Source organism: Rhodococcus sp. DN22 (assembly GCF_036669995.1).
GTDB classification, from domain to species: Bacteria; Actinomycetota; Actinomycetes; order Mycobacteriales; family Mycobacteriaceae; genus Rhodococcus_F; species Rhodococcus_F erythropolis.
Genome location: NZ_CP133326.1, coordinates 5,012,422 through 5,069,333, shown reverse-complemented (window position 1 = coordinate 5,069,333; position 56,912 = coordinate 5,012,422). Strand labels below are relative to the sequence as shown.

Sequence of the window (56,912 nt, the reverse complement as noted above, 5' to 3'; positions counted from 1 at the left end):
CGCCGCCGCTTCAGGTGTTCCTTCGGTCGACCCACAACCGGCGACCGTCAGGGCAGTGGCCGTCACCAGTGCAGCGGCTGCGACGGCGGCCGAAATCGGAGCTTTCCTGCGCATGCGTCCTCCAGAGTGTATGGGTTCACGTGTTCAAGTCCCTCCTTCGTTCTGTCGCCGGGCCGCGTGCGTGCGTTATCGAACAACCGGTAACGATCAGCTATCGGACTCGGTGTTCCGTGCTTCGGTGCTCTTGGCCCCGGCCGCGTCGTATCGCACGGATCCAGCAACGACGGTCATCGCAATCTCCGTGGTCAGGAGAGAATCGACCCCTTCGGTGAACGGATCTTGTTTCAGTACGACAAAATCGGCTGCTTTACCCCGAACCAGCTGGCCGGTCACATCTTCCCACCGGCACGAGTAGGCAGCGTCGCGAGTTGCGTGAGCCAGCGCGTCCGCGAGGGGGAGTGCGTACTTCGGCAGGTTGGGTGCCAGTGACGGATCGATTGCGGATCGACGGGTGGTGGCGATGAACATGTTCGGCAGCGGCGGGTGGGGAGCGGTCGGAGCGTCCGAACCCAAGGCCAGAACCGCTCCGGCCTCGGTGAATTCAGGCCAGGGGTACGCGCGATTCACCCGGTAGTCGCCGAGCATCGCCTGCCAGTTCTCCTGGATTGCAGGGTCAGCGTGAACCGGTTGCATCGAGGCGATGATTCCCAGGCGGGCAAGCCTTTCGACGTTGTCCCGGGTGATGGACTCCAAGTGTTCCATTCGGTGCCTGCGGGGAATGTCTCCGTTGGCGGCGATCGCGTACTCGAGTGCCGTCAAACCGATCTCCGACGCCTCGTCGCCGATCGCGTGCATCGCGATCTGCAGGCCTGCGGCGTCAGCGGCTGTCACGACGGGGATCAAGGACTCGAGATCCCAGATGGGCTCGGCGTTGGTGCCGTCCGAGTACGGCTCTTTCATTGCGGCAGTGCAGCTGTCGATCACACCGTCGATGATGATCTTGATTCCGGCGATACGGAGCCACGGACCTTGGACGCGCTCGTGGAGTTCGATCACGTCGTGAACTTGTCCGACGTTGTCGGCCTCGTTGTCCTCGCGGGTCATCAGCCAGTGAGCCGCGACACGCAGCGGCAGTGTTCCGTCTCCTGCGTCCAATGCTCTTTCCAGCGAGGCTAATTCGTCCGCGCCGAGTGCCATGTCGACCGCACCGGTCACGCCGTCCTCGAGATAGTGGCGGAAGGCGAGAGCGAGGGCGGCGTCCCGGTCTTCGTCGGATGCGAGCTCCGCCAGTTTCGGCCAGACGTAGAGCATCATGGCGGTCTCGTACAGCATTCCGGTGGCTTCTCCGGTGTCCGGATCCCGGCCGATACGACCGCCGATCGGATCGGGAGTGTCCGCGTCGATGCCGAGTTCTCGCAGTGCTGCAGTGTTCACCCAGACCGAATGTACGTCGTTGGCGTCGAGGTACACCGGGCGATCGGGTACGACGGCGTCGATCATCTCTCGCGTCGGGTGCCCTCCATCCAGCGCGGAGAACAACCAACTGCGACCCAGCAGTCGTGGTGCGTCCGGGTTCGATTCCGCGAATTGCTTGATGCTGGACTGAATGTCGGCGAGATCGGTGGCATCACGCAGATCCAACTTCTGCAGCGCGAATCCCATCATGACCAAATGTGTATGTGCGTCGACGAAACCGGGTAGCACGACGGCGCCTTGGAGATCGATCACCTCGGCGTCGGGTGCCAGGATATCGGCATAGACGGTTTCGCCCACGAATCTGAGCTTGTGGTCCTCGACGACTATCGACTCGGCCCATCCGTCGTCGGCAGCCGTGAAGATCTTTCCGTTGCGGTAGTGAGTGATGCTGTCATTCATGACTTCTACGTGATCCTTACGCGATGACGGTAGTAGTGATGGCGGCGCTGTGGTGACGATACGCACCTTCGGTACGTGCGGAGAGTCGGGAAACCAAGGCGAACGGGACCAGTAGAACGAAGCTGATCCCCGAGATGATGACTCCGAAGGTCGGATACCCGAGGCCGGCCGTCACCGAAGTTCCGAACAGCGGCGCGAACGCAGAGCCGATGAGGTAGGTGCCCAGTAGTGGCGCCGACCATCGGCCGGCCGCGTCGAGCGCGGCCGAGATGGCAACCAGGACGATGAACGTGGCCGCGTAGATCGTGTTCCAAGCGATGACCACTACCAGGTAGATCGTGGGATCGGTGGTGAGGCCGGCAGACAGCTTCAGAATTGCCCCGAGTATCAGTAGCACGGAGATCGATACTGTCCGACTGACCCGAGAACCCAACGCGGTCAAGGTAACAGCCGCGAGCACACCACCCGCCGTTGATGCGCTCAGTGCGAGACTCATTTGTTGATCCGAGAGCCCGGCGTGCTCGGAACCCATGATGCCCAGTACTGCCCACAACGAGTCCTCGCTGATCGCCCAGACTGCAAGCATCGCGAGAAATGCGGTTCCGGCAAAAGTGAGTCGTTTCGCGCTGACCCCGGCGGGGAGAGCTGTGGTCGTATTGGCGGACTTCGCCGTCTCCGGCGACTCTTTCACCGGGGACGACGGCAACCAGGTGACCGTTGCTGCGGTAGCCAGTGCCAGGACTGCGACGATGCCGAATGCGTTGGTCATGTGTGTGCCGAGGATGGGTATGAGAGCGAGGACGGCTGTGACGACGACACGGTTCACGAGGCCGCTGATGCTTGACGCCCGGTCCGGGTTCGTGAGCGCGGCCAGTGCCGCTCCGCCAACGGATGCGGATCCACCAGCGCCGATACCGCCGACGATGATCGCGGCGCATGCGATCGTCGTGGACGGTGCGATGGCCGCAACGCCGAATGCGGCTGCCATTGCCATCAGGCTGACGCGGCCGAGGAGATGGCGATGCCGCCCCGAAGCGATACGGGTGGTGACGAGGCAGATGACGGCGCAGACCAGCAGCGATGCGGTCAGAACGGCACCGGCAGCGGATTCGGTGACACCGAGGTCCTCGACCATTGCCACGATCATCAGGGGGATGAGGTTCGCGGTAATGAACCCCATGACGCCGATACTGAAGACGGCAATACCGCGGTTGGCGGTGAGTGGAACCCGGTCGGACTGCGTATTCGTCGAAGCGTTGATCGGCACTAGGGCAACCCCATGTCCTGAAGGGGGTGGCTGAACCGACCCCTGGTGTCGTGATGCGAGTCACTTAATGAATGTGATTCGTTAAGTATGGGGATGAGCTCCGCCACGGTCAAGAGATCTAACGAATTTGATTCGTTAATTGTATGTTTCCGGATACCTGCTTCCGGAAAGTGGCGTCGCCGGTCTGTTTCCTGTTGTGAGGCTTATGCTTCCGCAATGGCTGAGATTGCGGAACGCACCCGCTACTTCGAGCGCTACGTCACTTTCATCGACGCGATTGTCGCCATTGCGATCACGCTGCTCGTACTGCCGCTGGTCGAACTCACCAGTGACCACCACGGCACCACGTCAGAACTGCTGCGCGATCACGCTGCGCAGTTCTACTCGTTCGCCCTGAGCTTTCTGGTGATCTTCCGGCTCTGGTGGTCGCAGCATCGGCTGCTTCGTTTTGTGGTCGACGCGGACAAGGTGGTCGTTCGCGGACTGGGGTTGTGGGTGATGACCATCGTGTTCCTGCCCTTCCCGACAGCGCTCGTTGCAGCGCCGTCGCAGGATCTCGGGACCAGGGCTCTCTACATCGGGACAATGGCAGCCAGTGCTGCGTGCCTGGCGGTGGTCGCGTGGGGTCTGGTTCGCAACCCGTCGTTGAGCGAAGAGAATGCGAAGCCGCATTTCACCGCTGAAATCGTCACTTTCCTGATCATGGTGGTGGCGCTGCTCGTCAGTGTGCTCGTTCCGGTGACGTCGTACTTCCCGCTGTTTCTTCTCCTGCTGTCGACGCCGATCGAGAAGCTGTGGAACCGAGTGGCGGCGAAATGGAGTCGCGGTGAAGGTGAGATGAGCTAGTCGGCGCGAGCGGTCATCGCGGATTTCTTGGCTTTGTTTCCGCAGATGTTCATCGAGCACCAGCGTCGGTTGTTGCCGCGACTGGTGTCGACGTAGAGGCCGGTGCACCCGTCGCCCTGGCAGGCTTTGACGCGGTCCCGGTCGGCTCCACCGAGCACCGCGATCGCGTCGGCAGCCACTATCGACAAAGCGTCGCGGATCGGATTGTCTCCGGCTGATTTCCAGAGGGCCCGGCCACTCTCGAGGGCGAGGTGGGCATCACCGAGCTCGGATGCGGTGTTGACGATCCCGACATCGGTGCGTGAGGCACGGCGGTTCTCGCACACGGCGGTTCCGATGCGATGAATGGCCTCACGTAAATCCTGCGCGCCGCGGAGGTCGTCTTCTGTCGCGGTTGCGGGGGCGTCCATCAGATCGTTGGCGCGTAACCATAATTCGAGTCGCTGCGGGCTCGTGAGTCGTTCGAACCTCGAGCCGTTCCGATTGGTGAGGGTGGCGGTGAAGCGGAAGGCGAGCGTGTCGTTGTCGAGTCGAAACACGTCCCGAGCGGATTGATCAGCTCCTGCTTCGTTCACTTTTGTCCTCCTTCGTGGCGAACCATCTCAACCGGTTCGACAGCAACTGTACCCGTGTGAGAGTCTTGAACCGTCTTAGATGGTTCAGCACTTTCGAGAGGGAAATCCATGACTTCTGTTTCCGTGGTCGGCTTGGGCGCGATGGGTCGTCCCATCGCTCGAAATCTACTGGGCGCAGGCTTCGACGTGACGGTGTGGAATCGCAGCCCTGAAGCGGTAGCCGAACTGGTCGAGGAAGGGGCGATCGGCGCGAAAACCGTTGCCGAGGCATTCCAGTCCGGTGTTGTGCTGTCGATGTTGGCAGATGATTCGGCCGTGTCTTCGGCCATTCTGGATCCCGCCGTCCTCGCATCCGTTCCGAGTGGAACCGTGCACGTCAACATGGCCACCGTCAGCGTCGACCTTGCCAAGTGCGCCGCCGCACTGCACGCCGAGTACGGCATCGGGTACATCGCGGCGCCGGTGTTCGGACGCGTTTCTGTTGCTCAGGCTGGCCAGTTGAACATCATCGCCGCCGGCGACAGTTCCCTCCTCGAGCGAGTGCAACCCTTCCTCGACGTCATCGGTGCTCGCACGTGGCCACAAGGTGAGCGTCCGGAGCAGGCCAACATCGTCAAGATCATCGGCAATTACCTCATCCTCGCCGCGATTCAATCCTTGGGCGAGGCAATCACATTGGGGGAGAGGTCAGGTGTGGACGGAAGCCAACTCGTAGAACTGCTGACCTCGACGATCTTCCCGGGGCCGGTCTACTCCAGCTACGGAAACCTCGTCGCGACGCGTCAGTACGAGCCTGCAGGATTCACCACAGCTCTGGGCCTCAAGGATTTGAGGCTTGCGCTCGACGCCGCCGACAGCGTCGATCTGGATTTGCCGTTCGGTGGCGTACTTCGAGGCGTGCTCGCTCAGGCTCTGGCGAACGGTCAGGGCGAGATGGACTGGGCGTCTATTGCAGAACTGGTCCGTTCCGGCCAGTCGGGTGAAGGCAGTCCCGAAACACCGACGAGGTGAGCTCGAACTCGGACGGGACGGCGACTTCGGCACTGGCGGAGACCGATTCCGTCCGGACACTACCGCTGGCCGGGTTGTCGGCACTCGCAATGGCAGGCTTCATAGCGATCACAACCGAAACCATGCCGGCCGGACTACTGGTGCAGATCAGGTCAGGGTTGTCCGTATCAGTCTCCGGCGCAGGGCAATTGGTCACCGCATACGCATTGGGTTCCGTCGTCGGGGCGGTACCACTGATCGCATTGACCCGAGGATTGCGACGGCGTGCTGTCCTGGTGTCGGCGATTCTGGGGTTCGGTGTCTTCAATCTGGTGACAGCGCTTTCGTCGAATCCGGTTCTCACCTTGGGTGTTCGGTTTCTGGCCGGTATGGCGGCAGGTGTGGTGTGGGGGTTGCTTGCCGGGTACGCACGCAGGATGTCGCCCCCTCACCTGCAGGGGCGGGCCGTTGCGGTTGCCTCCGTCGGACAGCCGATCGCGTTGGCAATCGGCGTTCCGATGGGGGCGTGGCTCGGGACCCTGGCCGATTGGCGCGTCGTCTTCGCCGTGATGTCGGTTGCTGCGCTACTTCTGGTCGCGTGGATACTCACGGTGATGCCGGACTTTCCCGGGCAACAAGCGGATCGGCAGCTGCCGGTGCGGAAAGTCCTGGTCCTGCCTGGCGTACGACCTATTCTGTTTGTCGCGTTCTTGTGGATCCTCGCGCACAACATCGTGTACACGTATCTGGCGGCGTTTCTGGATCGCATCGGTTTCGGCGATCGGTTGGGAATCGTCTTGTTCGTGTTCGGACTTTTCGCCTTCGTGGGCATCGGTGTGGTCGGGGTGTTTGTCGACCGGGCCCTTCGAAGTCTCACCGTGCTGAGCTTGGTGGTCTTTGCCGCAGCTTTGACGGCGTTGGGCGTCGGCGGTGACAGCTTCGCAGTGATCGCACTCAGCGTTGCGGCATGGGGCGTGGCATTCGGAGGCGCTCCCACTCTCCTTCAGACGGCGCTCGCGGATACGACGGGCGACGCTGTGGACACTGCGCAATCGGTTTTCGTGACGATCTTCAATTCGGCGATCGCAGCGGGCGGCGTCGTAGGCGGGCTGATCTTGGCGGACAGGGGTGCGGGAGCATTGCCGTTGGTTTCGCTGGTGCTGATCGTCGTCGGTGTTCTTGTGGCCAGTATCCGACAATTCGGACATAGCTTGTGATTCACTTCACGCATGCGAAAGTCATTGCTGGTGGTTGCGCTCGTTGCTACGTGGTTTGTCGCCGGAGCGATGCCCGCGGGGGCTGCGGATGCGAATTGGTCCGGTGATTACTCGCTCAAGCGTTTCGCCGCGACCAAGACGGGCACAAGTCTGGCCGCCAGCCAGTGGGAGCCGGATTTCTCCGATACCTACACGTTCGAGACGGATTGCTCGAGCGGAGTCTGTATCGCCACAGTGGTCGGCGGTCCGGCTCCCGCCAATCCGACGTTGCCGCAGCCTGCTCGATACACCTGGGACGGAACCAGTTGGGTGCACCCCTATGACTGGGAGTGGGATTGCTACCAGGGGGAGGGCGTGCCCAAGGTGTGGGCAGCGGCGCACTCCGAGGCGTATTACACGCCTCAGCCCGATGGCAGTCTGAAAGGTTCGTGGCGTACCGACATCAAGAGTGGTCCCTGCGCGGGATCGGTGATCATGCGCGTCGAGGCGTACCCGGTCGGTCGGTCTACCGGATCTTTCGGTAGTTGAGAACGATCGGCGACTGGATGGTGTTGAAACAAATCTGAGGCGGCGGGAATTGATCGAGCCCCATGCACGTTAATTGAGTCAGTAACGCTCAACTTTCTGCAAGGAGGCTTCGGAATGCCAGCATTCTTCGGGCCCGAGGGTCCCGGTCGCATCGATATTTCCCGGCTCATGAGCAGGGCCACCCAGCAACTCATGGCTGACGCTGCACGTGTAGCGGCTGCTCGCGGTGATTCGGATCTCGATGCACTGCACGTTCTCCGCGTCATGGCGGAGCAGGATCCGGTCCGCACGCTCATGCAGCGCGCCGGAGCCGACCCGAAATCCGTGGTCGACGCCGTCGACCTGCGGCTGCCACAAGGCCGTGAGCAGGGGGCCTACTCTGCTCCTGCGCTCAGCAGCGCCGTCAAAACTGCACTACTCGAGGCTCATCAACTGGCCCGAGCCCTGGGATCGACGTACATCGATCCCGAACATCTCTTCATCGCACTGGCCGGTGACCCCGATCATGTCCCGGGTCGTCTGCTCGCTTCGGCCGGCATCACGCCGGAGAAGCTGCAGGCAGCGGTTCAGAATCCCGCAGCCGGTCCAGTCGAAGACGAGTCCACCACACCGACGCTCGACAAGTACGGCATCGATCTCACCGATCGCGCCCGCAACGGCGGCGTCGATCCGGTGATCGGCCGCGCCGACGAGATCGAACAGACCATCGAGATCCTCTCCCGCCGCACCAAGAACAACCCGGTCCTGGTGGGTGAGGCCGGCGTCGGCAAGACTGCCATCGTCGAAGGACTGGCCCAGCGCATCGTCGACGGGGATGTCCCGGAATCGTTGGTGGGGAAGAAGATCGTCCAGCTCGAACTCTCGAGCATGGTCTCGGGTACCCGTTACCGCGGTGACTTCGAGGAACGGCTGACCAAGGTGATCGACGAGATCACCGCACACAAGGACGAGCTGATCGTCTTCATCGACGAGATGCACACCATCGCCGGTGCCGGAGGCGGCGCCGAAGGTGCGATGGATGCCGGAAACATCCTCAAGCCCAAGCTCGCTCGCGGTGAACTGCACATCGTCGGCGCCACCACGCTCGACGAATACCGTAAGAACATCGAGAAGGATCCCGCGCTCGAGCGGCGCTTCCAGCCCGTACAGGTCGGAGAGCCGTCGATCGAGGACGCGATCGCCATCTTGAGCGGCCTGCGCAGTCGGTACGAGGATCATCACAAGGTCCATTACACCGACGAGGCGATCACCGCTGCGGTAGAGCTGTCGGCACGTTACATCGGCGACAGGTTCTTGCCGGACAAGGCAATCGACCTGATCGACCAGGCCGGCGCCAGGCTTCGCTTGAAGACGGCCACGGTAGACACCGCTGCGCTGCAGCAGCGTCTCGAGCAACTCGAGAGCGACAAGGAAAAAGCCGTCGCCGACGAGTTGTACGAGAAGGCGTCGACCCTGCGTGACGAGATCAACGGCGTCGCAAAGCGTCTCGAGAAGGCAGGATCCTCGGTTCCTTCCGAGGAAACGCCGGACGTGACCGCTGAACAAATCGCCGAAGTTGTCGCTCGCGCAACGGGTATTCCGGCAAGCCAGATGACTCAGGCGGAGAAAGATCGCCTGCGCCGTCTGGAAGAGGAACTGCACGGTCGTGTCATCGGGCAAGATGACGCCGTTCGCGCAATCGCGCGTGCCGTGCGTCGTAGCCGGACCGGTATGAGCGATCCGGATCGTCCCGTCGGTAGCTTCCTGTTCCTCGGACCCACTGGCGTCGGCAAGACGGAGCTCGCAAAAGCTCTGGCTGCCACACTCTTCGGAGACGAGAACAAGATGCTGCGCTTCGACATGAGTGAGTTCGGTGAGAGGCACACGGTCAGCCGATTGGTCGGTGCTCCTCCCGGATACGTCGGCTACGGCGAGGCCGGACAGCTCACGGAACAGGTGCGTCGTAACCCGTACTCGGTGATCCTGCTCGACGAGATCGAGAAGGCACACCCGGACGTGTTCAACACCTTGCTCCAGGTGCTCGACGACGGGCGTCTGACCGACGGTCAGGGTCGGACGGTGGACTTCAAGAACACCGTCGTGATCATGACCAGCAACCTCGGCTCGGACATCATCTCGAGCAAGTCCGGTGGACTCGGCTTCACCACGGGTGACGCAGAGTCGGCGGAGAAGCCACTGCGCGACCGCGTGATGGCCAGGTTGCGCGAATCGATGCGGCCGGAGTTCCTCAACCGTATCGACGAGATCGTGATCTTCCGCAAGCTCGACACCGAGCAACTGCACCGGATTACTGATCTGCTGCTCGACGACAGCCGGAAGCGGCTGCAGTCCAAGGGCATCGAGATCGAGTTCACCGCCGACGCAGTGGACTGGATCGCCGAGCACGGGCATCAACCCGAGTTCGGGGCTCGCCCGTTGCGTCGTTCGATTCAGCGTGTGGTCGACGACAAGATCGCCGACATGCTGCTCGACGATCTCCTCGAAGAGGGCGGCAGTATCACCGTCGCGGTTGACGAGGGTGAGTTGGTGTTCAGCTAGGGGACAGCCCCCTGTGAGCGGTTAGGGAGTCCCAGGACTCCCTAACCGCTCACAGGCGCGTAGCGCCCAAAATCTCCGCCGCCAGGGCATCGTTGTGCCGGAAGAACCCTGCATTGGTACGGGGACGAGGGAAAGCCGCCGACCAGTTGTGGCCTGCAACCCACGGCCCTGCGGCGAAGCGGCGAGGATGTGCAGTGTTGTCCTGAAGAAGAATTCGTGACGTGCCGTCGACCGCGAGCTTCGCCGAACTGTCGGCGGTGGCACGTAGTTCGACTGCCTCGCCCCGACGGTGAAGCGTCCGCAGAAGCAAGTCACCGCTCGCGCTGATGGACGCAACCGGCAAGCGTGCTTCGACGAGGGTGTTCGCGGCCACGATGTCGGTGTGCGACGCACTGCGCGCGACAAAGATCCCAGCCCCCGTTGCCGGGTCGATCTCGGTGGAGAACACCGAATCCGGCCCGAGGAACTGGACGATGCCCGCCTCGTTGAGGGCGATCAACTGTTCCAGTCGCTCGGGTGGCGGACCACTGGCGATGAAGCTGAAGAACGAATGAAGCCAACCCTCGACGTCCTTGGCGACGGATTCGGCCGGGATTCTGCCGCGCCGCAACAATTCTCCGACGGTCATGTACGTCGACAGCAGCGCTGAGAAGACAGCCGCGTCGGCGCTGAAATACGGGTCCGACCTCCGCGCGACATCTGCCGAGATGTATTCGGTGATCCGGGATTGGACCTCGGCAAGCCCGTCGTAGCGCTCACCGCCGAGTGGGCGGTTCAGCCGCTCGAGATCGATACGGTCTTCCGGCTTCGGGACTGCGTTCTCGACCAGTTCATGCAATCGAGGCGATCCCCAGGCCAGCGAGGCGAATTCGGCGTCGAACTCCTCCCAGGTGCCCACTGTCCGATCCGGGTGAGATGCGAACAGCTCGTGATAGTGGGCGCCTGCCAGTTCTTTCGACGCCAAGGGCCAGATGTCGTTTCGGAAATCCAACGGTCCGTCGCCGGGAACGAGATCAGCGGTGAAGAACCGCGGTAGCGGTGGCCGTGCGTCAGCGATCGAGTACGAAATCTTGGAGTGATATGGCACTCCGCGACGAGATCCGGCATACAACAGGGGTTCCCGACCCGAGGGAGCGTAAGTGAGGATGCCGTCTTCACCGCGTTCGAAGATGCCGCCACGGCTCTCGGCGAGGAGAACCATCCAGTCGATGAAAGCCAGCCCGAGTCCGGCGATCAGAACCGGTTCGCCTTCGGGAATGACATCGGCGTCGAGGTCGGCAGTGTAGCCCGGACCCACATACGTCAACCCGTGATCGGACGCGAAGCTGGTCAGCGCGGTTTCACGTGGGGCAGGCAACGCATCGGGGTGCCCTTGTGCGAGAAGGACGGTCGTCGCGTCGATGACAGCTCCGTCGTCCAGATGAACCGTCTGTGTCTCGCCGACGTTCACGATGTCGACCACGGATCGTCGATGAACTCGAACGTCGACGTGCGCTGGCGCGGAGTCGACTGCAGTCTCGAACACCCAGTTCAGGTATCGGCTCTGCAGTGACCTCGATGCAAACGACGACGGGGTGATCGTCGGAACTTCTGCTGCGATTTCTGGGAATTCGGCAAGCTCAGCCGAGCGCTCGGCGACCCATTCCGCGAGGGTCGGACCCGGCAGCACCGGGCCGATCACGGCGGTGGTCTCGTCGGTGAACATCGTGACGTCCGCTGTTGTCGAATTCATCCACAGAAGCGGCGCCTGGCTGCCTCGCCAAATACGGCCGGCGCCTGCCGGATACGGGTCGACAACGTGAATGTCGATCGGTGTGGGATCGGCGTTCACCGATTCGTGAGCGAGGATCCGCTCGAGTACGCCGGTCCCGCGGGGTCCACCACCCACGATCACGATGACAGCTGCTGTCCCCACTGAGGTACGGGGTCGATCGCCTGGCACGAGTCCTCCATCGGACCTGGCAGAAAGCACCCGCACCTCAGCAGAGGGGGTTGCTGCGACGTCACGGAGCCAGGACTCTCGATCGCTCTGGATGGTTAGTCCAGCTTATCTTCGGAGAATCGTGAGGCAAGGAATTCCGGACATCAGATCAGCGTGAATCAAACAGTTGTCAATCACTATCTTTCGGTTTGCGTTGCAGGCAGGATCCGAGCGTGAACATCCCCGAAGCCGATTCGTGATCCGCCGGCGCCGGGAGCGGTGGCTGAGATGGCGATGGTGTCGCCGTCTTCGAGAAAGGTACGGGTCTCGGAGCCCACAGCTACGGGTTCCTTGCCGCCCCACGTCAGCTCGATGAAGGCGCCGTGCTGATCTTTGTCCGGTCCGGAAATGGTTCCGGACGCGAAGAGATCGCCGGTGCTCGCTGCTGCGCCGTTGATGGTGGTGTGCGCGAGCATCTGCGCAGGCGACCAGTACATCTGGGCGTAGGGCGGCCGGGAGACGACGTGACCGTTCCATTCGACGGCCAGGTCGATGTCCAGCCCCCACTTCTCTTCACCACGCAGATAGGAAAGCGGTTCGGGATCCTGCACCGGAGTGTCGATTCGGGCTGCTTCGAGAGCGAGCAAGGGTACGACCCACGGTGAGATGGAGGTCGCGAAACTCTTCCCCAGGTTCGGACCGAGGGGCACGTACTCCCACGCCTGGATGTCTCGGGCAGACCAGTCGTTCACGACCACGGCGCCGAAGACGTACTCGGCAAATTCGTCCGGGGTGATGGAATCGCCCATCTTCGAGGGAGTTCCGACGATGAACCCCATCTCGGCTTCGATGTCGAGGCGCCGGGACGGTCCGAAGTCCGGGCTTTCCTGATCGGGTGCCTTCCGCTGTCCGCAGGGACGAACGATGTCGGTGCCGGAGACGACGACGGTGCTCGAGCGCCCGTGGTATCCGACGGGAAGATGCTTCCAGTTCGGCATCAAGGGGGCTGCGTCCGGGCGGAACAACCGCCCGAGGTTGGTTGCGTGATTCTCCGAGGCGTAGAAGTCGACGTAATCGGCCACTGCGATCGGCAAATGCATTGTCACCGAATCAACGGAAAACACTGCATTCGAGTCTATTTCGCTAGTCACGAGCTCCGTGATCCGGTTTCGCACCGATACCCACTGATCTCGTCCCTGAGCCATGAACGCGTTCAGAGTCGGTTCGGAGAAGACGGAATCACCTAGTGTCGCTGCGAGATCGACCACCGATTCGGCGACGCGCACACCGACACGCGGTAACCCTCCCGCGGGGGAGAAGACCCCGTACGGCAGATTGTCGAGACCGAACAGTGAGTCGGCGGGAATGTCGATGGTCGTGACAGTCATACGAGAGTTCCTTCGGTTTTGTCGGAGCGGACGATCAACCCGAGGCCTTCCAGCTCGGTCAGAGGGTCCGAGATGCTGCAGGTACCGAACGAGAGGAATCGGCGACGCACCTCGCCGGCCTCGTCCTCGGTGAGGTCGGCCAGGGCTTGCGCGATCGATTTTCCATCGCGCTGAGACAGTGCAGCAACAATTTCCGAACGATCGGCGCCCCGCCTCGCCGCGTCGACGGCCACCATGATGTTGAGGAAGCCGTGTTGCTCGAAGCCTGTTTCCGGATCGGTGTTGCGCACACCGTGGTGCAGTCCCGCAGTCGCCTTGAACGGGATATTCGCTCGGACAACGGATATCACCGCATCGGCGAGCTCTTCCTCGTTCGGGTACGCCTCGGCGACAATCCCGCCGGTGCGAAACTTTGCGGAATGCCCGGCAGTTTCGAGAGCTGTGAGATAGCCCGCGCGCCGATCACCTCGAGGCACCTCGACAAAAATGTCGACGTCGGGATGAGCGGCATGGACACGAGAGAGTTCCTCGAAGGCCGCATCGGCGTCCAACCCGTCAGGAATTCCCACCTCGACGGCGGCGACGTGAACACCAGGGATGGCGAGCGCGTTCGAGAGTGCGGCCGCCGTTTCGGATGGGCCGGCCGGCACGGTCAGACTCAGCGTCACCGGGCTGTCCGCTGAAACGTACGCAGCCAGTTCGCTCAGTCGCGGCGCGGGAAAAACGAAAGGCCCGACCAGTGCGTCGTAATCTGCCTGCAGGTAGGCGGCGTGGGCCGGAATTGCCTCGGCGAGAGGAGCATTGCCGGGTGGGAAAAGTGCTGCGTCGTCGCACAGGCCGCGCAGGAGTGGGGAGATGATCGTCATTGCCGAGGCCCCCGCCCTGCCCAACTCCAGGCGTACGCTTCGTCCTCGCAGGCAAGGGCTCCCTCACCCAATTCGAGGGGCCGGAACGTATCGACCATCACGGCGAGCTCGTCGAAGAACTCGGCGCCGATGCTCCGCTCGTAGGCGCCGGGTTGTGGTCCGTGGGCGTGGCCGCCGGGATGAATCGATATCGAACCCTGACCGATGCCGGAACCCTTGCGCGCCTCGTAGTCACCGCCGCAGTAGAACATGATCTCGTCCGAGTCGACGTTCGAGTGGTAGTACGGCACCGGGATCGACAGGGGGTGGTAGTCGACCTTGCGCGGAACGAAGTTGCAGATCACGAAGTTGTTTCCCTCGAACGCCTGGTGGGCCGGCGGCGGTTGGTGAACACGGCCCGTGATCGGCTCGTAGTCGGAGATGTTGAAGGTGTACGGGTACAGGCAGCCGTCCCAGCCGACGACATCGAAAGGGTGCGTGGGATAAACCATTCGGGTGCCGACGATGCCCGCCGACGTTCGGTGCTTGACCAGTACCTCGACGTCGGTTCCTTCGGCGATCATGGGCGCGATCGGTCCGTGCAGGTCTCGTTCACAGAACGGTGCGTTCTCGAGCAGCTGGCCGAAGCGGGAAAGATAGCGCTTGGGCGGGACGATGTGACTGTTCGCCTCGATGGCGTAGGCACGAAGTGGCTTGTCACCCTTGGGGATCCATCGATGCGTTGTGGACATCGGGATCAGGACGTAGTCACCTTCACTGGCCTCGAGTGCACCGAAGACGGTCTCGACGGTCGCCTCGCCAGATTCGATGTAGACCATCTCGTCGCCGATTGCGTTGCGATACAGGGGAGATGGCGCTGCCGCAACGACGTAGGACAATCGCACGTCGGCATTTCCGAGGATGAGACGACGGCCGGTTACCACGTCGGTCTCGTTCCAGGTGCTTTCGGGAAACAGCGTGTGGAGTTTCAGATGGCGCGGTTTGAGGGGATGGTTGGGGGTTGTGCTCTGATCGCGCAGTTCCCAGACCGTTGCGTCGACGATGGCCGACGGGATCTCGCGGTGGTACAGCAACGAAGAATCCGAGGAGAAACCTTCCTCTCCCATCAGTTCTTCGTAGTAGAGGTTGCCGGACTCGTCACGGTGTTGGGTGTGACGCTTCGGTGGGATGTTGCCGAGTTGTCGATAGAACGCCATGACGGGGCTCCTTCTGTGCTGTTCTGCCTGGCTCACCTCCACCAGATAGTAAACACATTAACTAAAATGATGTGATGAGCGCAACCCTCCAAGGGGGTTGGGGTCTATGTCAGTTACGTCCGCGTACGTCGAACTGGCTGCGGTTGGTGATCAGTTTGTCCAGGAGCATGACAAGAATTCGCTGTTCGGCCTCGCTCAGGACGCTGACCCAGGCGTGTTCGCGTTCGTTCTGCTCGCGAAAGGCTTCGACCATGGCTTCTCGGCCCTTGTCGGTCAGGTACAGCTGGACGGAACGGCCGTCGTTCTCGGTGGGCCGCCGATCGATCAATCCGTCTGCCAGCAGCGACTTGGACAGATTGGAGACCGCTGCCCTACTCATGCCGGTGAGCTCGGCGGCAGCCTTCGGCTCGATCGGACCGGCCAGCCAGGTGACGAACAACAGCCTGAAGGAGGACCATGACCAGCCGCGAGGGCGGTGGATCGACGACTCGAGATCGTAGGTGACCACGTTGGAAGCCCGATTGAGTGTCAGTAGTACCTCGGTGGCCAGCTGGTCGCGAAAGCCGTGTTCGGTGGCCAGTCGCTTGTTGGCCAGTTCGATGAACGACCAGAAGTTCAGCACGCCGACGGTTGGCTGGTCATCGGTTGTCCGGTCAGTCATGGACTAACCCTAGCGCGATCTGCAGTTGATTAATCCGTGTATTAGATCTCGGGGTTACGATGAAACTTCGCAACCCGGCACTGCGGTCAGGATTCTGAACTATCGTGACGCGCGTGACTGCGCGCAGCGACGAGTTTCCCTTGGACGTCGACCTCATGTCGGTGGGGCAACTCGAGCGGAGAGGACGACTGACCACAGCGGTGGTCGAGATGCTGGCCGAGATGCCGTCGGATCGAATCCAGATGAAAGACGTCTCGGAGCGTTCAGGCGTCGCACTCGGAACGCTGTATCGCTACTTTCCGACCAAACAGCAACTTCTGGCTGTGGCGATGACGGCGTGGAGCGGTCTCGAATCGGTCCGTCGTCCTGAGAAGTTGCGGGCAGACGGTGGCGAGAACAACGCGTACGAGCGGGTTCTGGCACTTCATCGCCGCGAGATGAAGGCATTCGAGCGTAGGCCCTACTTCGCTCGGTTGGAGATCGAACTCCATTCGTCCTCGGATCAGTTCGTGATCGAGTCGTTGGATCTGCGCGCAGCGGCACATCGGAGAATGCTGTTCGAGTTGATGGACGGCGTCCCGGCCGAGACGGCGAGGGTTGCGGCCGTGGCAATAGGCGGCACGATGTTGACGGCCCTTGCGCTGTGGACCAGTGGCCGGATCGGATTCGCAGAGGCCCAGCGGAACGTCGAAGACGTCATCGGACTGGTAATTCGCTGAACGGTTGCAACCTAGAATTCAGTTCTTGTTTCTGCTGTCATGAACGCGAATTATCGCTTCGGCTTTGTGAAAACGAAGACGCAGGACGAGACCTTACCTAGAATTCACTTACAAATATGTCGGGTGTCCGATCCAGGGATCGACGTATCCGTGAACTGTGAAAGTGAGTCGCAATGAAGCGCTCGTACCGAGTCCGCGCTCGAATCTGGATGGTTGTCCTGGCGTCGGCGACGCTGGTGGTGACGGGGTGCGCCGGTAGCAGCCAAGGTACGACCACGGATGCATCGGACGTGACGGTCGGAGTTGTCGGTGACCAGAACAACGGGGGAGAGCCGCGATCGGGTGGCACCGTGTCGTTTGCCACCTACAACGGGATCAGCAGTCTCGATCCGGCTGACCGTCAGGACGGCGGCGCTACCGGTGGTAGCGAAATGGCAGCCATCTACGACCTTCTCATGCGCTTCGATACGTCGGCGGGCGAGTATGTTCCCCACTTGGCTCAGTCGTTGTCGGCCAACGGCGACAACACGGTGTGGACACTGAAATTGCGCGACGGCGTCACCTTCAGCGACGGCACTCCGATGGACAGTGCGGCAGTCCTGTGGAGCATCGATCACTATCTGCAGAAGAAGGGAACTCACGCGCTGGTGTGGAAGACCGCTGTGCGCGAGACGAATTCACCGGATCCGAGTACGGTCGTCTTTACATTGGCGCAGCCGTGGGACGAGTTCCCGATCATGTTCACCACCGGTCCCGGCATGATCGTCGCGCCCTCGTCGATGGCTACCGGCACGTTCACCCCGATCGGGGCAGGCCCGTTCACCGTCGAGAAGTTCGCCTCCCAGGACGAATTGGTGCTCGCTGCCCGTCCGACGTACTGGGACGGGGCGCCGTACCTCGAGAAGTTGCGCTTTCCGGCAATCGTCAACGAGAAGAGCAAACTGGAAGGATTGCACACCGACGGAATCCAGGTTGCCTATCTGAAGTCTCCCGACTTCATTCACGAGGCTTTCGAAGCCGGTGATCCCGGATTTGTGTACTCGGCCAGCATGGCCGGAGTTCTGGCAATCAATCAGCGCGACGATCGGGCAGCGAAGGACGAGCGCGTGCGTAAGGCGATTGTCGCTGCGGTGGAACCGAATACGTTCAACGAGCGAGTTCAGGGCGGCTTCGGCGAACCCGGCACCGACATGTTCGCGTCGTGGTCGCAGTGGCACGGATCGGTGGCCGGGAACGGCTTCGACCCCGAGGCGGCCAAGAAGTATCTCGCCGAGGCGAAGGCGGACGGTTACGACGGAAAACTGACGTACGTCGGGATGAACGATCCGGCGACGCAGCGCAGCGCACTGACGTTTCAGTCGCTCTTGCAGGCAGTGGGTTTCACGGTCGACATCACCTACGCAACCAGCATCAACGATCTGATTTCCATGCTGTACGCAAAGCATGACTACGACGTGTCCTACTTCGCGTTCAACGTGCTGGAAGAGTCACCGTTCGTGCGTATGTACGGCAACCTGTTCAGCGAATCGCCGTCGAACATCCTCGGTTACAAGAACGCTCGGATGGACGAGTTGCTCGGCAAGCTGCAAACAGCGTCGGGCGAGGATGAGCGGCGAGCCGTCATCGACGATATTCAGACCGTGGTCAACGAGACGGCGCCGATGGCCGTGGTCAACTCCGGCAAGGTCTTCATCCCGTGGCGCGAGAACGTCAACGGAGTGACCCCGAGTGCGGACGGGATTCTGCTCTTCGGCAACACGTGGTTGAGCTGACCCCCGTGCGCCTTTTTGGTAGTGCCCACTACCAAAAAGCCGCACAGGGGCTTTGCCCCTATAGCTCCGCTCGTACCAACTTCGCGGCTTCGACGAGGTTACGCAGTGACGCCTCGACCTCGACGGAACCGCGGGTCTTCAAACCGCAGTCCGGGTTGACCCACAACCGCTCGACAGGAACAGCTTTGAGTGCCTCACGCAGGGATTCGGCAATCTCGTCGACGCTCGGCACCCGCGGCGAGTGGATGTCGTAGACACCCGGCCCGACGCCGAGGTCGAACCCGACCGAACTGAGATCGTCGAGGACCTCCATGTGTGAGCGCGCCGCCTCGATGGACGTGACGTCCGCGTCGAGGCCGGCGATGGCGCCGATCACCGCTCCGAACTCGGAGTAGCACAGGTGCGTGTGGATCGCGGTGGAATCCGCGACGCCCGAGGTAGCCAACCGGAAGGCGCCGACCGACCAGTCCAGGTAGGCACGCTGATCCTCGGCACGCAGTGGGAGTAGTTCTCGTAGAGCCGGTTCGTCAACCTGGATGATTCCGATTCCGGCGGCCTGCAGGTCGACGGTCTCGTCTCGAATGGCCAGTGCGACTTGATTTGCCGAGTCGGCGAGGGGTTGGTCGTCGCGGACGAACGACCAGGCCAGAATGGTGACGGGTCCGGTGAGCATGCCCTTGACCGGCTTGTCGGTCAGGGACTGCGCGTACGTGATCCAGTCGACGGTCATCTGTTTCGGGCGGGAGACGTCGCCGTACAGAATCGGCGGACGCACGCAGCGGGTGCCGTACGACTGGACCCAACCGTTGGCGGTGGCGAAGAATCCGTCCAACTGCTCCGCGAAGTACTGGACCATGTCGTTGCGTTCCGGCTCACCGTGAACAAGAACGTCCAGGTCCAGCTCTTCCTGGAGCGCAACAACTTCGGCAATTTCGGCGCGCATGCGGTTGACGTACTCGGCTTCGTCGATCTCGCCCTTGCGCAGTGCTGCGCGAGCGATGCGGATCTTCGAGGTTTGCGGGTACGAACCGATAGTCGTCGTGGGCAGCGGCGGCAGAGAAAGCAGTTCGTCCTGGGCAGCGCGACGTTCGGCGGCGGGCGCGCGACCGGTCGCCGAGTTCAGCACGGCGGCCAGGCGTCCCCGAACACTCGCATCATTGAGTCTGCGATCGTCCTTGCGGGTCGACGCGGCCGCTCGTGCCAGAGCGAACTCGTCCTCCACCGACTCTCGGCCCTGTGTGAGAGCGGTTGCGAGAGTTACTACTTCCTTGACCTTCTCGGTGCCGAACGCGAGCCACGAGCGCAGGGCCTTGTCGACATCGGCCTCTGCGTCGAGAGTGTACGGAACATGCAGCAGGGAGCACGATGTGGAGACGGCAAGAGTATCCACGCTGCCCAACAGAGCACCCAACGTGCTCAGTGCCGAATCCAGATCCGACCGCCAGATGTTTCGTCCGTCGACCACACCGGCGACGACCAGTTTGCGGGCGAGTTCGGGGACGGAGCCGATCGAATCCTGACCGGCCACCAGGTCGACGGCAAATCCTTCGACGCCGGTGGACGCAAGCGCGGGCAGCGCCTCACGCAGCGAACCGAAGTACGACGCCAACAGGATCGACGGCCGCTCGGACAGCGCTGAAAGCTGTTCGTACGCAGCGCGTGCCGCTTCGATTTCCTCGTCGGTGCGATCGCCCACGAGGGCCGGTTCGTCGAGCTGAACCCAGCTCGCACCGGCCTTCGCGAGCTGACCGAGTAGATCCGCGTAGAGGGGGAGTAGTTCTTCGAGTCGCGAGAGCAGCGGCTCGTCGGTGCCGACAGCCTTCGAGAGCAGCAGGAAGGTGACCGGTCCGATGACGACCGGGCGGGCTGCAATGCCGTCGGAAAGTGCTTCTGCCAGTTCGGACAAGACCTTGGACGGGTCGAGTGCGAACGTGGTGGACGGCGAGATCTCCGGCACCAGGTAGTGGTAGTTGGTGTCGAACCACTTCGTCATTTCGAGCGGCGCGATGGTGTCCGTCCCACGGGCAGCGGCAAAGTAGCGGTCCAACGGATCGGCGACCGACGCGACGCGGTCGGGCAGCGCGCCGAGAAGAACTGCGGTGTCGAGCATCTGGTCGTAGAAGGAGAAGGTATTGACCGGGACGGAGTCGAGGCCCAGGTCACGGAGGTCGGCCAAGCCCTGCCGACGGAGGTCACGGGCGACAGCCTGCAGGGCGTCGGCGTCGATGCGCCCTGCCCAGTAGCTTTCGGTTGCCCGCTTGAGTTCTCGATGAGGACCGATGCGCGGTGAGCCCAGCACGGTCGAAGTGAATGTTGTTGTCACGGAGTTTCTCCAGATTGCCAATGCACTGATGGCCACTGCCGGCAGACGGGTACACCTCACGAGACCCGAGTTTCAGCGGGCAGCACTGCCCGCACCGCACACGAGGTCCGATGGAGATCTACACGCCCATTCCACGAGGCGGTGGACCGTCGGGCACGGCGTGCCCGACACAGTCGGCAGGTCTTCGGACTCGCGGGCACTCGATCGAGTTGGATCGAACCTACTGGCCGTCGCTTCCCAGGCGGATGCCCAGTGCACATGAACGGCGGTCGTTCCTGCTTACCGCTGCGGGACAGTCCCGGATTTTCACCGGGTTCCCTCTCACCCCGACAGCTTGCGCTGACGGAGCTTCGACGCCGGGACCGGTCTTCGGGGCTCCTCATGACCGTGCCGGGCGAACCAGCTGCATCGACCAGCATAAGGCCAACCCTCCCTGAGCAGTCAAGGAGAGTCGGCGAAGGGCGCTATGCGCGTGACATGTAGGAATTCGAGTCCGGTGGTACGCGCGGAAGATTTTCGGAGGAACGTAGATTCTCCGCCATTTCGACAAGCAGATCCTGTGAAGACGGTGAGAGGTCGACGACACGGGAGGTGAGGTTCCGCAGGCGCACGTTGTGCAGCTGTTCGAGGAGGGAGAGGTCTGCCTCGCCACCTGAGATCGCGGGCGGAGTGTGATCGGACGGGGCGTAGAAGTAGTCCGGATGGACGTTGAAGAAGTGGGCGAGGGCGGCAACCACTTCGGGTGACGGATTGGTTCGGACGCCGGTGCGCAGTTGCGACAGGTACGGCGTGGAGATACGGCAGCCGAACTCGGTCATGCCGCGAACGACCATCGCGTTGGTGACGTGAAAGTCGGCAGTCTCGAACAGCGAGTTCAAGCGATCGTTGAACTGGTTCGACATGAGACGTCCCTTCCCCCGCTACGCACAGGCTCCGTCGGTTCAATTAACTGCATCATAGCCAGGTATCGAACGATTAGCTGTTTCGGATTCTCGCGAAGCGGTCGTTTGCAGGGAAAATCCCTAGGGTAGAAGGTCCCTACTTTGAGTGATCTGGACAAATCGCCATCACGAATCGAACGGCGAACTATTTGCCGGGGAAGGCGATTCCAGACGCGCGGATCAGAGCCAGCCGTTCGACTCGGCGATTCTGACGGCTTCCGCGCGCGTCGACGCACCCGTCTTACCCATCGCGGATGACAGATGATTTCGAACTGTCCCGGCAGACAGGAAGAGCGCCCCTGCGATGGCTGCCACGGGTGCGCCGTCGTGAGCGGCGCGCAGTACTTGGGTCTCACGCTCCGTCAGGGGCGACTCGCCGCTGACGAGGCTGTCGGCCGCAAGGGTAGGATCGACGACGCGCAGTCCGGCGTGGACACGCCTGACCGCGTCGGCAAGCTGCCTGGCGGGGGTGTCCTTGACGACGAACCCGCCGGCCCCGGCGTGCAGGGCTTTACGAAGAAATCCGGGACGGCCGAACGTGGTGACGATCAGAACCCGGGTGTCGGGCGCTGCCTCGCGAAGGGCCGCCGTCGCGGCGATTCCGTCCATGCCGGGCATCTCGACGTCCAGAAGCGCGACGTCCGGGCGGTGTTCGAGAACGGCGGACACCACCTCGTCGCCGCGACCGACCTCGGCCACCACGGACAGGTCGGATTCCAGATCGAGCAGCGCGGCCAAAGCTCCTCGCACGAGCGCCTGATCGTCCGCCAAGAGCAGCCGTATGGTTGCTCGATCGCCCTGGCTGTTCACTCTGTCTCCTGTTCGACTACCTGAAGTGCAAACCCCTGCGGCTGGGGATGAGTGATGATCACTCGTGCGCCCGACGCTCCGGCGCGCTCGCGCAATCCGATCAGACCGTTTCCGGAAGACGTCGACTCGGCCCCTCGTCCGTCGTCGACGACCGACGCACTATTCTCGTCGACCGTGATCCGGCAGTGGGTCGCACCGCTGTGTCGAACGACGTTGGTGACGCCCTCACGGATCGTCCATGCAAAGAGTTCCCGAAGACGCGTGGGAACCATGTCGGTGCTGCTCGGCACGTCGTCTTCGATACCTGCCGCACGCAAAGCCTCTCGCGCTCGGGCTATCTCGACGGGTAGCGAAATCCCACGAAATCCTTCGACGGCCGAGCGCACGTCTGCCAACGCGTCACGAGAAAGTCTTTCGAGGTCGTCGAGTTCGTTGCGCGCACGTTCGATATCGACATCGAGTAGGCGATTGGCCAGTTCGGCTTTGATCGTGATGACGGTCAGCGAGTGCCCGAGGATGTCGTGCAGATCGCGCGCCATCCTCGTTCGCTCCTCCATGATTGCCCGCCGCTCCTGCTCTTCGCGTTCATGGAGTATGGCGAAGTTGCGGCTGATCAGGGACATGATTCCCCAGGTCGCGAACGCGGCCGCGCAGACTCCGAGTGAGAGTCCGGAGTAGTTCCCCCATCCGGACGAGAGGCTGACTATCTCCACGGAGGCCGCGAACACCAAGGCGAGAATGCCGCCGGCGACGGTCGGCAACAGTGTCACCGCTGTCACCGCGAGGTACGGTGCTGCTGCCAAACCTGTCGGCCCGACGCTCACGATCATCACGGCGGCCAACGCGGTCAAGGCGGACAGAGCCAGTGCAGCTTCGCGAATCGTCGGCCGAGTCATTGTCATTCGACGCCGCTGCTGCGTTGTGGCGAACGTGTAGAGATAGAGCGCACTGAAGGCGACCGTCGCGAGAATCCCTGTCCAGCCGCGCAGTTCGTCGCGCAGATTCCATCCCTCGATCAGCGGCCCGCCGAGAAATACCATCCAGACCGCCGCGAAGAGAACGCCGAAACGATTCCGCCGCGGGAGCGCGACGGAATCTTCTCGGTCAGTCGTTTGCGACAACTACACACGCTCCGTATCTCGTTGGAACCGCCAGATCGCTCCGCCGGCGAAGATGGCGAACCACACCAGGATATTGACGATCCAGGTCCAGTGAATGCTATTGCCCGTCAACGGTGAGTGGGCGAGGGCGTTGATGCCGAACATCGGGGTGAACTGTGCGATGGTCGCCCATACGGAACCGTCGGTGAGTGGTACGAAGAGTCCGCCGCCGAATGCGAGCAGAGCCAGTCCCGGTCCGAGCAACTGCATGACGTTCTCACTGGGGAGTAGGTACCCCATGAACAGGCCGAAGGCCGCGAAGATCGACGATCCCAGCCAGGCGATCAATGCCGTTGTGAACCAGAGTGATCCGTCCATCTGCGCCGAGGTGAACGCGCCGACGACGTAGACCACGAGAATCGAGACGAGACCGAGCAGCATCGCCATGATCAGTTTGACGGCGATGTAGGCGACCGGGGTCAGGGGAGTCAGCCGAAGTTGTCGGCTCCACCCGGACGCTCGTTCGATCGAGACCATCGCGCCGCCGCTGGTGGTGGCCAGCATCGCGCCGTACAGGGCCATGCTGATCATGATGTACGCGGCGACATTGCCGTGCCCGATCCCGTGGTCGTCGTCGCCTTGACCGAGACCGAAGACGAGGAAGAAGACAACCGGCATGACGAGCGTGAAGATCATCGTGCGCCGGTTGCGAGTCAGGCGACGAAATTCCAGTCGCAGTAGCGTCGTGTTGAATCCGCCGAGAGGTACGACGGTTCGCTCGGCTCCGTAGGTATTCGCTTCGGTTGCAGTGGTCATCACTTCTGTCCTTCGGAGTTGTTCGACGTGAGTGCGATGAATGCGTCTTCGAGGCCACGCGAGACGATTTCGAGATCGCGAGCCTGCGTATTGGTCAACAGGAACCGTGCAACGGCATCGGTGTCGCCCGAGTGCACGAGCAGCGACTCACCGCGCACCTCGACGGCGTCGGAGTTCGGTATGGCTCGCAGGAGTTCGTCGGTGATGCCTGGAACAGTCGCGCGCAGGGTGCGCCCGGACGCCATCGCCTTGACCTCGGCGGTGGTCCCGTCTGCGACCACGGTGCCTTGCCTGACCAGGATGATGCGGTCGGCGTAGACATCGGCCTCTTCGAGGTAGTGCGTCGCAAAAAGCACAGTGCGACCGTGATCTGCGTCGGCGCGGATGGCGGACCAAAAGTCCCGACGCCCTTCGACGTCCATACCGGTGGTGGGCTCGTCGAGAATGAGCAATTGCGGGTTCGACAGCAACGCCATCGCAAATCGCAACCGCTGTTGTTGTCCGCCTGAGCATTTGCTGACCAGGCGATCGGAGATGTCGAGGATTCCGGCTCTCCCCAGCACTTCGTCGACCGGACGGGATTGGGAGTACAGGCTGGCGGTCAGCTGCACCGTCTCGGCAACCGTCAGCTCTTTCAGTAGTCCGCCGGTCTGCATGACTGCCGAGACGAGTCCGCGGGCAATCGCCGATCGAGGTGACATTCCGAAGACGCTCACCTCGCCTGACGTCGGCCGGGACAGGCCGAGGATCATGTCGATGGTTGTCGTCTTGCCTGCGCCGTTCGGGCCGAGGAACGCGACGATCTCGCCGGGGCGGATGCTCAGGTCGATACCTTTGACGGCGTCGACGGTTCCGAAACTCTTGCGAAGTCCGGTCAACCGGACGGCGTCGTGTGCCGATCCTTCAGTGAGTGTGTGCAGTGCCTGTGGTGAATGCCGTGCCTGTGTTGAGGTCATACATAGAATCTGCTCGCTTCGAGGTCGTGATCCCTCGTCCGTCCGTCATTCTTCTGCCATGACATTTGTCATCGGGTCGGCCGGTATCTGTTTCGGTGCAACCTGGCCGAGGCGCGCGAGGACCAACCCCGCGATGATTGCTGCGCCACCTATAGCTTGGAGTGCGGTGACGGATTCCCCGACCAGGATCCACGCGGCGACGACCGCGCACAGCACTTCGGTCAGCGCTACCAGAGACCCGATTGTCGGCCCCAGCAGCGTGATCGCGGCGATGCCGGTGAGATAGGCAATGACAGTGCTGACCAGGACCAGGACCACCACCGGCAGCCACACGTTCACCGAATGGTCTGCCACGACTGCGTTCGAGGCCGAGAACTGGAGGGGGAGGACGCCTACGAGTCCGAGCGCGCCGATGACCACCGCACTGACCGTGAGCCCCGATGCCGCGAGCACAACTGGATGGAGATCACCGTCCGCACGTTCGGAAATGACGAAATAGACTGCAAGGCATGCCGCGGCGGCCAGTCCCCAGGCGACTCCGACGGCACTGATCTCTGCCGATCCGAAGACGTCGATCACCACGGCGGCGCCGATCAAGGCCACCGCCGCACCGAGAAGCGTCTGCACGCTCGGACGCGCGCCCTTGGTTATCCACACCCACCCGATGACGATGATCGGTGCAAGGTACTCGAGAAGCAATGCGACGCCGACCGAAAGATGTTGCACGGCATTGAAGAAGCACAGTTGAACGCCCGAGATCGCGAACACCCCGTACAGCAGTACCGTTCGCGTGTGGGTGCTCACCTGTCGTAGGCGAGGCCATTGGGTGGCTACGGCGATCACCATCATCACCAGTGCGCCGCCGGCAACGCGCGCGAACACTGCGCCGCCGGGGGACCACCCTGATTCGATGAGAGATTTCGCGAACGGGCCCGATACGCCGAACGTTGCCGCGGACAGCAGAGCGAAGATCAAGCCGTTGCGAGAGTTCACGTCGTCACCCGTCAGGAGTAAAAGCGATTACGATGCTGACATTAGGTTGATACGGCTCAGGAGTCAAAGTGCATTTTGCTGGTGACACGGAATCGGCGCTCGTCTTCGCCGCGTCGTTGGTCAACACGGCCCGCGGCGGGGCCGAACTGCTTCCGGATCAAGAGGAGCTGACACGGTTTCTCGACGCGGATCGCTGGACCGGCAGGCGGGACGGCACACCGGAGGAATTGACGGCGGTTCGTGCGCTGCGTCCACGACTGCGAAAGTTCTGGGAAGCCGCGGGAGTGGACGACGCCGTCGAGGTGGTGAACACACTGCTACTCGAATCGGGCGCGAGGCCGCGGCTCACCAGGCACGACGACCTCGGCTGGCACCTGCACGTCACCGCTGACGATTCGCCACTGGTGGACCGGATGGCCGCAGAAGCGGCGATGGGTGTGCTCGATCTGATCCGAACCGACGAATTCTCGAGGTTGCGATGGTGCGAGGCCCCGGACTGCGAAGCGGTCTTCGTGGATTTGTCGCGCAATCGTTCGAAGCGATACTGCGACACCGGGAACTGTGGGAACAGGGCGCACGTCGCCGCCTATCGTGCCCGTAAATCCGGGGCGTGACCAAGCGGCGTTCGGAGGGATAGAACCAGGCTGAGTGAATACCTTGTCGGGAGCCAGGATCGGTCTAGCGTTGTGAATTCGGAACAGATTTCGCGAAGCCAGGAGGATGGTCGGTGGCCGGTCGTAGGCGTCCACTCAAGACGGTGACCGGTGTCAGCGGGGCGGTGAGTATCTACGACGCCGCGATCGATCCGACGACTTCGACGGTCGCGTCCGCGATCGACGTCGCAAAGACGGCCGAGGCGAACAAGATCGACGGACTGTTTGCCGCCGACCTGCTGAGTTTTGGTGCGCAGGGCGCGATCGGTGCGCAGGAGCCGTTGATCTTCCTTGCCGCGCTGAGTGCGGTCACCACCCATGTGGGGCTCATCGCCACCGTCACGACGACGTTTCATCACCCATTCAACCTGGCACGGTTGTTCGGCACCCTGGACCACGTCAGCAATGGTCGAGCCGCATGGAATGCCGTCACTTCCTCACTCGGAGAAGAGAACTACAGCGACCTGGACCTGCCGAGTCCGGAGGAGCGGTACGCCCGAGCGGCCGAATCGCTCGAGGTGGTCAACGCGCTCTTCGACAGCTGGAAGCCCGGCGCCTTGATCCGGGGAGAGGGCTCTGCGGTGCTGGATCCGTCGAGGGTGGTCCCCATCGAGCACCGAGGCAAGTACTTCACCGTGCAGGGGCCGTTGAACATTCCATCCCTGCCGCAGCGTCGTCCGGTCCAATTCCAGGCAGGCCAATCTGCCGGAGGTATCGAACTGGGTGCTCGCTTCGCCGAGGTCGTATTCACTTCTCTCGCAACCTTCGAGGACGCGGTCACCTACACGAAGACGATCCGCGCCAGGGCGGCAGAGTTGGGGCGTGGGGACGAACTGCCACTGATTTTCAGCTCGTTCCACGCAACGTACGGCGATACCGAAGCCGAAGTCGAACGATTGGTCAGAGAAGCCGAGGAATCGACGGACTTCGACGCCGGACGCACCAGGCTTGCCGATATGTTCGGCGGCGGCGTGGATTTCTCGGAATTGCCGCTGGATCGGCCGATCCCGGAGTCGTTGTTGCCGGACCCGTCGTCGGTGAATCGACGGCGGGGCCGGGTCGAGATCTTCGGCAAGCTCGCATCACAAGGAAAGACTCTGCGTGAGTTGATCATCGCGTCCAAGGACACCGGCCACTGGGCAGCGGCGGGCACCCCGGAACAGCTCGCGGACGCGATCGAGGAACGATACGACGCGGGCGTACTCGACGTCATCACGCTCGGTGACCTTGCGGATCCGCGTACACGCGATTTCGTCACGAACGGGCTGCTGCCGGAGCTGCGCAAGCGCGGAATCGTGGGATCCGACTACGTCGGCGATACCTTTCGCGAGAACCTCGAGTTGCCACCGCTGCCACCGGTTTCCGGTGTCTAGTTGTTGGAAGCGAGTGAGCGCATGAAGAACATGAGGTTGGCCGGTCTTTCCGCGAGGCGACGCATGAAGTAGCCGTACCACTGGCTGCCGTAGGGAACGTAGACCCGCAGGTGATTGCCTTCGGCTACCAATCTGCGTTGTTCGCCGTCGCGGATGCCGAAGAGCATCTGGAACTCGAAATCCGCGGCTGTCCGCTCGGTCAGTGTGGCGAGTCCGAGGGCGGCGTCGATCATGGTGGGATCGTGGGAGGCCACCATCGGGTATCCGTCACCTTCCATCAAGACCTTCAGGCAACGCACGTACGACGCGTCGACTTCGGCGGCCTTTTGGAACGCGACGCCGGCCGGTTCCTTGTATGCACCCTTGCACAGCCGAATTCGTGAACCTGATCCGGAGAAGTGCCGGCAGTCGGCCTCGGTGCGGTGTAGGTACGCCTGCAGGACCGTGCCGAGCGTCGGGAAGTCGCGGCGCAACTCTTCGACGATGGACAGTGTCGAGTCGGTGGTGGTGTGATCCTCCGCATCGACGGTGACCCACGCGCCCACTTCGTCTGCCGCTGTGACGATTCGGTGAGCGTTCGCCAGGGCGATCTTCTCGCCGTCACCGGGAAGTGACTGCCCCAACGCGGAGAGCTTGAGCGAAACCTCCAGGGAGTGTTGCGTCCCGGCAATCTCGGAAAGCGTTGCGTACGAGCGGAGAAGGGAGAGATAGGCGTCGACGGTAGCTGTTGCCTGAGCCGGATCGGTGGTGTCCTCGCCGAGGTAGTCGACCGTCACGAACCGGCCACTGGTGAGGATGTTGCGCACCGCTGACATCGCTGCGGGTTCCGCGTCCCCGGCGACGAACCTGTCTACAAGCTTGCGGGTCAAGGTCATCCCGGAGACTGTCTTCTCCAGTCGCGACGAGCGTGCCGCCGCGAGGAGTACCGGGCGCAGTGGGTTGCTCAGCGAGACGGCACTCATCAACGGTTCTCGCTCTCGGCTGGATCGACGTCCTGGTGGGGGTAACGATGATCGGTGGGAGGAACGAAGGTTTCCTTGACGGTGCGTGTCGACGCCCAACGGAGCAGATTCTGCGGCGAACCGGCCTTGTCGTTGGTACCGGAAGCCCGCGCACCTCCGAAGGGTTGTTGTCCGACTACCGCTCCCGTCGGCTTGTCGTTGACGTAGAAGTTTCCGGCGGCGAACCGCAGACCATGATGAGCTTGATCGACGGCCGCACGGTCGGTGGCGATCACGGCGCCGGTCAGGGCGTAAGCGGATCCGCTGTCGACGCGCGCGAGGATGTCGGCGTAGGCATTCGGTGCGGAGTCGTCGTAGACGTGAAGCGAAAGGATGGGACCGAAGTACTCGGTGCTGAAGGCTTCGTCGCTCGGGTCGTCACCGAGTAGGACCGTCGGTGAGATGAAGAATCCTTCACGGTCGTCGTAGTCGCCGCCTGCTGCGATGGTGAGGCTGCTGGTCGACTTGGCGCGGACGATCGCGGCGGCGTTTCGGTCGAACGAACGTTGGTCGATGACGGCGCCGCCGAAGTTCGTCAGGTCGGTGACGTCTCCGTACTTCAGCGTCGACACAGTGTCGATGAACGTGTCGCCCATCTTGGCCCACACCGACTTCGGGATGAACGCCCGTGATGCGGCCGAACATTTCTGGCCCTGGTAGTCGAAGGCCCCGCGAATCAATGCCGTCGTGAGTACGTCCGGGTCAGCGGAACTGTGTGCGAGTACAAAATCCTTGCCGCCGGTTTCGCCGACGAGACGCGGATACGTCCGGTAGTTCGAGATGTTGGCTCCGACCTCACGCCACAAACGCTGGAACGTTGCGGTGGATCCGGTGAAGTGGATACCCGCCAGTCGGGGGTCGGCAAGCGCGACCTCGGACACCAAGGGGCCGTCGCCGAGAACAAGATTGATCACTCCGGGCGGGAGGCCGGCAGCTTCGAGTAGTTGCATTGTCAGGTACGCCGCGACGGCCTGCGTCGGTGACGGCTTCCAGATCACGGTGTTGCCCATCAGGGCCGGTGCTGTGGGGAGATTTCCGGCGATGGCGGTGAAATTGAAGGGAGTGATCGCGTAGACGAAACCTTCGAGTGGACGATATTCGACGCGATTCCACACTCCCGGAGCGGAAACGGGTTGGTCGGCGAGTATCTGACGTGCGAACGCGACGTTGAAACGCCAGAAGTCGATCAGTTCGCAGGGCGCGTCGATCTCGGCCTGGTATGCGGTCTTCGACTGGCCGAGCATTGTTGCGGCGGCGATGGTTTCGCGCCACGGGCCGGAAAGTAGATCGGCGGCGCGGAGGAAGACCGCAGCGCGGTCGTCGAACGAGAGGTCGCGCCAGGCCGGGGCGGCGAGTGTAGCGGCGTCGATGGCATCACGAACATCCGAGTGCGTTGCGCCCGCATACGATCCGAGCACCGAACTGTGACGGTGTGGTTGAACAACGCTCTCTCGCTTACCTTCCGCAGTTCGGTGGATGCCGCCGATGACCTGCCTGATGTCGGTCGGCGATTCGGCCAGTTCGGTCAGTTTCGTACGGAGGCGCGATCGTTCCGGGCTTCCCGGCGCGTAATTGTTCACCGGTTCGTTGGCTGGGTGGGGGACATTGGTAACGGCGTCCATGACGATCCTTCGGCAGACTCAGGAGTGGGCAGTTGTCGTGTCGTGAACCAGTCAAGTCGAAAGACGTCGGCGAGTAATCCGCTGAGCGGCCAAACATCGGTGTCCGTGTTTGTCCGATCGGCTGAACCGTTTTCGCAGGAAAATGCACTATTCTCGAAGTTGAGGCATTGCGACGGTCCGGAGAGTGGGTGGTACGTGTCTATCCGTGGGGTCAGGCTCGACGCGGTCCTTCGGGCGCTGGGCGGAGCTTTTGTCGAGCTCGTCCTCGCGCCGTCAGGTGATGACGTCTTCGTCGACTCCGTGGTGTTCGCAGAGGTCGGGGACCTCACGCGCCCCAGAACCGCGGCCGTCGAATCCTCTGAGCTCTGGCTCGCTGTCGGTATCGGCGCAGCCGAATTGGCGGCCTGGCTGAACCGCCTCGATCAGAAGGGATCAGCGCCTCGGGCCGTCATGTCGAAGGAGGTCTCGGACACGTCGGTGCGTGCGGCGGCACAGCGCGCCGGGATCGCCTTGATAGCGGTCCATCCGGATGCTCGTTGGGATCGATTGTTCACGACCATCCGGGGCGTGCTCGATCATTCGGTGTCCCGACAGGATTCGGACGACATCGTATTCGGTAGTGACACAGACTTGTTCGAGCTGGCGCAGAACGTCGCCGCAATCACGCGGGGGATGGTCAGCATCGAGGACGAGCATTCCCACGTCTTGGCCTATTCGGCATCGGGAGATGCTGCGGACGAGCTACGTCGGCAATCAATCCTCGGCCGCGAAGGACCTCGCGAATACCTCAGAAAGCTACAGGAGTGGGGCGTCTTCGAAAGCCTGCGGCGAAGTGACGACGTAGTGGAGGTGCCCGCTCACGACGACCTTGCGATCAGGCGACGGTTGGTGGTTCCGATTCGGAGAATATCCGACAATGTCAAGGGGGAGAGCGGTTTCAGCTCTGATCTTCTCGGCACGATCTGGGTGCAGGAAGGCCCGGTTCCCATTGCCGGCGATGCCGACAGCGTGCTCCGCGGTGCCGCGGCCGTTGCTGCTCGGCTGATTTCGCGCATCCGAGACGCGCCGAGTAACGAGGCGATACAGATTCAGCGGTTGCTCGGGGTTCGCGGCGGCGGTGTCGACGTTCCTTCGCTCGCGGCCTCGTTGACCATCCCGATGTCCGGACCGGCGATGGTGGTCGGAGTGGCGAGTATCGGAAACGGTGGGCTGCCGTCTTCGGGCGAACTCGTGTCGTCTTTGCGACTGCACGCCAGCGCCTTTCAGCGTGAATCGCTGGTGAGTACCGTCGGCACCCGGATCTATGTGCTGTTTCCGCGAACCCAATCCGTGAAATCCACAGTCTCGTGGACCCGCGAAGTTGTCGCGCGTTTGGACAAGGTGTCGCCTTCGGGGCTACGGGCCGCGGTCTCGTCGCCGGTTTCGACGCTTGCGGAGGTGGCCCAGGCTCGGGCCGAAGTGGATCGGGTCTTGGACGGAACGTCGGGGGATGTTCGTGTGACCACCCTCGCGGACTCGCGCACACCGGTGCTGCTGGGCGAAATCATGGACACCATTGCGGCCGACGAGCAACTGCACGATCCGAGAGTCGACGCCCTGGACGTCTACGACAGACGCAACGGGTCGAACATGCGCGAAAGCATCTCCGTTTACCTCGCACATTCGGGCGATGTCCGACGTGCATCCGAGCAGCTTCGGATTCACCCGAACACCCTCAGGTATCGGATCAAGAGGGTCGAGGAGATCACGGATACCGACCTCTCCGAGCCGTCGGCCAGGCTGTTGATGGAGATTCAGTTGGCGGCGTCTGCTCGGGCAGTGAGTTCGCCGAACCTGTCGGACCCCAGCAGTACTCTTCGCGAATGATCGACTCAGCGAAGGTGCCAGGCGCAGCGCGCGCGTATTTCGACGGCGGCGACGTCCGCGGCGTTTTCACCGAAGACGCAGTGGTTCGTGACGACGGCCGGACGTATGTCGGGATCGAAGAAATCGTGGCGTGGAAGTCCGCCGTGTCGACGGCGTTCACCTTCACCCAGAAGATCGAGTCGGTCAACACCCCAGGCTCGGCCGTTGTCGTGTCGGTGAAGGTCGAGGGTGATTTTCCCGGAAGCCCCGTCCAGTTACATCACCATTTCACTCTCGACGGTGATCGGATTTCCGCTCTCACGGTGTGCCCCTGATGCCCACCGCTGACGAACTGCTCGGGAAATCCGTCGTCGCCGATCTGGCAGGCTGCCTCGAGCGAGCCTCCGGTCACACACACCTCGCCCTCGTTCGGGGTAGTACATCCGAATTCGACGGTATGAGTCTCGGCGAACGTACGCGCGTTGTGCGGGACGCGATGACTGCCGAACTGCCTCAGGATCTTCCGGCCTTCGCCGAGATCATCCGCCGTGCGCTTTCAGAAGAGACCTTCACCGGTTGGATGATCTGGCCGGTGACCGAAGCCGTCGCCGTCACGGCGACACGAAGTGGCTCCGAGTCGGATTTCGACGAGGGAATGGCTCTGCTTGCCGAGTTGACGTCGCGTCTGACGGCCGAATTCGCAATTCGCACATTTCTCGAAACGAACCTTGACCGTTCGCTGGCGATCGCACTCACCTGGACCGGCCATGAAGACGAACACGTCCGGCGCTTGGCGACCGAAGGCACTCGTACTCGTTTGCCCTGGGGAAGACGAGTGAAAGAATTGACGGCGCGTCCCGAGTCGACAATCGTCATTCTCGACGAGCTGTATCGGGATGATTCGGAATATGTACGACGTTCGGTCGCAAACCATCTCAACGATCTCAGTCGTGCTGACGCTGCGCTCGCAGTATCGACTGCGAAGCGTTGGCTGCAGACACCGGATGCCAACACACTGAAAATCGTCAAACATGCATTGCGGACGTTGATCAAGGCCGGCAATCCAGATGCTCTGTCCCTCTTGGGGTTCTCGCCGCCCACCGACGTCGTGGTCGAGGGGTTCGTCATCGACCGCGAAACAGTTGATGCGGGTGGAGAACTCACCTTCGACTTCGCCGTCACGAACAATGGCAGCGAGTCCGTCACCGTCGTGATCGATTACATCGTCCACCACGTGAAGGCCAACGGGACCACGACGCCCAAGGTCTTCAAACTGACAACACGAACGCTGGAACCCGGGGTGCCGGCCCGTATCGCGAAGAGGCATTCCTTCAAACCGATCAGCACCCGGAAGTACTACGCCGGCGAACATGCCGTCGAGGTGCAGATCAACGGCGTACGCCAGGTGCGAGGTGTATTCCGTTTGGACGCGTGAGGAGATCCGGCCTAGACGCGGAGACTGGCAAATATCGGGATCGGGGCTATGCGGACCGTCGTCCAGATCAACACGAGTGTCAAGATCACAGCCGGTGACCAGCGCAACTGATGCCAGAGCACGACGGGTCTTCCACGGGTGCGGGCGGTCGTCCACGAGACGTACGTGAACGCCAGTGCAAGCAGCATCACGAGGCCAAAGGCATTGAAACGCATCGCTGCACCGAAATCGCCGTGGATGAGGCTGTACACCATCCGAGTGCTACCGCAACCGGGACAATTGACGTTGAACAGCGCTTTGGTCGGACAAACGGGAATGACCCCACCAGGTGTGGTGGGGTCACTCCAGGAGATGAAGGCGCACAGCGCAATTGCCGTGAACGCAACTGCCGCTGGCGCCTTCAGTGCGGCGAGTCGTGATATGTCATCGTTCTCGGTGTCACCACAATTCGGTGTCATTGCAGTTCGGTGTTTGGCCGTCGATCAGTGTCGCCGGTCGGCGTCGGCGGTCACAGGGAACTCGATCCGGCAAGGACGACGACAAAAAGGAAGTACAGAACAGCGACGGCAACACCTGCGCCGACTGACCACAAGGCGAACTTCTTGGCATCGTCAGCTGATTTTCGCGCAGCGTCGAACTGACCTTGCGCCCACAAAGTGTTGACCTGGCTTGATTTGACGATCGAGACGATGCCGAGCGGGAGGCAGCAGAACACTGTCACGAGAATCGCCCAGACCAGATTGTTGTCCGGCGGAGGGCCGACCGGTTGTTGCTGGCCGTAGTACGGGTTCTGCGTCATTGGTCACCTAGCGTTCGGAGAAACAGGGCGTTCGGAGAAACACCCTCTGACGTGCGAAGAGCACGGGCAGGTGACAACATAATCCGTTTCCGAGTGAGTCAGTATCGACTGTTCGTATGACAGAGAATCCGGTTGATTTCTGATTCGGAAGGCGATGCCGAAGACGTCAGCGCATGACCTGTACCTGCTCGGCGATGTCAGCGGCCAGGGCCATCGCAGTCAGAGCGAGGCCGTTGTTGAGGTCGTATCGCAGATGCCCGACATGGCCGTCCTGGACAGCGCGGACTCGTTTCCACGTGGGCGACTCGGCTTCAACAGCGTCGGGGTTCTGTAGCAAGACGAAGTCGGCCTGGTCGAAGATCGCAAGCTCCTCGAGGCTGTAGAAAGTCGAATCCTTCCGATCAGGTGCGGCATGGGCAGCGTCGGTCAAGACGTTCAAGCCGAGGTCCTGCGCAACCGAGACGGCGAACGTGTTGTTCTGCAGCCAGATCTGACCGCTGTCTGCGCCGGCGATCGCAATCGACTTGCCTTCGAGGAGACCACCGATCTTGGCCCGCGCTTGTGCAAGTTCGGCGTTGTATCGGGCGATGACGCGTTCGGCGACTTCGCGGCGATCGAGAGCCGTGAGCTGCGCGGTCATGGCCTGCTTCCACGACGAGCCCGTCGTGCCCTCGTCGACGACGAGCACCGGTGCGATGTCAGTGCCGAGCAGGCCCTTGTCCTGGTAGTAATTCCACCAGCCTTTCCCGACGACCAAAAGATCGGGGTCGTGGCTCAGTATCGATTCGGCATTCGGTTCGTTGTTCGTCCCACCGAGGCGAGCCGCGCCGGCGGGTACCTGGCGCATGAGTTGAGACTTCGGATCCCAATTGGTCGCGACGATCGGGTACTCGGCAAGTAGTGCAAAATCGAGGGCCCCGCGGGCTTCGAGCACCACGACACGCTTGGGGTCCCGCGGCAGGCGGTAGGCCTGGTCCGCGACGACGATGTCGACCCACTCGTCCGAGGCTTCGGTGCCGCTGGATTCGCTCGAACATGCAGAGAGCGCGCCTAGTGCACCGAGCGCCGCCGCACCGGCCAGGAATCCGCGTCGTGTCAAGGAATCGATCAGACGGGTGAACTCGCCGTCCACATCTCTTGTCGACTGCAAGGGGGTATCGGTCGCAAAAGGGGACACCGTCGGGTGGAAGGTTTCGGTCGATTCGATCACAGGCATGAGAAGGCGCAGCTCCATCTGATGTTCCGGGCATTGGCAGGTGCCTGACCAACGTATTCGAATTCCGTAGCCGGAGCCTTGCTCGAAAGCGCCAATCGCTCAGCGGATTTGGCCATTCGTCACGGATTCGTGCCACGGGACGCTCCCCTCGGATTCGGCTCGTCGTGGAGGGGCGCGCCCATCTGATCCGAACTCGAGGTATCGTGGCCGACATGCAGCGCGTCTATTTCTGGTTTAGCAGGCCGGCCCCGGGTGGGCCTGCCGGCGTAACCACGCGCTGACAACCTCCACCCAAGAGCCGGACTACAGACCGGCTCGCTGGAGTTTCTCTTCATCTCTGGGGTCGGCCTGAGAACAGGAAACCGAAAACCCCATGACTGTCACCATCGACACCACCACAGCTTCGGACAGCCTCGACGATCAGCGCACTGTGAGTATCAGTCCGCTCGTGTCACCGGCGACTGTTCGTGCTCAGCACGCTCCGGACGAGGTCGCCGCCGCCACTGTGCGCACCGGTCGGGCCGACACCATCAACATCCTCAACGGTGACGACGATCGTTTGATCGTCGTAGTCGGTCCGTGCTCTGTGCACGATCCGGAAGCGGCGATGGACTACGCCCGCCGGTTGGCCGCCAAGGCCGACGAACTGCGGGACGATCTGCACATCGTCATGCGCGTCTACTTCGAAAAGCCGCGCACCACACTCGGGTGGAAGGGCCTGCTCAACGATCCCCACCTCGACGGCACGTTCGACATCAACACCGGACTCGGTATCGGCCGCAAGTTGCTTCTCGACGTGTCGAGCCTGGGCCTGCCTGTCGGCTGCGAGTTCCTTGATCCGATCATGCCTCAGTACATTGCCGACCTGGTCAGCTACGGTGCGATCGGCGCCCGGACCGCCGCCAGTCAGGTTCACCGTCAGCTGTGCAGCGCGCTGTCCATGCCCGTCGGTATCAAGAACTCCACCGAAGGTGATGTGCAGGTAGCCGTCGACGGCACCCGCGCCGCGGCAGCGAGCCACGTGTTCCCCGGAACGGACCTCGACGGCCAGGCTGCCTTGATCCGTACCGCGGGCAACCCCGACTGCCATGTCATTCTTCGTGGCGGTAGCGACGGACCGAACTACGATGCCGAGACAGTCGCGGACACCCTTGCCCGCCTGCGTAAGTCGAACCTGCCCGAGCGCGTGGTCATCGACGCGAGCCACGGTAACAGCAGCAAGGACCATGAGCGTCAGGTCATCGTGCTCGACGACATTGCCCGACGTCTGACCGAGGGCGAGCAGGGAATCGCCGGCGTCATGTTGGAGAGTTTCATCGAGGCCGGCCGTCAGGACCTGACCTTGGGCAAGGCGGACGAGCTCACCTACGGCCAGTCGATCACCGACGCGTGCATCGACTGGTCCACCACCGCAGCGCAGTTGGACCGTCTGGCGCAGGCCGTTGCGGCTCGGAGGGGCTGACGCCCCCGTGCGCCTTTCTGGTAGCGCCAACTACCAAAAAGGCGCACAGGGCCGCTAGGCCAACACTTCTCGCGTGGCCTCGACCAGGCGCTCCAGCCAGGCGTCGGTGCCGACGGCCTGACGCAGCGGCTCGTTGGGCAATTCGATGCTGACCGGCAGTCCGGCAGGCAAAGTCGACCAGATGTCGGCCAGGGCGATGCCGCCGGTGCCGGGCACCAGACGCTCCTCGCGGGCCTGACGGATCAGCTCTGCGTCCCCAGTGGGAGCGGGGGTCGAACCGTCGCACATCTGGGCATAGTGCAGCCACTCGCGCGGGATGGACGCAAGATCCTCCAGCGTTGTCGCCGAGCGGTCGGTGTGCAATGCGTCGACAAGGACACTACGAGCCGGACCGTCTGCCGCCGAGACGATCTCGATGGCCGCACGCGCATCAGGCACCGCAGTCCACGGCATGAATTCGAGCGAGGCGACGATGCCGTAGTTCGCGCACAGTTCAGCGAGGCGGGCATAGGAGTCCGTGAGCCGAGCGCGGTCGCGGTCGTCGCCGCCCACCAGAACGGCTTTGGCTCCGAGCTGTGCGCCCGCTTCGAGCAACGGAGCGTAGTCGGTGGGGTCGAAGTCGGCTGCAAGACGGATGATTTCGAGGTCGAATACCTCGACCGGTGAATCGCCCAGTCGACGCACCAGTTCGTCCAACGACTGCTTGTCCTCGTGCAGAGGGTAGGCCGTCGTACCTGGTGCCGCGGGCATCAGACGGATACCGATGGTGTCGAAGCCGTGCTTTTCAGCTAAGTCGACGTGCTGCATCGGTGCGGTGTCGAGCACTGTGAGGGCTGCCAGTCCGAGTGAGAGTGTCATGCGTGCGCTCCAACTGTCTCGGCTCCGGCCAGTTCCCGGCCGGCCAGGTAACCGAATGTCATGGCCGGTCCGAGGTTGATGCCCCCGGACGGGTAGTGCCCGCCCATCACGCTCGCCTGATCGACGCCGACGGCGAGCAACCCCTCGATGGGGCGGTCGTTGTCGTCGAGCACATGCGACGACGAGTCCGTGACCAGTCCGGCGAAGGTGCCGAAACTCCCTGGCACGACTTTCACCGCGTAGTACGGGCCCTTCTGCAAGGGCGCGAGCGACGGGTTCGGCCACGGATTGGAAGCATCTCCGGAACCTCGGTTGAACGGTGTTGTACCGCGACCGAACTCGGGGTCTTCACCGGCCACGGCCCCGATATTGAAAGCTGCGACGGTTTTCTCCAACTGCACGGGGTCGACGCCGATCTTCTCGGCCAAGTCCCGAAGAGTGCGCCCACGCGTGAGGTACCCCGAGCGCAGGTACGGCTGGATCGGGATCGGCAAGGGCTTCGCCATGCCCAGCGGGAGGTATCGCACATACTGTTGATCGGCAATCAACCACGAGCACACCTCTTCGCCCTCGGGAACCTGCTCGACCATCGCGAGTGTGTAGTCGTGATAGCCGAGTGCTTCGTTGACAAACCGCTTGCCGTTCGCGAGAACTCCGATGACACCGGGCTTTCCGCGATCGAGGATGTGTGGGAACACACCTTCCTTGCCGTTGCGGTAGCGAACGATGGAGACGGGGCAGTACGCGACGGGAGAGGCGAGTGTGCGGTCGAGTCGGCCGCCCACGGATTCGCCGAGGGTGATGCCGTCGCCGGTGGTTGTCTTCGGGGTGAGCGACCAGTGCTCGTTGCCGGTGGGGGTGCGCGGGAACAGTTCGCGCCGTCGGTCGATGTCCTGGGCGAAGCCGCCGGTGGCGAGTACGACACCACGTCGGGCAGTTACCGAGTACGCGCCGTCCGGACTTTCGAGGCGGACGCCGACAACGCGGCCGTCGTCATCGGTCTGCAACGCGGTCGCGGACGTCTTCACCCGAAACTCGACGCCCAGATCGAGTGCCGAGCGCAGCATCATGCCGACAAGCGCAGTGCCGTTGACGAGTTGCTGACCACGACGCTTGGTGGCGAGATCGAACATGTGCTTAGTCACCCGAACACCACAGTGCACAAAGGCTTTTGGTGAGCGGGTCGAGTGCAGGAAAGCCTGCAGGTCGGGCCCGGCCATGATGCCCATACCGAGGAACGACGTTTCGTACAGCTGCCGACGCAGTAGCGCCGCGACATCTGGTCCGAGCTTTCGCAGACTCACCGGTTTCGGTCCGACGGAACGGTGACCCGTGCCGGCGCCCGGTGTGTCACCGTGAATATCGGCGATCTTGGCTCCGGGCACGAACTTCAGAGCAGTCTTGCGTTCGAAGAACTCGACCATCTCCGGGGCGCCGTCGAGGAGTGCATCAACTTTGGCGGCGTCGAAGTTGTCGCCGAGTCGGTTTTCCAGATATGTCCGCGGTGCCGAGCGATCCTCGACAACCCCGTCGGCGATGGCAAACATGTTGCGTGGGGTCCACATCCACCCGCCCGACCAGGCCGTTGCGCCGCCGCAGGTGTCGGCCTTCTCGACAACGAGTACCGACGCGCCGCCATGTGCTGCGGCAATTGCTGTGGAAAGCCCGCCTGCGCCGGAGCCCACGACAACCACGTCGTAGGTGAGGGGGGTACTGCTACTCATTTCTGCTCCTTGGCAGTTGTTGCGAGGGTCGGTGTCGATGTCAGCTCGACAACCTTGCCCGTTCGTGACGATTCGTAGATTGCGGCGATGATGGCAAGTGACGCGCGGGCGTCTCGACCGGTGACGGCGGGTTCGCGCCCGGTCAGGACCGCGTCGGCGAAGTCCTGAACCTGCAGGGTGTGGAAGTCGGTCAGTGCCGCATTGACCGCTCCCACATCGAGATTGGCGTCGATGTCGGCGGAGTACGGCGACTGGAACTCGACTTCGCCCGGCACGGTCCAGATTTCGTTGACACCCTCGTGCCCTTCAGGAAATTCGAGGACGCTGGCAATGGCGCCGGTGCGCCCGATCACCGTCACGCGGTTACCCAGATTGTGATTGGCACCGGTAGTCGCGGTGACGGTGGCGGTGCCGCCCGAGGCAAAGGAGATCACAGCTGACGCGCTGTCTTCGGTCTCGATGTGCTCACCGTGGGTGTGGGTGCGGATGAAGCCGCTGACCGAGACGGCCTCGCCCATGAACCAGGCCAGCATGTCGATCTGGTGCACGGCCTGTGTCATGAGCACGCCACCGCCGTCGGTGTCCCAGCGTCCGCGCCACGCATCGGCCGAGTAGTAACTAGACGGGCGGTGCAGGATCACCGACGCCTCGCCGAGCATGGGTAGTCCGATCCGCCCGTCGTCGATGGCGTCGCGGATCCGACGCGCGGCCGGCCAGAAGCGACGTTGGAAGAGCACCCCGAACGTGATAACGGCGCGGTCGGCGGCCTCGATCATGCGGTCGGCGGCAGCAACATCGACCGCGATGGGCTTCTCGCACAACACATGTACACCCGCGTCGGCAGCGGCCACGACTACCTCTTCGTGTACCGGGTGAGGTGTGCATACCGTGCAGGCGTCGAGGCCTAGAGCAAGCAGTTCGTCAACGGAACGTACGGCGGAGGGAATGCTGTGGAGCGCAGCGAACTCCTGGGCGCGTCCGAGATCGGGATCGCAGCAGCCGATTACCTCGACGCCGGGGACTTGTTGTAGAGCTCGGGCATGGTTGCCGGCGATCTTGCCGCAGCCGACGATTCCGACTTTCAATGTCATCAGAAATGTTCCTCTGCTTCGACGTCCCGCGCCGCAGATTCGCCGCGGTCGAGACTGTTCAGTGCTTCGATGTCCTCGCTGGTGAGGGTGACGTCGAGTGCTGCCAGGTTCTCGGCCTGACGCGTCGGGTTCGCTGATCGCGCGACCGGAACCACACCCTGCGCGACGTGCCATGCGAGCACCACTTGAGCTGGTGTGCAACCGATTCGACCGGCGATCTCGCTCACAACGGCGTTGTCGAGCACGTCACCCCGGCCGAGCGGACTCCACGACTGAGTGAAGATGCCAAGTTCGTCGTTTGCGCGGCGAACCGGGATCCGAGCGAGCGACGGGTCCATCTGAATCTGGTTGACTGCCGGTGCCTCGCCGGTTTCGGCGACGACGCGGCGCAGGTGGAGCTCCAGGAAGTTCGACACACCCACGTACCGAACCAGTCCGGCGTCGCGGCAGGCCAGCATCGACTCGAACGACGCGACATAGCGATCGATTCGCGGGAGTGGCCAGTGGATCAGGAACAGATCCAGCTGGTCGAGTCCCAGTAGTTCCAGACTCTGCTCGAGGGCGCCCCGAATGTCGCCGGAAACCTGGTCGTTGCCACGAAGTTTGGTGGTGACGAACAGTTCTTCTCGCGGCACACCTGATTCCGCCAGCGCCACACCGACGGCGCCCTCGTTGCCGTAGATCGCGGCGGTGTCGATGAGGCGGTACCCGGCCTCGATGCCGGAGAGAACCGAGTTCGTGGCGTCGGTACCGACCAGGGGCCAGGTTCCGAGTCCAATGGGCGGCAATGCAGTTGCCACGGGTGTGGCTGCCTGTGTGGTCATGCGTGAACCTCCTGACGTGCCGCAGCGGCGGCGGTGATCGCGACGGCAACGTCGGCTGCGGTCACGAGTGCGGCATGGATGGACCCGCCGTCACCGCTCGCGTCGCCGACGGTATGTACTCCGAGTCGTGGTGCCAGTGAACGGAGTTCGGCAAGAAGTTCCGAACGCGGCTCGACGCCTTGCGAGATCAGCAGTTCGCCCGGAGCATCGACCTCGCTCAGCACACCGGCCGTCGAAATCGTGACGCGGTCAGCGGCGACTGTGGTGACGATCGAGCTGAGGTAGGTCGTGAGGTTCTCACTTGCGGCCAGGCGCGGCAGCAGCACGATCTTTCCACGGCGTCCGACGTCGTGCGCGATGGTTTCCTGCGGGCCGATCATCACGACCTGGGTGCCCTTCTGAAGGAGATCGTCGGCGACGGCCGCAGCCTCACGGTCGGCGCCGAAGATGGTGACAGCGGCAGGAGCTGGATCGCCGGAGACGAGGAATTCGCGGACGTCGCGAACGGTACGGGTAGCTGCTCCGGGGAGATCGACCACGGGGCCGACGCCGCCGGCGGCAAGAACTATGGCGTCGAAATCGACACCGGAGAGCAAAGCAGCATCTGCCCGGGTCGAGGTGTGGCAGTGGACCCCGAGTTCAGCCAGTTCCGCGGCGTACCAGTCCACGATCCGTCCATATTCGGGATACTCGTGCAGCTTCGATGCCAGAGCGAAGTCGCCACCGAGGCTGGGTCGCTCGTCGTACAGGTCGACGCGGTGACCGGCAAGTGCGAGGTCGCGGGCAGCGGCCATTCCCGACGGCCCGGCACCGATGACGGCGACCCGCACGGTAGCATCAGCTGGCTTTGTAGGCTGATCCAATTCGCGGCCGACCCACGGGTTGACGGAGCAGGGAATGGGGCCGGCGGCCAGGCTGTCGATGCAGTAGTTGCAGGCAATGCAAGGGCGGTACCGGCCACCGTCGATGGCACGATTCGGGAAGTCCGGATCTGCGTGCAGCGTACGAGCCATGCTGACGAAGTTCGCCTGCCCGGATTCGATGATCCGCGCAGCGATCTCCGGCGACGTGATGCGTCCGGCCACTCCCACCGGGATGTCGAAGTCGCGCTGGTACTGCTCGGAGTACGGCGCGAGGAGACCGCGCGACCATTCACCGGGCTGGATGATCCACTGTCCCGCTTCGTAGTTGCCGGCCGAGACGTCGAGGAAATCGAGTCGGTCGGTGTCGATGGCGCCGATGCGAGCGCGAGTCATCTCGGCGTCGAGTCCGCCGTCGATGCCTTCGAAGGCTGAGAATCGGAGTCCCAGAGTGATTCCCGGTGCGTGCTCGTGGACGGAGGCGATGACCTTGTTGACGAACAAGGTGGGGTCGGCCCACTCGTCGTCGCGGTGATTGTAAGCAGGGGAGAGGAACTGGTGGATCAGATACCCGTGGCCACCGTGCAGGGAGATGACGTCGACGCCGGCCTGCTGGCAGCGTGCCGCGGCTTCACCGAAACATTCGATGATGTGCTCGATGTCGTCGCCGTCGAGTTGTTCTGGCATCTCGCCGCCGACAACCAAACACGGAATCGGTGTCGGGGCAACGGGAACAAACCCGCTGACAGAACCTTGCGCCGTACGTCCACCGTGGTTGAGTTCGACTCCGACGAGGGCGCCGTGAGCGTGGATCGCGTCGACCATCTTCTTGATGCCGGGAATCCGTTCGTCGACGTCGACGCCCATCTGCCGGATGCGTCCCTTGCCGTCGGCACGCACGTAGCTCGCTTCGGTGAAGATCAGTGCAGCACCACCTTCGGCGCGGCGGGCGAGGTACGCGATGTACTCGTCCGTCATGGTGCCGTCGACTTCGCAGTAGTTGCGTTCCATCGGGGCCGACACGAATCGGTTTCGGAGGCGGACGCTGCCCATGTCGAGAGGTTCGGCGAAAGGCGCAGTCACATTCATCAGTGCTCCTGGTACTCCGCGAGAAAGTAGGTGTTCGGTTGTGCTCATGCGTATGCCGTCTCGGAGAGCAGCTCGCTCAGATGGCTGCGCATGCGATCCGTATCGGCTTCGACACCAGTCAGGAGTGTGAAGGTGTCAGAGGCTTGAGCCACCAGCATCTGCCCACCGTCGAGAACTGCGCATCCGAGAGCAGCTGCAGCGTCGAGCAATTCGGTGCGCATCGGTCGATAGACGATGTCCGCGACCCACAAGCCCGCGTGGAGCGCCGCGGGGTCGAACGGAGTTCCTGGATGGCCGACCATGCCGATCGGAGATGCGTTGACGACGCCGTCGCACGTAGTCAGGTTGACGGCGATCTCATCGATCGCCAAAGCCGTTGTGCGCGTGCCAGGGAAGGCCGAGGCGACGCGAGAACACACATCGGCAGCGCGAGCGGGATCAATATCTGCGATGCGAAGATCCGTCGTACCGGCGGCGGCGAGTGCGTACGCCACGGCGGAACCCGCCCCGCCAGCGCCTGCGAGTACCACTCGGTCCAAGGTGGCGTCGGGTAAACCGCGTCGCAGTGCGGTGAGGAATCCACTGTGATCGGTGTTGTGGCCGATCAGAAGGCCGTTGTGGACGACAATCGTGTTGACGGCACCGAGCAGTCGGGCATTGTCGGACAGTTCGTCGAGTGCGTCCACGACAACCTGCTTGCACGGATGGGTGATGTTCAGTCCGGTGAAGCCGGCTGCGACGGCGCTCCGCACCACCTCGCCGGTCTTTTCGACCGAGACCGTCAGGTTCTCGAGGTCTACCAGTTCGTAGCTGTAATCGTCGAGTCCGAGTGCTGATGCTTCGTGCGAATGCAGCGCCGGCGAGAGGGAAGTCGAGATCCCGGCTCCGACAAGGCCGATTCGGTGACGTGTGAATTCGGTAGTCATGACATTCTCCTGCATAAGTGGGGACGGCCCCTCGCGGCAATTCAGCGCGAGGGGCCGGTCCGGTCAAGCGTTGTTGCTGGTGAGCTCCGAGTCCTGCTTGGTTGGCAGGCTCGGCTTCGGTTGGCCCAGTTCAGCTGTGGGCGTGCGGTACGTTTCGGGTCCGGTCATTGCCGCGATGGCGGAGACGACGGCGAAGCCCAGGCACATCCAGGCAACCGGTGTCCAGTTGCTCTTGTCTCCGGCTGAAATCGCCTGAGCGATAGCCGGTGTGAAGCCGGCAACAAGGAGTCCGAGCATGAGGCTGACGGCCATTCCGGTGTATCGGACCTTCGCGGGGAACTGCTCCGGGAAGTACGCCGGGTACGTGCCGTTGGGCATGGCGTAGAAGATGCCGATCATGACGATTCCCGAAGCGAAGACCATGGGGACGCTTTGGGTTCCGATCGAATGGAAGAAGACGAAGATCATCAGGCCGGCTCCGATCGCGCCGACGACGAAGATGGGCTTGCGTCCGTAGCGATCCGAGAGGATGCCGAACAGCGGCTGAGTCAGTACGGCAACAAAATTGGCGGTCGCGATTGCCCACAGCATCGTGGAGCGTTCGAAGCCGGATTCGACGGCGTACGCCAGAGCGAAGACGTTGACGATGGTGTTGATCATCGCGAAGGTCGAGCTCATGCTGATACGGATCACAGTGCGCCAGTGCGAGCGGAACATCTCGACGACGGGAATTCCGGCCGTCTCGTCCTGTTCCTTGAGTTCTTCGAATACCTCGGGTTCATCGAGGGCGCGACGTAGCCACAGCGCGACGACGGTCACGATGATGCTGAGCCAGAAGGGAACTCGCCAACCCCACGAGTAGAGGTCTTCGTCGGGCAGGCTCGCCACTGGGATGAATACCAGGCTGGAGACGACGATGCCGAACATGATCCCGCTCATGGTGAACGAGGTGAAGAACGAACGACGGTGATCCGGCGCGTGTTCGAGCGTCAGTGCGGAAGATCCGGGTGATTCACCGCCGGCAGAGAGCCCTTGAAGTAGGCGAAGCAAGACGAGAATGATCGGCGCGGCGATGCCGATCTGGTCGTAGGTCGGCAGGCAACCGACGATGACCGTCGCAACACCCATGAGGAGCAGGCAGGCGAGAAGCGCGTTCTTGCGTCCGTACCGATCGCCGAGGTGACCCCACAGCACCGCGCCGAGCGGGCGGGCGACGTAGGCGACACCTAAGGTGCTGATCGAGAGCAGGGTTGCCGTTGATCCGCCGCCGGGGAAGAAGATCTTGGGGAACACCAGCGCGGCCGCGGAGCCGTAGATGAAGAAGTCGTAGTACTCGAGGGTGCTGCCGAGGAAGCCCGAAACGGCGGCGCGGCGCGCGTTCGCATTCGGATGTTCCTCGGTCGAGTTCGTGGATCCGGTGGAGGTGATCGGAGGTGCCATGTGAAGTCCTTTCGTCCCGATGGGCCGGCCGTGGCGGCACGTTTGGAGATGCACCACGCATCGGTGACGTCCCTCACCTTTCGGCGGCTGAGACGACAGTGCCACGAAGGACCATGGCGCGTCCAACACTAAATGAGTCTCAGATAATGACGTTTTTGGTCTCAATCTCCGGCGTCGGCAGAATTTCCTCGGATGTCTCCAATGCGACGGCGAGCGCATCGGTCATGTGCCGCGGTGACCAGGCAATTCCGTGATTCATGAACGTCGGCTCGCCGGTGAGTGGGACGAACACACTGCCAGGTGGGGTGATAGCAGCCATACCGGACGTCATCAGCGCTACACCGACGCCGGCGGCAACGAGCATCAGGATCATGTACGGATCGGTGATCTCCTGAACCACGCGAGGCCTGAAGTCTGCGTTCATGCAGGCGCGCATCGCGGTTTCCTGGAGGGCCGAGCCGGCCGAGAGCGGGGTGGTCACGAATCCGTCGTCGGCCAATTCGCGGAGGTCGATCGCGTCTCTCTCTGCGAGGGGATGGTCGATCGGAAGCACAGCGCCGAATGCCTCCCGTCGGATGAGTCGGGTAGACAGTGATGCGGATTCCACGGGTAGCCCGACGAAGGCGAGATCGAGGGCGCCGCTCTCGAGTTGGATGACCGCGTCGCGCGTCATGATCCGGCCGAGGAGTGTCAGTTCGACTTCCGGATAACGCTGACGCAACGCGCGTGTCAGTGGCGGAAGTGCTTGATAGTTGAGCACTCCGGTGAACCCGATTGTGACTCGTCCGTAGACGCCTCCCGACGACGCGCGCGTAGCGTGTCGTGCCGTCTCCATGTTCTCGATGACGCGATAGGCGTGGGGGAGAAAGGCATGTCCGCCGGATGTGAGTGCGACGCTGCGAGTGCTTCGTTCGAACAACTTGACGCCGATGTCCTTTTCGAGCTTTCGGATCATCTGGCTGAGCGGCGACTGGGCCATCTGGAGCCGTGATGCGGCCCGACCGAAGTGAAGTTCTTCCGCAACCGCGACAAACGCGTGCAACCAGCGGGTTTCCATCGGCAAGGCCTCCAGGTATTTGACGTTGACAACAAACGCCATATATTCAGAATTTCTACACAGTGTGACGGCAATTATGCCTGTTTGCAACATAAATTGAGTGCGAAGCGCACAGAAACTCAGGAGTGAATGCGATGCAGGATTACCCGGAGGGTGTCACCGCGCTCGTTACCGGCGGTGCGAGCGGAATCGGCGCCGCAAGTGCAAAGCTGTTGACGGAGAGGGGGGTTCGGGTGGTAACGGCAGATCTTGCCGAAGGCGCGGACGAACAACTCGACGTGAGTGATCCGACAGCAGTCGATGCGCTTCGAACCAGGCTCGGCAGAGTCGACATCTTGATCAACAGTGCGGGAATCGTAGGACCATCAGCGCCACTCGTCGACGTCGACCTCGCGGCTTGGCAGCGTACGTTCCGCATCAACGTCGAAGGGACATTCCTGATGTGCCGGGCGTTCGTGCCGGGGATGGTTTCGTCGGGGTGGGGGAGGGTTGTCAACCTCGCAAGTATTGCGGCCAAGGACGGAAACCCGAATCAGAGTGCATATTCCGCGTCCAAAGCGGCCGTCGTCGCGCTGACGAAATCACTCGGCAAAGAGGTCGCCACCACCGGTGTGCTGGTCAACGCGATAGCTCCGGCGGCCGTGGAAAGTCCTATGAATGCCGGCACCGATCCGGCCATCCTCGCCCGTTCGCAGTCTTTGACGCCGATGGCACGGATGGGGAAGGCGGACGAAATCGCCGAACTGATCTCCTGGCTGTCGTCGTCGGCGGTGAGTTACTCGACCGGCGCCGTGTACGACGCCAGCGGCGGCCGCGCAACATACTGAATTACCTTCTGGGAGAAATCGATCAGAACTCGAGCAGTGACTGCCACAGTTCGCGAGATGCGTCCTGGTACTCGAGCATGTGCGAGATCAGTTCGCGCAGTGGCTGTGTCGGTTCGAGTTCTTCCGGAAGGAGCGGATTGCGCACGATGACCGCGATCACCGCGCTGCCCAGAGCAAGTGATTCGCGGGCCGCCTCCTCGCGACTGATTGTCGCCAGGCGTGTTTGCGCCTGTGTGAGTGCTTCACGGGCCTCGGCGATGTCGGCCAACAGCGCTTCGGAGTTCCAGAGTGTGCGGATTGTCGAATCATCCTCGGGGGCAAGGTGAGCGATTTCCATGACGGCCGATTCGGAGGCGGCGCCGAGTCGGTGGAGAGTGCGGCGGGCGCTGTCCGTGCCGCCGAGGAGATTGTTCGGACGGACTGCGAGTGTGGGCTTCCACTCCTCGTAGCCCGCCAGTCGCAGCGCTTGATCGTGCCGGCGGGCGGCAGTGCGGTCGCTTCGTTTGAGCCCCGAGTGCTCGACGGCGATCCAGGTGCCGTCCCAGGGGCGTATGCGATCGGTACGAGTTCGCCACCCCTCGACCTCGCTGTAGGTGGGGATGGCGTCCGGGTTGAGGACGTACGTTCCACGAGCGGTACGACGCAGTTTGTTCTCGCGGCACAGTCGGCCCGCTGCCACGCGAATGCTTGATGCGCTGACGCCGACGATCTCGCCGGCCCGGGTCAGCACAGCGGTGCTGAACTCGGTGTCCGGGCTCGCTGTTGCGAGGTCCAGCACAACTCGGGTTGCGGACATTCCTCGATCAGTTTGTAACAACGTTTGAACAACTCCTGACAAATTCTGTTACAAGTGGCATGGTGGGTACCGGGAAACCTTATCCGCGAGCAGTGAGGAAATATCGTGACCGACTCCGATCGACCAGGTGGCGATGTCTATGTGGAGCGTGACGGTGGCGTCACTGTCATCGTGATGAATCGCCCTGATCGCAAGAATGCGGTGGACGGGCCGATGGCGGCGCAGTTGCGTGATGCCTTCCTGGAATTCGAGTCGGACGAGAGTCAGAAGGTGGCAATTCTGTGGGGTGCGGGCGGCACATTTTGTGCCGGTGCGGATTTGACCGCAGTCTCCGACCCCGCGCGCGTGCACGAGTTGCATCCGGAAGGCGGCGGCACCGGCCCGATGGGGCCGAGTCGGTTGGTGTTGTCCAAACCGTTGATCGCCGCCGTCAGTGGATACGCAGTGGCCGGAGGGCTCGAGCTTTCATTGCTCGCGGACCTGAGGATCTGCGAGGAGGATTCCGTGTTCGGAGTCTTCTGCCGGCGCTGGGGAGTTCCTCTCATCGACGGCGGGACCGTGCGACTGCCGCGAATCGTCGGGCAGGGGCGAGCGCTCGACATGATCTTGACCGGTCGCCCGGTCGACGCTTCGGAGGCGTTGGCCTTCGGACTGGCCAATCGTGTTGTTCCAGTGGGGCAGTCACTCCAGGTAGCCAAGGAGCTTGCGCACCAGTTGTCCGCTTTCCCACAACTCTGCATGCTCGCGGATCGCGCATCGGCCTACCGATCTTTTGATCTACCACTTGCCGAAGCACTGCGCGCCGAGGGTGTCGCAGGAAATCCCATTGTCATCGCCGAAGGTGTGCGCGGCGCTGCTGCGTTCGCCGCGGGCGCCGGCCGGCACGGCCGATTCGAGAACAACCCGAATTCGAACGAGGAAACTGAACCATGATGCCCGTAACCCGAGATCTGATCGCCCGTGGTGCGCGACAGCACGGACCGCGAACAGCCGTCGTCTTCGGCGATCGATCGATGACGTTCACGGAAGTGGACGAACTCAGCAGCCGATTGGCGCATACATTCATCGCGCTCGGTATCGGGCGTGGCGCACGGGTTGCGTTGCTGGTCAACAACTCTCTTGCCAGCGTGCCTGTCGATTTTGCGTGTGTCAAAGCCGGCATCAACAGGGTTCCGCTCAACTCGCGACTCTCGCTCGACGAGCACGCACGAATGCTCGAGGACACCGACACCTCGCACGTCGTTTTCGGTACTGACCTTGCCGGCCGAGCTGCTGAACTGTCCGCCAGGTTCCCGGATCGGACGTTCGTCGGGCTGGAAACAGGTGCGGAGGGGCAGCTTTCGCTGTTGGATCGAGCACAGGGCATGTCTTCGGCCACTCCGGACGTCGAGGTAGATCCCGACGACGTGATCCTGACGCTGTTCACTTCCGGGACCACGGGAACGCTGAAGGCCGCGCAGCACACTCAGCGCAGCTACGCCGGAATCTGCCGCAATGTTCTGCTCAATCTGCTTCCGGCGACTCAGGACGACACGATGTTGCACGCAGCATCACTGATTCACGCCAGCGGTGTCTTCGTGCTTCCGTTCTGGCTACGTGGCGGTAAGACCGTCATCCTCCCCGGTTTCGACCCGTCGACCTTCTTGGACTCGATAACCGAGCATCGGGCTACGGCAATCAATCTGGTGCCGACGATGATTCAGATGCTCCTCGAACGCCCTGATTTTGCGAGCGCAGACATCTCGAGTCTGAAATCCGTGATCTACGGTGCGTCGCCGATGCCGCTGGCCACCATCGAACGGGCGATGCAGGCGTGGGGGCAACACCGTTTTCTCCAGTACTACGGGCAGACCGAGGCACCGCTGTGTATTGCAGTCTTACGGCCCGAAGATCACACGGAAGATCGCCTGCTGTCCTGTGGTCAGCCGGCCATCGACGTCGAGATCAGGCTGCTCGACGGTGAGGGAAACGAAGTGCCCCAGGGAGAACCGGGTGAAATCGTGATCCGCTCGCCATCGGCGATCGCCGGATACTTCAATGCACCGGAACTGAATGCGGAGACCTTCACCGAAGACGGCTGGGTTCACACCCGTGACATCGGTCAGTTCGACGCCGAAGGATTCTTGTTCTTGAAGGACCGAGCTTCGGACATGATCATCAGCGGCGGATACAACGTCTACCCCCGTGAAGTCGAGGATGCACTCCTGACGCATCCGTCTGTCCGTGAGGTCGCCGTGGTGGGTACCGCCGACGCCAAGTGGGTGGAGGCGGTCACCGCTGTGGTGGTACTCGAGGACGGGACCGTCGAAAACGACGTACTGCAAGCATCATTGGTCGCGCACGTCGGCGAGCGACTGGCGTCGTACAAGAAGCCGCGTCGGGTTGTTTTCGCAGAATCCATACCGAAGACGGCCGTCGGCAAGCTCAATCGGAAGGCGCTGCGAGACGAACTCCGCGACGCTATCTAACTCCGCGAGTGCGGAATTGAACGCTGATTCTCGGCCCGAGGGCCCGCGCACTCTTCGGGACACAGTGTTCCCACGTGCGTTGGCAGGATCCGCCCATGACGAGTAGATCTCCGTGTCCGAGATTGAAGCGGATGGATTCGCCGCCCCCACGAGGGCGCAATAGGAGCGGGCGAGCCGCACCGAGAGACAGGATGGCCACCATCGTGTCCTCGGTGCGACTTCGTCCCGTATCGTCCCCGTGCCAGGCAACGCTGTCGGAACCGTCGCGATAGAAACAGAGACCCGACGTGGCGAATGGTTCGCCGAGTTCGTCGAAGTAGTGACTGCTCAGCGCGTCTTTGGCTTCGGTGAGAAGTGCGTCCGGCAGTGGTTGATTCTCTGCGTAGAAACACACCAGACGAGGGACGTCGACAACGCGGTCGTACATCTGACGCCGTTCGGAACGCCACGGCACCGTAGCTTCCAGATTGTCGAACACGGCCTCCGATCCGGTCAGCCAGGCCGGGCGATGGTCGACCCATGCGCCGGCGGTGAGGATACGTCTCTGCACCGTGCCCTCGAGATCGCCCAAAGAGACGCCCAGGTCACCGTTGTCGAACAGAGACGGTTGCATCGTGGCGGTCATAGACTCCACCGTACACCGAAATCGAACATATGTTCCCATGAAATTTGATTGCAGTGCTGGACGGCTGTTCATCCTTGCTGGGTGATGTCCGGCGGCGTGAACCTTTGAATACTGTTCTCACGCTATTTCGCCGAAGAAGGGGATGTCATGACTGCTCCGCACCAATCTCATGCGAACCACCCTGTCCGACAAGGCTTTGCCATCGGGACCACGGTGGCGGCAGCATGCCTGCTCTTCGTCGCGGGAATCGTCGCGTTGCTGCAGGGCATCGCGGCTCTCGCGGACAACGATCTGCTGATCGTCGGAGTCAATTACACCTTCGAATTCGATGTCACGACATGGGGTTGGATCCACATCGTGCTCGGAATCATCGGCATCGCGGTGTCGCTGGGATTGTTCGTCGGCATGGCGTGGGCCCGCGGGATGGCATTCGTCATCGCGGCACTTTCGATCGTGGCTAATTTCCTGTGGATGCCGTACTACCCGCTGTGGTCGATCGTGATCATCGCCCTCGACGTCGCTGTGATCTGGGCCGTCGCGACCTGGCGACCTGACGAGGTGTGATCCTCTGACCGAAGTGAGTGGTTCACCTGCGGTAGGTGAACCACTCACTTCGCTGTGTCCGGGCCTCCACGGTTGGCCTCATCCCTACGCGGCGTCAGCGCCGTTTCGGTGACTCGCGATCCTGGTTCTCGCGCGGACGCACGTCCTTCGTCGATCGGTGTGGGAAGCCATGGATCATCGAGCAAGAGATCCAGCAGATCACTACCGTTGCGATTCCGAGTCCGATCGACGCGAATGGTTCCTGCGTAGCCAGCCAGACGCTCAGTCCGATTGCCGTCCCGACGATCAGAATCAGGATGGTGTCGAGTCGTGTCGTTTGCATCGAAATCATCGCCTGGCACAGATAGTTTCTGGCGGCCCGCTGGTTTTGGCGGCCCGCCGCCCGGCGAGTGACAGCCGGGGGCAGACCTTGCGCGGCTGACCCCTCGCTCTGGAAATCGCCGCCGCAAGTGATCAATACCCGCGAAATTCGTCTGCGAAACTCCACACAGGAAGAACAGGACCTTATGCCTCAAGGCCCGACATGCCGGGCCTTGACTATGACGTAGCGTCATAGTTAATGCTGTTCGTATGCGAATCAGCGACGTGGCCAGTGCGGCAGGCACCACTCCGCGGACCGTTCGGCACTATCACCGACTGGGGTTGCTGGCCGAGCCGAGACGACTGTCCAACGGTTACAGAACTTACGAACTTCCCGATCTGGTCAGGCTGATGCGCATTCGTTGGCTCTCCGCCGCCGGCATTCCACTCGGATCCATTGCCGCGATGATCGAACCGACGCCGATCGATGCACGAGAACCGGACGACTTCGCCGAAGATCTTTCCTCCCTGATCGCGGAGATAGACCGGAAGCAGCGCGTCCTCGCAGACCAGCGAGTGCGCCTCGAGGAAATGCTCACGGCGCGAGGTGCTGGGAGGGTGGTCTCGCCGCTCCCGATGGAGCTGCTGTCGGCGTTCGACGAGTTGATCGCGTCGTCCCCCACGGGTTCGGTGCGACGCTTGTTCGAGCGCGAACGCGACATGTGGGAATTGGTGGCGATCTCGGGCGCAGCGCCGCACGAACTGTTCTCCACAGCTGCGCGATTGCTGTCCGACGAGAGCGACCGGAATCGAATTGTCGATCTGTACCGTCGTTTCGCTGCATTGGCTGGGCGTGAGGTAGTCGACGTTGCAGACGAGATCGCGTGTCTGTCCTGCGAGCTGGAGGAATCGCTGGCCGGGGTGCTCGGCGACGTGTGCTCAGACGGAGACTCTGCAGGTGTCGGCTTTTCGGTCGCGATCGCGGATCTGGTGCCTGATCCAGCGCAACGTGAAGTGGTTGCGCGCGTCGCAACACGTCTCATGTCAGGCGGTACGGCGTGATCCGATCACTGTGGTTGCTCTCGACGGGCAGGAGAGACGGAGGTTCCAGTGATACAGCGACTTTCGGCTACGCGAGGGGGACCATGTCGATACCGGTGGCATTTGTCGCGGCGAGTGTGATCGAGGCCGTGGCGATTCACTTCCTGGTGCCGTGGCAGTGGCTTCGCGTCGTGCTGCTCGTTGCAACGGTGTTGTCGCTGATTGCGATTGGCGGTTGGCTTGCCGGACGCGTCGTGCACCCGCATCTCGTGTCCGCTCGAACGGTGGTGTTTCGTTCCGGCACGGGCATTCGAGTCGAGGTGGACCGATCACGGATTTCGCGGGCGAGCATGGTCCGAAGGTTCGGTGAGACAGCAAATGTGATTGTCGACGATCGCTTGGTTCTGCCGGGGCCCGACGGCACTGTCGTGGACATAGACTTCGATCGGCCGCTCTCGGTCACGCTCCCGAAACGGCTGTCGAAGGGATCTAGCTCCACTCTGATCGATGGGTTGCGGTTGCATGTCGATCAACCCGGCGAATTCTGTGCAGCGTTGTCGCGGGACTGAACTCGCAAAGATCGTCTGGAGTCGGTCAGGGCGGAGACCTAGATGGAAGACCTTCAGGGAATCGGCTCGACAACCAGCCACTCCACCGTTCCACCGACATTCCATAGTGCATCGGGGTTGTCGAGCGAGGCCGCGTACGTTGCCGCAGCTTGGTCGCCGGCGATCTCACCGCTCTCGCCCGACGGCGGGTTGGGCTCGAGGAATTCGGAGGGGTGCGGCCCTGGCCATGCAGGCACGTCGAACGGGGAAATGCTGGTGTCGATGAGGCCAGGTCGATGCACGGTCACCCGGTCGGGAACTTGCTTGGTTTCCGCCGCCACGGCGATCCCTGGTCCCTCGGCAGCTTCGCCGTCGCCGCTACCGCAGCCTGCCACTGCAAGAACAAGTCCCGTGATTGCCACACCCACTACCGCATGACGTATCCGCACCGTTTTCTCCTAGCCGGGGCTGACCCCGTTCGAACTCCACTATTGCATCTCGCCAACTCCGCGGGATGCGTCTTTCGATAAATGTGGGAAACGCACTGAATGTGCTCGACAGGAGAATTGGATTGTACTGTGAGCCATGCCGACCCTGCTTCGACGTGCATTCAAGATCGGCGCGGTAGCGCTGGCAACGATTGTGGTGGCGGCCTACCTGTATCTGGCCTTCACTTATCGCAGCGCTGATGTCTTTGCGCCGCCAGGGCGCATCGAGTCTCTCGGCCGGACCTACCTGATCAGCAATTTCCCGCCGCGCACTCGTGAAGATCTCGAACAGCGATTCGCGCAGGGCCATCGTGAGCAGTACACCTTGGAACAAGTGAGTTCCGTATTTCCGTGGCGCGCTGTCTACCAGTGGCAGAACGACCAGATCCGCGGCCAGGCGACGTCGAGCGCGTACCTGAAATGGGGCGAGACGTACATCAGCTATTCGCTTTCGGGTGGCCCATGATTCTGCGTAGACCGAGTCGAATTCACATCGCTTCGTCTGCTGTCGCTCGTCGTGCTACTGCTGCACCGGACTGAGCCTGCCACCGTTCTTCGATGCGGCCGTACCGCCACACGAGGAGGGCGATCATCCATGTGACGACGAAGAGTCCGACGATGATGAAGCCCATCGCGCCGAGATCCAAGTTCCCGATGGCGCCGAGAATCCCGTCGTGGATGTCGAGTTTGTCGGTGAAGATCGAGATGATTTCCTGGGTCCCGATCAGCAGGGCGACTGCCACCGAGAGTCCGGTGATCACCATGTTGTAGTAGATCTTTCGGACCGGCTGAGCAAATGCCCAACCGTAGGCGAAGTTCATGAACGATCCGTCGATCGAGTCGAACAGAGACATCCCGGCGCAGAAGAGGATCGGCAGAACGAGGATCGAATACCACGGGAGCCCTGTCGCCGCCGCGCCGCCGGCGATCACCAACAGCCCGACTTCGGTGACGGTGTCGAATCCCAATCCGAACAGTAGGCCGACCGGGTACATGTGCCAGGGCTTGCGAACCATCTTCATCACCGGGCCCAGAATCTTGTTCAGGGCGCCACGGCTGTCGAGTTCCTTCTCGAGTTGTTCCTCGTCGAAGGTTCCGGCCTTGTACTTCGTGTACACCCGATGAATCCCGATGAGAGAGACAAGGTTCAAGATTCCGATCAAAATCAGGAACGTGCCGGAAATGGTGGTGCCGAACAAGCCGGTCCACTTCTCCAGATCGGAGTTGTCGTCGGAAAGGCTGGTGGCCAGTTGCCGCACACCCAAAGCCAAGAGGGCGACGAGTACGAAGACGATGGTGGAGTGTCCGAGTGAAAACCAGAAACCGACGGACATCGGTTTCTTGCCGTCCGCCACCAACTTCCGAGTGGTGTTGTCGATAGCGGCGATGTGATCGGCGTCGAAAGCATGGCGCATGCCGAGCGTGTACGCCGTGACGCCGAGTCCGACGCCGAAGACACTGCCTTCGATCGTGTAGTGGCCGGGGACAACCAGGCCGAGAAGAACTGCCCACCCGACGACGTTGAGCGCTACGACGGTGACGGTCATCCCGATGATGCTTCGACGCTGGCCTCGATCCAGACTGTGCCAAGCACCGTCGATTCGAGTGCCTGTCGTGGTCATTGTCGTGGACATCGAACCTCACCGATCCTTCAGTCGCGGCCGGCGGCCACGCTACTGAAA

The 56,912-nt window shown here is 62.3% G+C and carries 54 protein-coding genes and 1 riboswitch (1 of these 55 running past the window's edge); of the genes, 20 read left to right on the top strand and 34 right to left on the bottom strand.

Annotated elements, in window-relative coordinates; all coding sequences use genetic code 11:
- From RA302_RS23135 to RA302_RS23125, 3 genes are all read right to left on the bottom strand, one after another.
- Window positions 1-114: the start of an LppP/LprE family lipoprotein gene (locus RA302_RS23135; protein ID WP_003940243.1), read on the bottom strand. The gene continues 546 nt to the left of window position 1, outside the view; 114 of the gene's 660 nt are visible here — the first part of the coding sequence; its start codon is at window positions 112-114; the stop codon falls past the left edge of the window.
- Window positions 115-207: 93 nt separating this feature from the next.
- Window positions 208-1,875, bottom strand: coding sequence for an amidohydrolase (locus RA302_RS23130; RefSeq protein ID WP_030535293.1), 1,668 nt, complete (start codon window positions 1,873-1,875; stop codon window positions 208-210).
- Between the two features lie 16 nt (window positions 1,876-1,891).
- Window positions 1,892-3,142, bottom strand: coding sequence for an MFS transporter (locus RA302_RS23125; protein WP_030535294.1), 1,251 nt, complete (start codon window positions 3,140-3,142; stop codon window positions 1,892-1,894).
- A 216-nt stretch (window positions 3,143-3,358) separates the two neighbouring features.
- On the opposite strand from RA302_RS23125, the gene RA302_RS23120 reads away from it, so the two are divergent.
- Window positions 3,359-3,988 (top strand): TMEM175 family protein, encoded by a 630-nt coding sequence (locus tag RA302_RS23120; RefSeq protein WP_030535295.1) that lies wholly within the window; start codon window positions 3,359-3,361, stop codon window positions 3,986-3,988.
- On the opposite strand, the gene RA302_RS23115 is transcribed toward RA302_RS23120, so the two are convergent.
- Window positions 3,985-4,563: a CGNR zinc finger domain-containing protein gene (locus RA302_RS23115; protein WP_030535296.1), complete on the bottom strand. Its 579-nt coding sequence runs from the start codon at window positions 4,561-4,563 to the stop codon at window positions 3,985-3,987. The two genes, RA302_RS23120 and RA302_RS23115, sit on opposite strands and share 4 nt — an antisense overlap.
- A 108-nt stretch (window positions 4,564-4,671) precedes the next feature.
- Between RA302_RS23115 and RA302_RS23110 the strand changes: the two genes are divergently transcribed.
- The 4 genes from RA302_RS23110 to RA302_RS23095 all read left to right on the top strand — a co-directional run bounded on the left by RA302_RS23110 (window position 4,672) and on the right by RA302_RS23095 (window position 9,836).
- Complete coding sequence (locus RA302_RS23110) at window positions 4,672-5,574, top strand: NAD(P)-dependent oxidoreductase (RefSeq protein WP_030535297.1); 903 nt, start codon at window positions 4,672-4,674, stop codon at window positions 5,572-5,574.
- The gene (locus tag RA302_RS23105) at window positions 5,571-6,770 is read left to right on the top strand and encodes an MFS transporter (RefSeq protein WP_030535298.1); all 1,200 of its coding nucleotides are present in this window, start codon (window positions 5,571-5,573) and stop codon (window positions 6,768-6,770) included. The genes RA302_RS23110 and RA302_RS23105 overlap by 4 nt, the downstream gene beginning before the upstream one ends.
- 12 nt (window positions 6,771-6,782) lie before the next feature.
- The gene (locus tag RA302_RS23100; protein ID WP_030535299.1) at window positions 6,783-7,298 is read left to right on the top strand and encodes a hypothetical protein; all 516 of its coding nucleotides are present in this window, start codon (window positions 6,783-6,785) and stop codon (window positions 7,296-7,298) included.
- 114 nt (window positions 7,299-7,412) lie between these two features.
- Window positions 7,413-9,836 (top strand): ATP-dependent Clp protease ATP-binding subunit, encoded by a 2,424-nt coding sequence (locus RA302_RS23095; protein ID WP_030535300.1) that lies wholly within the window; start codon window positions 7,413-7,415, stop codon window positions 9,834-9,836.
- A gap of 49 nt (window positions 9,837-9,885) precedes the next feature.
- On the opposite strand, the gene RA302_RS23090 is transcribed toward RA302_RS23095, so the two are convergent.
- From RA302_RS23090 to RA302_RS23070, 5 genes are all read right to left on the bottom strand, one after another.
- Window positions 9,886-11,778, bottom strand: a complete 1,893-nt coding sequence (locus RA302_RS23090) for an FAD/NAD(P)-binding protein (RefSeq protein WP_230587451.1) — start codon at window positions 11,776-11,778, stop codon at window positions 9,886-9,888.
- 176 nt (window positions 11,779-11,954) lie between these two features.
- A complete protein-coding gene (fahA, locus tag RA302_RS23085) occupies window positions 11,955-13,145 on the bottom strand; it encodes a fumarylacetoacetase (RefSeq protein WP_338478137.1) in 1,191 nt (396 codons plus the stop codon).
- Window positions 13,142-14,011: a hypothetical protein gene (locus tag RA302_RS23080; RefSeq protein ID WP_030535303.1), complete on the bottom strand. Its 870-nt coding sequence runs from the start codon at window positions 14,009-14,011 to the stop codon at window positions 13,142-13,144. Before RA302_RS23080 ends, fahA begins: the two co-directional genes overlap by 4 nt.
- Entirely contained in the window at window positions 14,008-15,207 is a 1,200-nt protein-coding gene (locus tag RA302_RS23075) for a homogentisate 1,2-dioxygenase (RefSeq protein WP_030535304.1), read from the bottom strand. The genes RA302_RS23080 and RA302_RS23075 overlap by 4 nt, the downstream gene beginning before the upstream one ends.
- Window positions 15,208-15,316: 109 nt before the next feature.
- A complete protein-coding gene (locus tag RA302_RS23070) occupies window positions 15,317-15,868 on the bottom strand; it encodes a MarR family transcriptional regulator (protein WP_003939926.1) in 552 nt (183 codons plus the stop codon).
- Window positions 15,869-15,972: 104 nt separating this feature from the next.
- On the opposite strand from RA302_RS23070, the gene RA302_RS23065 reads away from it, so the two are divergent.
- A complete protein-coding gene (locus RA302_RS23065; protein ID WP_030535305.1) occupies window positions 15,973-16,587 on the top strand; it encodes a TetR/AcrR family transcriptional regulator in 615 nt (204 codons plus the stop codon).
- A 173-nt stretch (window positions 16,588-16,760) separates the two neighbouring features.
- Entirely contained in the window at window positions 16,761-18,359 is a 1,599-nt protein-coding gene (locus RA302_RS23060; RefSeq protein ID WP_030535306.1) for an ABC transporter substrate-binding protein, read from the top strand.
- A gap of 58 nt (window positions 18,360-18,417) precedes the next feature.
- On the opposite strand, the gene metE is transcribed toward RA302_RS23060, so the two are convergent.
- From metE to RA302_RS23025, 7 genes are all read right to left on the bottom strand, one after another.
- The gene (gene metE / locus RA302_RS23055; RefSeq protein WP_030535307.1) at window positions 18,418-20,682 is read right to left on the bottom strand and encodes a 5-methyltetrahydropteroyltriglutamate--homocysteine S-methyltransferase; all 2,265 of its coding nucleotides are present in this window, start codon (window positions 20,680-20,682) and stop codon (window positions 18,418-18,420) included.
- Between the two features lie 157 nt (window positions 20,683-20,839).
- A riboswitch (cobalamin riboswitch) is annotated at window positions 20,840-21,041 on the bottom strand.
- Between the two features lie 105 nt (window positions 21,042-21,146).
- Window positions 21,147-21,584 (bottom strand): helix-turn-helix transcriptional regulator, encoded by a 438-nt coding sequence (locus RA302_RS23050; RefSeq protein ID WP_030535308.1) that lies wholly within the window; start codon window positions 21,582-21,584, stop codon window positions 21,147-21,149.
- A gap of 219 nt (window positions 21,585-21,803) precedes the next feature.
- On the bottom strand, window positions 21,804-22,433 hold the full coding sequence (locus tag RA302_RS23045) for a response regulator transcription factor (protein WP_003940330.1): 630 nt from the start codon (window positions 22,431-22,433) through the stop codon (window positions 21,804-21,806).
- Entirely contained in the window at window positions 22,430-23,554 is a 1,125-nt protein-coding gene (locus RA302_RS23040; protein WP_030535309.1) for a histidine kinase, read from the bottom strand. Before RA302_RS23040 ends, RA302_RS23045 begins: the two co-directional genes overlap by 4 nt.
- Window positions 23,555-24,349, bottom strand: coding sequence for an ABC transporter permease (locus RA302_RS23035; protein ID WP_030535310.1), 795 nt, complete (start codon window positions 24,347-24,349; stop codon window positions 23,555-23,557).
- Window positions 24,349-25,305: an ABC transporter ATP-binding protein gene (locus RA302_RS23030; RefSeq protein WP_003940598.1), complete on the bottom strand. Its 957-nt coding sequence runs from the start codon at window positions 25,303-25,305 to the stop codon at window positions 24,349-24,351. The genes RA302_RS23035 and RA302_RS23030 overlap by 1 nt, the downstream gene beginning before the upstream one ends.
- Window positions 25,306-25,350: 45 nt before the next feature.
- Window positions 25,351-26,298 carry an EamA family transporter gene (locus tag RA302_RS23025; protein ID WP_030535311.1) on the bottom strand — a complete coding sequence of 316 codons (948 nt, stop codon included), beginning with the start codon at window positions 26,296-26,298 and terminating at the stop codon, window positions 25,351-25,353.
- Window positions 26,299-26,366: 68 nt separating this feature from the next.
- Between RA302_RS23025 and RA302_RS23020 the strand changes: the two genes are divergently transcribed.
- Window positions 26,367-26,912 carry a CGNR zinc finger domain-containing protein gene (locus RA302_RS23020; RefSeq protein WP_003939872.1) on the top strand — a complete coding sequence of 182 codons (546 nt, stop codon included), beginning with the start codon at window positions 26,367-26,369 and terminating at the stop codon, window positions 26,910-26,912.
- A 113-nt stretch (window positions 26,913-27,025) separates the two neighbouring features.
- Entirely contained in the window at window positions 27,026-28,324 is a 1,299-nt protein-coding gene (locus RA302_RS23015; protein ID WP_030535312.1) for an NtaA/DmoA family FMN-dependent monooxygenase, read from the top strand.
- Here RA302_RS23015 and RA302_RS23010 read toward each other — a convergent pair.
- Together RA302_RS23010 and pruA are read right to left on the bottom strand one after the other, a co-directional pair.
- Window positions 28,321-29,286, bottom strand: coding sequence for a proline dehydrogenase family protein (locus RA302_RS23010; protein ID WP_030535313.1), 966 nt, complete (start codon window positions 29,284-29,286; stop codon window positions 28,321-28,323). The two genes, RA302_RS23015 and RA302_RS23010, sit on opposite strands and share 4 nt — an antisense overlap.
- Window positions 29,286-30,947 carry an L-glutamate gamma-semialdehyde dehydrogenase gene (gene pruA, locus RA302_RS23005; protein ID WP_030535314.1) on the bottom strand — a complete coding sequence of 554 codons (1,662 nt, stop codon included), beginning with the start codon at window positions 30,945-30,947 and terminating at the stop codon, window positions 29,286-29,288. The genes RA302_RS23010 and pruA overlap by 1 nt, the downstream gene beginning before the upstream one ends.
- A gap of 195 nt (window positions 30,948-31,142) precedes the next feature.
- Between pruA and RA302_RS23000 the strand changes: the two genes are divergently transcribed.
- From RA302_RS23000 to RA302_RS22990, 3 genes are read left to right on the top strand one after another with little or no spacing between them, the layout of a single operon-like run.
- The gene (locus RA302_RS23000) at window positions 31,143-32,813 is read left to right on the top strand and encodes a PucR family transcriptional regulator (RefSeq protein WP_030535315.1); all 1,671 of its coding nucleotides are present in this window, start codon (window positions 31,143-31,145) and stop codon (window positions 32,811-32,813) included.
- A complete protein-coding gene (locus RA302_RS22995; RefSeq protein WP_007733586.1) occupies window positions 32,810-33,127 on the top strand; it encodes a nuclear transport factor 2 family protein in 318 nt (105 codons plus the stop codon). The genes RA302_RS23000 and RA302_RS22995 overlap by 4 nt, the downstream gene beginning before the upstream one ends.
- Complete coding sequence (locus tag RA302_RS22990; RefSeq protein WP_030535316.1) at window positions 33,127-34,227, top strand: DNA alkylation repair protein; 1,101 nt, start codon at window positions 33,127-33,129, stop codon at window positions 34,225-34,227. Before RA302_RS22995 ends, RA302_RS22990 begins: the two co-directional genes overlap by 1 nt.
- A gap of 11 nt (window positions 34,228-34,238) precedes the next feature.
- On the opposite strand, the gene RA302_RS22985 is transcribed toward RA302_RS22990, so the two are convergent.
- The 3 genes from RA302_RS22985 to RA302_RS22975 form a co-directional block, all read right to left on the bottom strand.
- Complete coding sequence (locus RA302_RS22985) at window positions 34,239-34,685, bottom strand: DUF2752 domain-containing protein (protein ID WP_051649551.1); 447 nt, start codon at window positions 34,683-34,685, stop codon at window positions 34,239-34,241.
- Window positions 34,686-34,735: 50 nt separating this feature from the next.
- Window positions 34,736-35,026: a CD225/dispanin family protein gene (locus RA302_RS22980; protein WP_003940575.1), complete on the bottom strand. Its 291-nt coding sequence runs from the start codon at window positions 35,024-35,026 to the stop codon at window positions 34,736-34,738.
- A gap of 166 nt (window positions 35,027-35,192) precedes the next feature.
- Complete coding sequence (locus RA302_RS22975; RefSeq protein ID WP_037125863.1) at window positions 35,193-36,242, bottom strand: ABC transporter substrate-binding protein; 1,050 nt, start codon at window positions 36,240-36,242, stop codon at window positions 35,193-35,195.
- A gap of 373 nt (window positions 36,243-36,615) precedes the next feature.
- On the opposite strand from RA302_RS22975, the gene RA302_RS22970 reads away from it, so the two are divergent.
- Entirely contained in the window at window positions 36,616-37,704 is a 1,089-nt protein-coding gene (locus tag RA302_RS22970; protein ID WP_030535319.1) for a 3-deoxy-7-phosphoheptulonate synthase, read from the top strand.
- 54 nt (window positions 37,705-37,758) lie between these two features.
- Here the strand turns inward: RA302_RS22970 and RA302_RS22965 are convergent, their stop codons facing one another.
- From RA302_RS22965 to RA302_RS22930, 8 genes are all read right to left on the bottom strand, one after another.
- On the bottom strand, window positions 37,759-38,562 hold the full coding sequence (locus RA302_RS22965; protein ID WP_030535320.1) for a TIM barrel protein: 804 nt from the start codon (window positions 38,560-38,562) through the stop codon (window positions 37,759-37,761).
- A complete protein-coding gene (locus RA302_RS22960; RefSeq protein ID WP_030535321.1) occupies window positions 38,559-40,286 on the bottom strand; it encodes an FAD-dependent oxidoreductase in 1,728 nt (575 codons plus the stop codon). Before RA302_RS22960 ends, RA302_RS22965 begins: the two co-directional genes overlap by 4 nt.
- The gene (locus tag RA302_RS22955) at window positions 40,283-41,377 is read right to left on the bottom strand and encodes a Gfo/Idh/MocA family oxidoreductase (RefSeq protein WP_030535322.1); all 1,095 of its coding nucleotides are present in this window, start codon (window positions 41,375-41,377) and stop codon (window positions 40,283-40,285) included. The genes RA302_RS22960 and RA302_RS22955 overlap by 4 nt, the downstream gene beginning before the upstream one ends.
- Entirely contained in the window at window positions 41,377-42,201 is an 825-nt protein-coding gene (locus RA302_RS22950) for an aldo/keto reductase (protein WP_030535323.1), read from the bottom strand. Before RA302_RS22950 ends, RA302_RS22955 begins: the two co-directional genes overlap by 1 nt.
- Window positions 42,198-44,150 carry an FAD-dependent oxidoreductase gene (locus RA302_RS22945; protein WP_030535324.1) on the bottom strand — a complete coding sequence of 651 codons (1,953 nt, stop codon included), beginning with the start codon at window positions 44,148-44,150 and terminating at the stop codon, window positions 42,198-42,200. The genes RA302_RS22950 and RA302_RS22945 overlap by 4 nt, the downstream gene beginning before the upstream one ends.
- A 44-nt stretch (window positions 44,151-44,194) precedes the next feature.
- Window positions 44,195-45,076, bottom strand: a complete 882-nt coding sequence (locus tag RA302_RS22940) for a shikimate dehydrogenase (protein ID WP_030535325.1) — start codon at window positions 45,074-45,076, stop codon at window positions 44,195-44,197.
- A 63-nt stretch (window positions 45,077-45,139) separates the two neighbouring features.
- Window positions 45,140-46,516, bottom strand: coding sequence for an MFS transporter (locus tag RA302_RS22935; RefSeq protein WP_030535326.1), 1,377 nt, complete (start codon window positions 46,514-46,516; stop codon window positions 45,140-45,142).
- Window positions 46,517-46,655: 139 nt separating this feature from the next.
- A complete protein-coding gene (locus RA302_RS22930; protein WP_020970528.1) occupies window positions 46,656-47,573 on the bottom strand; it encodes a LysR family transcriptional regulator in 918 nt (305 codons plus the stop codon).
- A gap of 134 nt (window positions 47,574-47,707) precedes the next feature.
- On the opposite strand from RA302_RS22930, the gene RA302_RS22925 reads away from it, so the two are divergent.
- Window positions 47,708-48,400, top strand: coding sequence for an SDR family NAD(P)-dependent oxidoreductase (locus RA302_RS22925; protein WP_030535327.1), 693 nt, complete (start codon window positions 47,708-47,710; stop codon window positions 48,398-48,400).
- A gap of 22 nt (window positions 48,401-48,422) precedes the next feature.
- Here RA302_RS22925 and RA302_RS22920 read toward each other — a convergent pair whose 3' ends face one another.
- Window positions 48,423-49,196, bottom strand: a complete 774-nt coding sequence (locus RA302_RS22920) for a hypothetical protein (protein ID WP_030535328.1) — start codon at window positions 49,194-49,196, stop codon at window positions 48,423-48,425.
- Between the two features lie 105 nt (window positions 49,197-49,301).
- Between RA302_RS22920 and RA302_RS22915 the strand changes: the two genes are divergently transcribed.
- Window positions 49,302-50,129, top strand: a complete 828-nt coding sequence (locus RA302_RS22915; protein WP_003939849.1) for a crotonase/enoyl-CoA hydratase family protein — start codon at window positions 49,302-49,304, stop codon at window positions 50,127-50,129.
- Window positions 50,126-51,664 (top strand): AMP-binding protein, encoded by a 1,539-nt coding sequence (locus tag RA302_RS22910; RefSeq protein WP_007733565.1) that lies wholly within the window; start codon window positions 50,126-50,128, stop codon window positions 51,662-51,664. Before RA302_RS22915 ends, RA302_RS22910 begins: the two co-directional genes overlap by 4 nt.
- Here the strand turns inward: RA302_RS22910 and RA302_RS22905 are convergent.
- Window positions 51,657-52,289 (bottom strand): alpha-ketoglutarate-dependent dioxygenase AlkB, encoded by a 633-nt coding sequence (locus tag RA302_RS22905; protein ID WP_007733562.1) that lies wholly within the window; start codon window positions 52,287-52,289, stop codon window positions 51,657-51,659. The genes RA302_RS22910 and RA302_RS22905 overlap by 8 nt on opposite strands.
- Before the next feature lie 147 nt (window positions 52,290-52,436).
- Here RA302_RS22905 and RA302_RS22900 point away from each other — a divergent pair, with 147 nt between their 5' ends.
- Window positions 52,437-52,853, top strand: coding sequence for a hypothetical protein (locus RA302_RS22900; RefSeq protein ID WP_007733561.1), 417 nt, complete (start codon window positions 52,437-52,439; stop codon window positions 52,851-52,853).
- A 94-nt stretch (window positions 52,854-52,947) separates the two neighbouring features.
- On the opposite strand, the gene RA302_RS22895 is transcribed toward RA302_RS22900, so the two are convergent.
- Window positions 52,948-53,175 carry a hypothetical protein gene (locus RA302_RS22895; RefSeq protein ID WP_230587452.1) on the bottom strand — a complete coding sequence of 76 codons (228 nt, stop codon included), beginning with the start codon at window positions 53,173-53,175 and terminating at the stop codon, window positions 52,948-52,950.
- A gap of 248 nt (window positions 53,176-53,423) precedes the next feature.
- Between RA302_RS22895 and RA302_RS22890 the strand changes: the two genes are divergently transcribed.
- Together RA302_RS22890 and RA302_RS22885 are read left to right on the top strand one after the other, a co-directional pair.
- Complete coding sequence (locus RA302_RS22890) at window positions 53,424-54,215, top strand: MerR family transcriptional regulator (RefSeq protein WP_030535330.1); 792 nt, start codon at window positions 53,424-53,426, stop codon at window positions 54,213-54,215.
- Between the two features lie 83 nt (window positions 54,216-54,298).
- Entirely contained in the window at window positions 54,299-54,763 is a 465-nt protein-coding gene (locus RA302_RS22885) for a hypothetical protein (protein ID WP_030535331.1), read from the top strand.
- 53 nt (window positions 54,764-54,816) lie between these two features.
- Here RA302_RS22885 and RA302_RS22880 read toward each other — a convergent pair whose 3' ends face one another.
- On the bottom strand, window positions 54,817-55,191 hold the full coding sequence (locus RA302_RS22880; RefSeq protein WP_030535332.1) for a hypothetical protein: 375 nt from the start codon (window positions 55,189-55,191) through the stop codon (window positions 54,817-54,819).
- 136 nt (window positions 55,192-55,327) lie between these two features.
- Between RA302_RS22880 and RA302_RS22875 the strand changes: the two genes are divergently transcribed.
- Window positions 55,328-55,696, top strand: coding sequence for a hypothetical protein (locus RA302_RS22875; protein WP_030535333.1), 369 nt, complete (start codon window positions 55,328-55,330; stop codon window positions 55,694-55,696).
- Window positions 55,697-55,718: 22 nt separating this feature from the next.
- Here the strand turns inward: RA302_RS22875 and RA302_RS22870 are convergent, their stop codons facing one another.
- On the bottom strand, window positions 55,719-56,864 hold the full coding sequence (locus RA302_RS22870; protein ID WP_037125794.1) for a HoxN/HupN/NixA family nickel/cobalt transporter: 1,146 nt from the start codon (window positions 56,862-56,864) through the stop codon (window positions 55,719-55,721).
- Between the last annotated feature and the right edge of the window lie 48 nt (window positions 56,865-56,912).

Excerpts from the sequence above, each read along its gene's own strand:
- RA302_RS23110 (WP_030535297.1), top strand. The coding sequence starts at position 4,672 with ATGACTTCTGTTTCCGTGGTCGGCTTGGGCGCGATGGGTCGTCCCATC.
- RA302_RS23080 (WP_030535303.1), bottom strand. The coding sequence starts at position 14,011 with ATGACGATCATCTCCCCACTCCTGCGCGGCCTGTGCGACGACGCAGCA.
- RA302_RS23050 (WP_030535308.1), bottom strand. The coding sequence starts at position 21,584 with ATGTCGAACCAGTTCAACGATCGCTTGAACTCGCTGTTCGAGACTGCC.
- RA302_RS23010 (WP_030535313.1), bottom strand. The coding sequence starts at position 29,286 with ATGAGTGCCGTCTCGCTGAGCAACCCACTGCGCCCGGTACTCCTCGCG.
- RA302_RS23130 (WP_030535293.1), bottom strand. The coding sequence starts at position 1,875 with ATGAATGACAGCATCACTCACTACCGCAACGGAAAGATCTTCACGGCT.
- RA302_RS23120 (WP_030535295.1), top strand. The coding sequence starts at position 3,359 with ATGGCTGAGATTGCGGAACGCACCCGCTACTTCGAGCGCTACGTCACT.
- RA302_RS22950 (WP_030535323.1), bottom strand. The coding sequence starts at position 42,201 with ATGACCACACAGGCAGCCACACCCGTGGCAACTGCATTGCCGCCCATT.
- RA302_RS22900 (WP_007733561.1), top strand. The coding sequence starts at position 52,437 with ATGACTGCTCCGCACCAATCTCATGCGAACCACCCTGTCCGACAAGGC.
- RA302_RS22995 (WP_007733586.1), top strand. The coding sequence starts at position 32,810 with ATGATCGACTCAGCGAAGGTGCCAGGCGCAGCGCGCGCGTATTTCGAC.
- RA302_RS22920 (WP_030535328.1), bottom strand. The coding sequence starts at position 49,196 with ATGTCCGCAACCCGAGTTGTGCTGGACCTCGCAACAGCGAGCCCGGAC.
- RA302_RS23100 (WP_030535299.1), top strand. The coding sequence starts at position 6,783 with ATGCGAAAGTCATTGCTGGTGGTTGCGCTCGTTGCTACGTGGTTTGTC.
- RA302_RS22990 (WP_030535316.1), top strand. The coding sequence starts at position 33,127 with ATGCCCACCGCTGACGAACTGCTCGGGAAATCCGTCGTCGCCGATCTG.
- RA302_RS22985 (WP_051649551.1), bottom strand. The coding sequence starts at position 34,685 with ATGACACCGAATTGTGGTGACACCGAGAACGATGACATATCACGACTC.
- RA302_RS23095 (WP_030535300.1), top strand. The coding sequence starts at position 7,413 with ATGCCAGCATTCTTCGGGCCCGAGGGTCCCGGTCGCATCGATATTTCC.
- RA302_RS23070 (WP_003939926.1), bottom strand. The coding sequence starts at position 15,868 with ATGACTGACCGGACAACCGATGACCAGCCAACCGTCGGCGTGCTGAAC.
- RA302_RS22965 (WP_030535320.1), bottom strand. The coding sequence starts at position 38,562 with ATGACACTCTCACTCGGACTGGCAGCCCTCACAGTGCTCGACACCGCA.
- RA302_RS22980 (WP_003940575.1), bottom strand. The coding sequence starts at position 35,026 with ATGACGCAGAACCCGTACTACGGCCAGCAACAACCGGTCGGCCCTCCG.
- RA302_RS22945 (WP_030535324.1), bottom strand. The coding sequence starts at position 44,150 with ATGAATGTGACTGCGCCTTTCGCCGAACCTCTCGACATGGGCAGCGTC.
- RA302_RS22935 (WP_030535326.1), bottom strand. The coding sequence starts at position 46,516 with ATGGCACCTCCGATCACCTCCACCGGATCCACGAACTCGACCGAGGAA.
- RA302_RS23035 (WP_030535310.1), bottom strand. The coding sequence starts at position 24,349 with ATGACCACTGCAACCGAAGCGAATACCTACGGAGCCGAGCGAACCGTC.
- RA302_RS22940 (WP_030535325.1), bottom strand. The coding sequence starts at position 45,076 with ATGACTACCGAATTCACACGTCACCGAATCGGCCTTGTCGGAGCCGGG.
- fahA (WP_338478137.1), bottom strand. The coding sequence starts at position 13,145 with ATGACTGTCACGACCATCGACATTCCCGCCGACTCACTGTTCGGTCTC.
- RA302_RS22885 (WP_030535331.1), top strand. The coding sequence starts at position 54,299 with ATGTCGATACCGGTGGCATTTGTCGCGGCGAGTGTGATCGAGGCCGTG.
- RA302_RS22960 (WP_030535321.1), bottom strand. The coding sequence starts at position 40,286 with ATGAGTAGCAGTACCCCCCTCACCTACGACGTGGTTGTCGTGGGCTCC.
- RA302_RS22930 (WP_020970528.1), bottom strand. The coding sequence starts at position 47,573 with ATGGAAACCCGCTGGTTGCACGCGTTTGTCGCGGTTGCGGAAGAACTT.
- pruA (WP_030535314.1), bottom strand. The coding sequence starts at position 30,947 with ATGGACGCCGTTACCAATGTCCCCCACCCAGCCAACGAACCGGTGAAC.
- RA302_RS23030 (WP_003940598.1), bottom strand. The coding sequence starts at position 25,305 with ATGACCTCAACACAGGCACGGCATTCACCACAGGCACTGCACACACTC.
- RA302_RS22955 (WP_030535322.1), bottom strand. The coding sequence starts at position 41,377 with ATGACATTGAAAGTCGGAATCGTCGGCTGCGGCAAGATCGCCGGCAAC.
- RA302_RS22910 (WP_007733565.1), top strand. The coding sequence starts at position 50,126 with ATGATGCCCGTAACCCGAGATCTGATCGCCCGTGGTGCGCGACAGCAC.
- RA302_RS22925 (WP_030535327.1), top strand. The coding sequence starts at position 47,708 with ATGCAGGATTACCCGGAGGGTGTCACCGCGCTCGTTACCGGCGGTGCG.
- RA302_RS22905 (WP_007733562.1), bottom strand. The coding sequence starts at position 52,289 with ATGACCGCCACGATGCAACCGTCTCTGTTCGACAACGGTGACCTGGGC.
- RA302_RS23060 (WP_030535306.1), top strand. The coding sequence starts at position 16,761 with ATGAAGCGCTCGTACCGAGTCCGCGCTCGAATCTGGATGGTTGTCCTG.
- RA302_RS23075 (WP_030535304.1), bottom strand. The coding sequence starts at position 15,207 with ATGGCGTTCTATCGACAACTCGGCAACATCCCACCGAAGCGTCACACC.
- RA302_RS22875 (WP_030535333.1), top strand. The coding sequence starts at position 55,328 with ATGCCGACCCTGCTTCGACGTGCATTCAAGATCGGCGCGGTAGCGCTG.
- RA302_RS22970 (WP_030535319.1), top strand. The coding sequence starts at position 36,616 with ATGACTGTCACCATCGACACCACCACAGCTTCGGACAGCCTCGACGAT.
- RA302_RS22895 (WP_230587452.1), bottom strand. The coding sequence starts at position 53,175 with ATGCAAACGACACGACTCGACACCATCCTGATTCTGATCGTCGGGACG.
- RA302_RS22975 (WP_037125863.1), bottom strand. The coding sequence starts at position 36,242 with ATGCCTGTGATCGAATCGACCGAAACCTTCCACCCGACGGTGTCCCCT.
- RA302_RS22890 (WP_030535330.1), top strand. The coding sequence starts at position 53,424 with ATGCGAATCAGCGACGTGGCCAGTGCGGCAGGCACCACTCCGCGGACC.
- RA302_RS22870 (WP_037125794.1), bottom strand. The coding sequence starts at position 56,864 with ATGTCCACGACAATGACCACGACAGGCACTCGAATCGACGGTGCTTGG.